We start from the raw sequence: 57,671 nt of genomic DNA, 5'->3' as shown, positions 1-57,671 counted from the left end.
CGACCTTCCGGAAATTGGCCTAGCGCGGCCCATCGCCTCGAACATATCTTTCCGCAGATGGGGGGCGACTGGACCGCGAGTGTGCCGCTGCCGGGCGGCAACATGCCGAACGCGGACTTTGAGCCTTCCGTCAACGGATTATGCGAAACATGGCCGTGGATGCCGCGCGCCCTCGTTCATCATTACCGGCGGCTCTACGGCACGCGGTCAGGAGGTGGTGGGCGCCACGGCTGGCATGTCCGACCTCGGGCAGCACTATGGCGGGCTGCTCTACGACTCGGAAGCGCGTTACCTGGTGGCGAGGGAGTGAGGGCGCACGCCCGAGGACATCCTCCCGCGGCATGGCGGGCCTCTTGGGACGACTTGCTGTGGGTCATAAGCTGGACGGTTTGACCGGCGCTAGCTGCCAAGCCAGTCCCGGACAACTCCATTGAATTCGCGTGGGCGATCGATCATGACCATGTGAGCGGCATTGGCGAAAATGTGCATGTCGGCTTGCGGCGCGCGTTCCAGCAGCTTGATGCCGCGCGCCACCGGCACGGTTTCGTCGCAGCCTGACCAGGCTATGAACAGCTTGGCCTGCATGGTGGGCAAATGCGGAAGGAGATGGTCCTCCTGGATCTGGGTATATTCGGTGTCGTCCTTTTTCCGGGCAGCCTGCTTGAAGCGCTCCAACTGACCGGACTCGCAGGCCAGGCGGTAGTTCTTTTTTAGCAGCTCCACGAACTCCGGCGGATTCTTCGTGCTTAGCCTCGCATTGGTTCGCAGAAAGTCTTCCTCGGTGTCGCATCCCTCGAGCACATTATACGCTGCTGCCGCTGCTGCCTGCCAAGCGTGGTCCTCATTTCCGCCGAGGCGCGGGGAGGTCGCACCGCTGCTCACGACGACCACCTTATCGACCAGACCCGGCTTTTCAACGGCGAGCATTGCCGCGATGAAACCGCCTTCGGAATGGCCGACGAGCGCGCATCGGGTAATGCCGAGCGCTTCGATGAAGGCTGAAACGTGATGCCGCCTTTCGAGGCGGGGAACGTGTTTCCCGTCCACCGGCGCATCCGAGAGACCGAAGCCGACCAGATCGGGCGCCAGCACCCGGAAGTCATGCGCGAGTGCCGGGATGGTGTTGTGCCAGGTGGACCAGGCATCGATCGCCAGTGACGAGCCGTGCAGAAGGATCACGGCCGGTCCGCTGCCAGCTTCGAAATAGCGCGTACGGATGCCGCCCGCCACGACATAATTCTCCTTCACCGTCGCCGCGGGTAGCGGCGGACGGGCGGCGTCTCGCGCTTTCAAGCGCCGCCGATCAGCTGACGGATTGGTTTTCAAGCTGTTCGATCATCCCGAGCGCGAACTGGGCGGCTTTGCGTACATGCTTTTTTGCAAGCCGCTCGGCATCCGATGCCCTGCGGTTCACCAGGGCGTCGAGCAGGGCTGCCAGCTCTTCCTGAGATGCCTTTCGCCGCTCTGCATCGGAAAGAGAAATCATGCGCAACTGTGAGGCCCGCATATGGATGCTGCGAAGCATCCGTTCCGCCTCGGAATTGTTCGCGCCCGCTATCAAGACGTCGTAGAATCTAGTCTTTGCAGCTATCATTTCGCGCGCCACACCGACGCGATAGGTTTCCATCAGCTCGTCATACACGCCCCGACAACGCGTGATATGATCGTCAGTCGCATTCTCGCAAAACAACCTGCATACAAGCGCCTCCAGCGCCTCGCGAAGGTCAAAAATGTCCTTCGCGATCTTGGGATCGACGACAGAGACGATAAGCCCCCGGTTGGGCAGGTTCGTGACCAAGCCCTCGTTCTCGAGCTCGCGCATCGCTTCCCTGAGCGACGTCCGTGAAACGCCCATGCGCTCGCAAAGCGTGCGCTCCACCAGCCGCTCTCCCGGCGCCAGTTCTCCGACGACGATGGCGTTGCGGATGGTATCGGCCACCTGCGTGTACAGGCGCGGCGGAGCATGGACTCGCAGATCATACACGGCGGATTTGCTCCTTTGAAACCTGCGCGGACGAGTGCAATGTCACAAGCATATCAGCTTACCGCAAGCATTGTGCTTCATTCAGTGGCCTGAGGCGTTCAGCGGCCGTGGCTCGTAGGCCCCGTCGATGCGGTCGATATGTTCGGGCGTAAGCACTATGTCCAATGCCGCGACTGCCTCGTCGACATGGTCTGTCGAGGTCGCTCCGAAGATGGGCGCGGTAATGCCGGGGCGCGCCAATGTCCAGGCGAGAGCCACCTGCGCCGGTGTCTTTCCGATGTCGGCGGCAACGGCAGCGACGGCTTCGCGCACGGCGTGGTCGCCGTCGCGGTGGTAACATCTCTGCGTATAGTCGTCGCTTTTCGTGCGCGCCGTCTGCTGGCCGGGATTGCGGCGGTCCGCGGCAAGGAAGCCGCGCGCGATCGGGCTGAACGGTATCAGGGCAACATCATCGTGGCGGCAGTAGGCAAGCAGTTCCCGCTCGCACTCCCGGTGAGCGGGATTGTATTCGCATTGCATCGAGATGAATGCCGGAAGGTCGCGTGCGCTGGCAGCCGCACGGCATTTTGCGAGTGTCCAGCCGGGCATCGTCGTGACGCCTACATAGAGCGCCTTTCCGGCGCGCACGATATCCGCCATGGCATCGACCAGTTCGTCGAGGTCGGTGTCCTTGTCCCAGATATGCGTCTGGAAGAGGTCCACGTGATCGGTTCCAAGGCGGACCAACGAATCGTCGATTGCCTTGAACAGGTGCTTTCTGGAGTAGCCGCGGCCGTTGCAATGCGCGGCCATCGGGTTTCCCGCCTTGGTGGCGATGACGAAGCTGTCGCGCGGCTGCTTGAGAACGAGTATCTGGCCGAGAATGCGTTCACTCTCGCCAGCCGAATAGAAGTCGCAGGTGTCGAAGAAGTTGATGCCGTGGTCGAGGGCGCGCGCAACGATCGGCGCCGACGCCTTCTCATCGAGCACCCAGGCCCGCCATCCCGCGGATCCGAATCCCATCGCGCCGAGGCATAGCCGGGATACCTTCAGATTGCTCTTGCCGAGCCTGACATAGTTCATGTGTCGATCCGTTGCTTGCGTGATGAGGATTTGGCGTTCTGCCCAGAGTCCCGCAGCAGCGACAGCGCGAAAGCCGCGGATCTTTCGACATACCCGCGCGTGAGCTTTTCGGCGAGGTCGGCATCGCGCGCGCGCAGCGCGTCGAAAATGCCGTGGAGCAAGGCCATCGTATTCCTGCGCCGTTCAGCCGAGGCGACGCGGGTGGTGACGGTGCGCAGATAGGTGACGCGGCCATGCAGGAGAAAGGTCATTTGCCTGGTGATGTCGTTGCCTGCGCCTTGCATGATGATGTCCCACACCGCGTCGAGCTTCTCGGCATGCTGCCTGGCAAGCTCGGAGGTGTCGGTTTCGCCTGCTTCCGAAATACGCCGCGCCAATTCGTCCATTTGTTCCTGGCTGGCCCGTTCGACAAACAGGCGCGCCATGGCCGATTCCAGGATTGCGCGGGCCTCGTAGATCTGCCGGACTTCCCGTTCCGACAAGCGGGTCACGAACATGCCCTTGCCGGCTACCCGAGTCACAAGCCCTTCGGACTCAAGCTGGCTCAGCGCTTCCCGAATGCTTGTGCGGCTTACGCCGGTCTGCTCGGCAAGCTTCCGTTCCACCAGCTTGTCACCCGGCTTGAACACTTCGTTGAACAACGCCTCGCGCAGCGTGACAACGGTCTGCTCGCGCAATGTCGGCGAATCCGCAATCGACCAGTCCGTCCATTCATGCATCGCGGCGTCCTCTCCCGTCGTTCCTTCCATGACAGCTACGCGTTCGACTCTTTCATCACAAGTAGCCGATTCAAATACGGTTGACCATATGCCTGTCTGTCGGTATACCAAAAAAATCGAGTTCGAACGAGGGACCTGGGATGGCGCCGATGCGCACCAAAGACGATCTCATCGCCTATGAGAGAAGCGGTAAGGGCCATCCTCTCGTGCTGGTGCACGGTGTCGGCGCCAACCTGCAAAGCTGGGAGGACGTCAGCCTCCAATTGGAGGGCAGCTTCGACATTATTCGCTCCGACCTGCGCGGTCATGGTCAGTCCGCGCACATCGATTCGGAATATTCCGTCGAGAAGTTTGCCGCCGATATCGTTCGGGTGATGGACGACGCCGGCGTGCGCAAAGCCCATCTGGTCGGCTTTTCATTGGGGGGCTTGATCGCGCAAGAACTGGCCTGTTCCTATTCGGACCGGTTTGAGCGCGTCGTGCTTCTTTCCGCAGTTGCGGGGCGCACCCCCGCCGAACGTGAGAAGGTTGTGGCGCGCCTGCAGATGATCCGCGACGGCGGTATGGACGCAGTCGTTGGTGCTGCGCACGACCGCTGGTTCACCAAGGAATTCGCCGAGCGCCATCCCGATGTGATCGAGCGGCGAATTGCCGAGCTCAAGGCTGTCCACGTGCCGTCTTACCTGGAGGCGTATCGGGTGTTCGGCCTTACCGAACTGGTGGATCGGCTTCCCGAGATCAGACAGCCAACGCTGGTGATGACGGGCGAATTCGATCAGGGGTCGAATGTCCGGATGGCCGAGACGATGCACCGGCTGATCCCCGATTCGGAATTGCGCATTCTGGCCGGCCTGAAGCACAGCGTCCTGGTCGAGGCATCCAAGCTGGTGTCCGACCATGTCCGCGAGTTCCTTTTGCGTCCACGCTGAAAATGAAGGGAAGACGAATGAACGAGACGCTATTTGAGCGTGGGCTGGAGCGGCGCAAGGCGACGCTCGGCAGCGAATATGTTGAAAATTCGCTGAGCAAGGCAACCGAGTTTTCCAAGGGTTTTCAGTCATTTATCACAGAATATTGCTGGGGAACGGCCTGGGGTGACGACAGGCTGGATGCCAGGACCCGCAGCATGCTGAACATCGTCATGATTGCCGCGCTCAACCGCATGCATGAGTGGGAACTGCATTTTCGCGGCGCCCTTCGCAACGGGGTCACCCGTGACGAGCTGGACGCGTTGATAACCCATCTCACGATTTATTGCGGCGTTCCTGTCGGCGTCGAATGCCATCGCATCGCCAACCGCGTGCTTGCCGAACTCGCAGCCGGCGGAGTGGAAAAATGACTGGGGTCCTGATCCGCAAGATCGTCGATTTCGTCGAGGACACGCTTATCGAAGGGGGGCGCGTCGCGCCGGTTCCGCTTCGCATGGCCGCCTGCGCGGCGGTAATCCGCAATCCCTGGGCAGGATCGGCATTCGTCGAGGACCTGCAGCCGCACATCATGGAGCACGCCAAGGCTCTCACGGATGCCCTCGTGCCTCGCCTGGTGGCGATCATGGGCGGTCCGGACAGGATAGAAGCGTTTGGAAAGTGCGCGGTGACCGGGACGGACGGCGAAGTCGAACACGCGGCCGGCCTGATCCACACGCTGCATTTCGGCAATGTCTTCCGCATCGCCGCTGGTGGCGATTCCTTTCTCCCGTTCACGAACAAGCGTGCCGGCGCCGGCACCGCGCTCACCGTTCCCTTGACCCACAAGGACGCTGAGAAGAAGGGAAGCCGCGCTCATTTTCTGACCGTGGAATTCACCATTCCCGACGCGCCTGCGCATGACGAGATCGTCATCGCCTTGGGCGCCGCGAGCGGCGGGCGTCCGCACCATCGCATCGGCGATCGGTTCAACGACATGCGGATCATGGGAGTCGATCAGGCCGGCCGGCCGCTGCCAGCCGAGAGCAAATAACGCGCAAGCCTCCGGGTCCTTGCCCGGAGGCCAATAACGGCAATGCCGATAATATCGGGAACTGAACCAACGGAGGATTTGTCATGGATAGAAGGCAATTTATGGCCGCCGTCAGCGGCTTCGCAATCGTGGCCTCTTTGCCGGCGGTAGCGCTGGCTCAAGATACCCAGCCGGTCACCGGCGGCACGCTCAACGTCGGCTTCATCAGCGACGTCCGCACGCTCGACCCGCTTCAGTCGTCGCAATGGACCGAGCGGCAGATCCTTTTCCTGATATTCGATACGCTTCTCGAGACCGAGGCGGACTTCTCCCTGAAGCCTGCCCTGGCGAAAAGCTGGGAGTTTTCGGACGACGGCAAGCGCGTGGTCCTGAAGCTGCAGGAAGGCGTGAAGTTCCATGACGGCACACCGTTCAACGCCGAGGCCGTGAAATGGAACCTTGATGCGCGTCTCGATCCGAAAGGCAACTCATCGCAGCTCAAGTTGCTGGAAGGCGTCAAGAATGTCGAAGTGCTGGACGAATTCACCGTCGCCATCGACATGAAGGAACCTTATCCGCCGCTGCTGGCGCTGTTTGCCGACCGCGCAGGGCTGATGGCTTCGCCAACTGCGGCCAAGAAATACGGCAGCGACGTCGGTTCCAATCCTGTCGGGACCGGTCCGTTCGTTTTCGGCGAATGGGTCCGCGGGTCGCGCATCGCGCTCACCAAGAACGACAGCTATTGGCAGAAGGGAATGCCATATCTCGACGGCATTACCTTCCATGACATTCCGACGAACGTCGTCGGCATTCAGCGCATGGCCATCGGTGAACTGGATTTCATAAGCCAGCTTGATCCGTTGGATACGCGCCTTTCCAAGGCCAGCCCGGACATCGAGCTTGTGCCGTCGAAGGGTGGCGTCTGGTATTCCTACCAGTGGCGGTGGGACGCCGAGCCATATAACAAGCCGGAACTGCGCCAGGCCATCGCGCATGGCCTCAACCGCGACCGCATCAACCAGATCATATGGGCGGGGCAAGGCAAGATTTCCGACAGCTTCACGCCAGACGGCCTGTGGTGGACCCCAACCGATCTGGTGCACTACGAATACGATCCGGAAAAGGCGCGCAAGATCGTGGCTGATTCCGGCCTGAAGGGCACCACCATCAAGCTTGCGGCGCCAAGCGGCGATACGCTGCGACGCTTTGCCGAACTTGCCAAGGAAGACCTCGACGCGATCGGCCTCAACATTGAGCTCGAGCCGGTCCCCCAAAGCGACTACTACGCAAAGGCGGTCTCAGGCGAGATACGCTTCACGCCGATGCGCTGGACGCAACGGGCGGATCCCGACGGCCTGATCCACTATCTCTTCTCCAGCAAAGGCACCGCGAACTCCACGGGGTACAAGAATGACCAAGTGGACAAATGGATCGATGAAGCGCGGGTAATTTCCGATCAGGCGCGCCGCAAGGAATTGTACGAAAAGATCCAGCGTCAGATTTCTGCCGATCTGCCTTACATGCCCGTCGGGTTCAGCGTCGAATTCAACGCCATGCGCAACACCGTCAAAGGGTTCGCTCCGATGCCGGACGAGATCCCGCGGTTCCGTTACGTCTGGAAAACGCAGGCCTGATCTTCATGCTTTGCCGCGGCGCGGCGCGGCGCGCCGCGGCCTCTGGCGCGGGTCGGACCTGGTCCCGCCTGCAACCGGTAGAGGAACTTGATCGCCATTATGACCGCCGCCCATCGGATGTGCCCAACCGCCCGCTTTGCGGGACGGGCGCCCCGGAGGCGTTTCTTCAATCCTTCGCGATGAACTGAGGCCGGCATGCTTGCGCTTGTACTTTCCCGCATAGCGATCATGGTTCCGAACGTTATCGTTCTGACGTTTCTGCTGTTCACGTCGGTGACGTCCTTTCTGGGGACGCCGGCGGCGATCATGCTGGGCGAGAACGCATCCCCCCAATCGATCGCCGAACTCAACGCGAAGCTAGGCTTCGACCAGCCCATTCTGTCGCGTTACTGGAACTGGATCAGCGCCGCATTGTCGGGCGACCTGGGCCGGTCTTATTCCACCCAACAGCCTGTCGCGCAAATGATCGCGGATGCCCTTCCTCTAACGCTTGAGCTGGCATCCTGGGCAATCCTCATCGCTTTCCTGGGCGCCACGCTGATCAATTCGGCGACGTTCATGAAAAAGCTGGTGGACCGGCTCACCGCCGCCGTCAGCATCGTCGGCATCACCGTACCGAATTTCTTTCTCGGACTGCTGCTGATCTACCTGTTTTCGGTTCAACTCCGCTGGCTACCGACGACCGGATGGTCGCCGTGGTCACGGGGCGCCGGGCAGCATCTCATCCACATGATCCTGCCCGTCATCACGCTTACGACCTTTTATTTTAGCTCCTTCACGCTCGTCTACAAAGCCGAATACCAGTCGGTGAAAGGCAGCCTCTACATCCAGGCCGCGCGTTCGAAGGGGCTGTCCGAGGCGCGCATTTCCTACCGGCACATTCTGCCCAACAGCATATTGCCCTTGATCACCTATGCCGGTCTTTCGCTTGGACAACTGGTTGGCGGCGCGGTCGTCACCGAAACCGTCTTTTCGATGCCGGGCATGGGCCGGCTTCTGGTGGAAGCGATCTCGTCCCGGGATTTTCCTGTCATGCTGTCGGTTGGAATGGTGATCATCGTCGGCGTGATGATCCTCAACCTTGTGGCGGACGTGACCTACAGCCTCGTCAATCCGCTCGTGCGAACATCGGCTTAGCATCCAATGAGAAAACTTCCATTCCGATTGGTCCTTGGCCTGACGCTTCTGGTGATCATCACTTTGATCGCGGTGTTCGCGCCCTTGATCGCGCCCCTGCACCCGACCGCCACGACGGTAAACGTCCTCGGCCCGCCTTCGGCTGAAAACATCCTTGGCACGGATCAACTTGGCCGGGACGTGCTGTCGCGCGTCATCTACGGAACAAGGGTTTCACTGCAGGTGGGCGCTTCGGCGGCCATAGTGGCTGTGCTGATCGGCGCCCCCATTGGCCTGATCGCCGGATTTTTCCGTGGCTGGATCGATTTTGTCCTCGTCCAGATCATCGACATTTTCATCGCCTTGCCGGGGCTCGTTCTCGCATTGATCATCACCGCGATGCTCGGGCCATCGGTGGTCAACCTGGCGGTCACGCTGGGTGTCGTCACCGCGCCGACGGTCGCCCGGCTGGTTCGTGGTCAGGTCTTCGTCGTCCGGGAAATGGTCTTCGTGGAAGCTGCGCGCGCCACGGGCGCAAGCTCTTTCTGGATCATCCGCCATCATATCATGCCAAACACGATGCGCGTGGTGTGGGCGCAGTTCGCAATCAATGTGGCCTTCGCGATCTTCACCTCCGCAAGCCTCAGCTTCCTGGGGCTGGGCGTTCCTCCGCCGGCTCCGGACTGGGGCGGCATGGTACGCGACGGTTCGATGTTCCTGCCGATCCTGCCGCTGCTCAGCCTGGGGCCGGGCGCTGCCGTCGCCCTTACAGTTTTCACATTTTATCTTGTCGGGTCGAGCATGAACGAGGCCGCGTCCCGCAATGATCGCTGATTGGAACAGGGAAATGACGTCTAACCAGATCGAGCCGCCGCTGCCGGCATTCATAGAACAACGCCTGCAGGAGTTTGCCGGCCGGGAAGGTGCCCTGAAAGCGCGGCGATGGATGCGGCCGGCGGATGTTCTGATGCGTGTGGAGAACCTTCGCTGCTTCAAGGCTTCGCGCGTCAGTTTTGCCGACATGTTGTTGCGCAGGATCGTTCGCGAACGCTGGCAGATAAGGATGATCTCGGCGGAATGCGGCGATGACGGCGCGGCGAGATTCGTCTACCGGATCGACGCGGAAGGCCATTCCTTCTCCTATATTGCCCGAGCATATCCATGGGACGGAATCGAAAAAGTCGGACGCCGCTCCGATGGCGCGGACCGTGACATGTTCGGCGCGCTCTTCGTCAATCTTGCCAGCCAACAGCGTATCGAGCGGGAATTTGAAACGTTCGACATCAAGGCTGAAGGCCAGATGCGTACGGATTCGGATGTGGTCGGCTGGACCCCGGCCAATCGCAGCAGCCGGCATTTCGACGCCGTAGTCGAAGCACTGTCCCGCGGCGAACAGCCCGCCCCCGAGCTCGGCATCGCCTATCTCATGCGGAACGGTGGCTTTCAAAGCAGCGGCCGGAATGGCACGGTTTCCTATCCGGGCATTCCCGAGGGGCATCCGCTGGCGCACCCGTTCTTTGCGGATATCTTCGCCATCTACCTGGTGCGGCTCGTCTCCATCGATCTCGTCAATGCCGTGGCGCGGCGGCGCAATCCGGACGCAGCGCAGCTCGACATTTCGATCGCGCGCGGGCTTGGAATAGGCAACTCCTCAGGCCAGGGCATGTGCGTTGCCCTCCAGCGCTGGCCGCATTGGGTCGCCACATGGGTGACCGTACGCGAGGCGGCTCTTGGCTACGCAAAAAGCCTGCCGGTCGATGCGGGAAGCATTTCAGTTGTCCGCGGCTCGATAGAGAGCACCATCCGCATCTATGCGCAGACCGACCCACAGACGCAGGACTACGTGGTGGCCAACGAAACCATCATCGAGAACCTGACACGCATATCGGCAAGCCTGCGCGAAGGACAGTTTCGGTGCTGGGGCGACGTTGCTGCGCACGTCGCAGAAGTCATGGATGGCGAGACCAGTGAGCAGTTCCACAGCGTACTTCTCGACGTGGTACCGGACTTTTGTGACGCCATCGCGCCCTATTTCCAGATCGGCGCAGCCCGCAAGCGGCAATTGCAGCCAGCAATGACGGTCGCTGAATTGCGCGAGATCCTGCGCAGGAACTACGTCTGGGCTCTCACCGCCGACCGCACGCTTGCCGAAACCCATCAGCACTTCTGGTACCATTCGATCGACAATGGCGAACAAAGGCGCGGCGAGCGGGTCATCGACCCGCACGAGCGTTTCGAATCCTTCATCGATCATATCGGATTGATCCAGAGGCTGGCGGCGGTGCTGGTCAGCCGTGGTGACAAGGAGCGCGCCGGCGACGTCGTCCTCGACCATCCGGACTTGCATTACGCCATTTCGCGGGTGCAATATCTGGATGGCCTGCTCTATGCGGAAATACGCGATCCGCTCGCGCATCGCGATTTCGTCCCCGCCGATCTCATACGGTTTTTCCTTGCGTCGCTGGGCATTCGCGGCTCGACGCCGCTCAGCATCCGCTATGTGCGGGGGACTTTCTTCCAAGACCAGCCGCTGCCTTCGGAATTCCTCGAGCCTGACAGGCCGGGTTCCCGGGTTCGCAAGCATGAGAATGAGGTCGCCCTGTGAGCACGAGCATGTTTGTTGCCTATTCCGAACTGACTCGCGTCCTGCCGTGGTCGCTCAGGGCGCTGGGCTACGCGTTCGGAACCGCTGACCGGGGCGCTCATCTCGTTGCAACAGGTGCGGCGCTCGATCCGGCTATTCTGGATGAAATTCGCCAGGCGGGACCGCGGCCCTCCCATGGCTTCCGCTACCGGAAATCGAACGGGCTCACGATGCTGGACGCCGCCGGCGTTTCATTTCTGGAAACGGGACCTGCCGCGATCGATGCTCTCGCCGCGCATGCAGGCGGCGCCAAATGGGAAATGTGCCGGATATTGGCGGCGACCGAGCTGTCGCTTGTTCCGGCCACGCTGGTCGGTGCGATGGACTACAATCTCTCCTCTATCGGCATCATCGCCAGGGATGGAACCTTCGACTGGCTGTTGGCTGACCCCGACGCACGGGGTGCGCTTTATTCGGGCCGGGGCCGGGATGCCCTGGCGGCGCTCCTCGGTGAGGACACGGCGGTTCTGGAATCGATCGACGCCGCCGGGCTGACGCCGGGCTGCGCGCTTCTCATGGTCAGCGCCCGCAGGCCTGAACTGAAGGCGTCCGGGCACATTGCCGTTCGGCCTCGGGAAAAGATCGCCATGGCGCACCAGAAGGGCATTCCCCTGTCGCGCGAGACGCTGGATGCGCTGTACGCGCTCGAAATGCTCACCTGGGCTCCAACTTCGGAGCGCTCTCGCTCGCAGGCGGGCTTCACTGTTGCACCGGCGCCAAACTCATGAGTGAACGGAAATCCGATCCAGTGGTCGAGGTAAAAGGCCTCAACGTCGCTTTCGGCAAGCATCAGGTGGTGCATGATGTCGATCTGGCCATCCATGCTGGCGAGACGCTGGCGCTTGTCGGCGAGTCGGGGTCCGGCAAGAGCGTCACCTCCATGACGATCATGGGACTGCTTTCCGGCAATACCCAAGTGACCGGTTCGGTCATCGTGGATGGCCAGCAAGTGGTGGGGGCGTCGACATCGACATTGCGGCGGGTGCGTGGCGGCATTGCCAGCATGATCTTCCAAGAACCGATGATGAGCCTGAACCCGGTTCTGCAGGTCAGCACCCAAATCAAGGAAATGCTGCGCCAGCATCGACCCTTAAGCGATGCCGAGGCGCGGGAGGAGGGCATCCGGCTTTTCGACCGCGTTCGCATTCCTGACGCGCGGCGGCGGTTCAATGACTATCCTCACATGTTCTCCGGGGGGATGCGGCAGCGGATCATGATCGCCATCGCATTGGCGTGCTCGCCGAAGCTGCTTATCGCCGACGAGCCGACAACAGCGCTCGACGTGACGATACAGGCGCAAATCCTCGATCTCCTGAACGAGGTCCAGCGCGATACCGGCACCGCGATCCTGTTCATCACGCATGACATGGGCGTAGTGGCCAACATCGCCGACCGCGTCATGGTCATGCACAAGGGACGCGTGGTGGAGACGGGAGCAGTAAAGGACGTTTTCGAGCGTCCGCGCGAGGACTATACGAGGATGCTGATCGACGCGGTCCCCCGCCTGGGGCAAGGCGTCGCCCGCTCCTACCGCGCGCCCGCCAAGGATGCTGTGCCGAAGCCGGTTTTGAGCGTGCGCAAGCTGGTGACCCGGTTCGACGTGCGTGGCGGGGCGATGCGTCGCAAGGTGGGGCGTCTCCATGCCGTCGAGGGTCTGAGCTTCGACATCATGCCTGGAGAAACGCTGTCGCTGGTTGGCGAATCCGGCTGCGGCAAGTCGACGACCGGACGCAGCATCCTGTTTCTCAATCCTCCGGATTCCGGCGAGGTGGTCTTCGACGGACGCACGGTGCGGCGCGACAACAGGTCCGATCTTTCGGATCTCCGGCGCAATGTGCAGATGATCTTCCAGGATCCTTTCAGTTCCCTGGACCCGAAGCAAAACGTCGGTGCGATCCTGGCGGAGCCCCTGCTATGCCATGGGTTGGCGACCAGGGCCAAGGCCCTGGACAAGGCGAAACATCTTCTGGAGCGTGTCGGCCTCGAACCGTCGATGATCACCCGTCTTCCGCACGAGTTTTCCGGCGGACAGCGTCAGCGAATCTGCATTGCGCGGACCCTGATGCTCGACCCGAAGGTCATTATAGCCGACGAGGCCGTCTCGGCGCTCGACGTTTCGGTAAAGGCGCAGGTGATCGACCTGCTGCTTGAGTTGCAGGAGGACCTGCGGTTGTCCTACCTCTTCATCAGTCACGACATGGCCATTGTCGAACGTGTCAGCCACCGCGTGGCGGTCATGTATCTTGGCGAGATCGTGGAGATCGGGCCCAGCCGCGAGGTGATAGGGAATCCGAAACATCCCTATACCCAGAAGCTGATGGCAGCGGTGCCGAACCCGGAGCCGGCCGCGGACAGGCACCGCTTGATCGGCAAGCCAGTGACGGAATTGCCGTCTCCCGTGCGGCCGCTCGATTTCATTCCGCCGAACCGGCAGCCTCGCGCGGTCGGACCCGACCACTTCGTGATCGAGTGACAAGCTTTAACGAGGGCGCTTCAGATGGACGCCCTTGAACGAATCCGGGCAAGGCGCTTCCCGATACCTATGGAGAATTCGATGAACACACATGCTGATCAGTTCCGAATTGGAGAGAAGGCGGCGTCCTTTTTACGCCAGGAGAAAAAACTCCTTATCGATGGAAAATGGGTGCCGGCTCAGTCCGGGAAGATTTTCGACACATATGATCCGGGCACGGGACGCATAATTGCACAGGTTCCGGAGGGCGACGCCGCCGATATCGACAATGCCGTCAAAGCTGCGCGGCAGGCCTTTGAAGAAGGCCCATGGAGCCGCATCACGCCCAGCGAACGTGGACGTCTCATCTGGAAACTGGCGGATCTGCTGGAACAGAACGCCGATGAACTGGCCGAACTGGAGGTTCTCAACAATGGCAAGCCGCTTGCCAATGCCCGGAATTCCGACGTCACGCTCAGCGTGGATATGTTCCGCTACATGGCGGGCTGGGCGACCAAGATCACAGGCGAAACCATTTCGATCTCTGCGCCGGACAAGTACCATGCCTTCACGGTGCGCGAGCCGGTCGGCGTCGTCGGGCAGATCATTCCGTGGAATGCGCCACTGCTCATGCTGGCCTGGAAGGTAGCTCCGGCGCTGGCCACCGGCTGCACGATCGTGCTCAAGCCGGCGGAGCAGACGCCGCTGACGGCGCTGCGCTTCGGTGAACTGGTCCAGGAGGCCGGCATTCCCGCCGGCGTGATCAATATCGTGACCGGTTTTGGACCTACGGCGGGCGCAGCGATAGCCTCGCACCCCCAGATCGACAAGGTTGCCTTTACGGGTTCCAGCGAGATCGGCCGCGTCATCGTCAAGGCTGCCGCGGGCAATTTGAAGAAAGTGTCGCTCGAATTGGGAGGGAAGTCGCCCGTCATCGTCTTTCCCGATGCTGACATGTCGGTTGCCATTCCCGGTGTCACGCAGGGCATTTTTGCCAATAGCGGCCAGGTCTGCACCGCAGGATCGCGGCTGTTCGCCCACAAGAAGGTGTTCGACCAGATCGTGGATGGGATCGGCCAGCGGGCGGGGAACATCCGCGTTGGTCATGGCCTCAGCGAAGGCGTCCAGATGGGGCCGGTCATTTCCCCGGTCCAGTGCGACCGCGTCATGAGCTATATCGAGCAGGGCAGGAGCGCCGGTGCAACGGTGGCGTTTGGCGGCACGCGGATAGGCAATGAAGGCAACTTCATTGCGCCGACGGTGCTGACCGATACCCGACCCGACATGGCGGTGGTGCAGGAAGAGATTTTCGGTCCTGTCCTGTGCGCCATGAGCTTCGATGACGACGACCTGGAACAGATCGCGCGGCAGGCGAATGACAGCATCTTCGGACTAGCTGGCAGCGTCTGGACGCGGGACCTAAGCGTCGCCCACAAGATGGTACGGCGAATTCGCGCGGGCCGGATCGGGGTCAACGTACACGGCTCGGTGGACGCGGCGATACCCACCGGCGGCTTCAAGCAATCCGGCTGGGGCAGGGAACGGGGACAGGAAGGGCTGAACCTTTATACGGAGACCAAGTCGGTCATCATGTCGCTTTGAAGGCCTGCCAAACCTTTCGCGAACAGCCGGCAAGGTCGATCCTATCCATGCCGGCCATATGGCGGCGGCATGACCCCCGGTAACGAATATGACTGTGGCGCGCCATCGACCAGGAAGGCTATGTAACGATCGAGTACCGGCAAGCAGCGAGGTTCTGTTGAGCGCTTTGGATCGCCCGCTGTCACGCGTCCTGCGCGACGTGACCAGCCTCATCAATTCCAGCGTCGACCTCGAGACAACGCTGCAGCACCTTGTCGATGCGGCATGCCAGCACGATGCCTGGTCGATGGCGGCGGTGATGAGCATCGATCAGGCGGATGGCAATGCTGTGGTCGTGACCCGGCATGATCCTAGCCAGTTGACGAAGTCCTATCGCAACCGCTGGACGCTGGCGACAAGTCCATCCCTCATCGCGTTGACCCGCAATGATCCGGTGATCATTCGCGATGCCCAGGAGAGCATCGAATTTCCGGGCTATCGGGAAGAGGCAATCCAGCGCGGTTATCGCACTGTCGTGGTTTTGCCTCTGGGCTGCCGGGACATGGAAGACCGCGCGATGGTCTTGTCGGTGCAGTCGCGCGACGTTGTCGATCTGTCAGCGGCCGATCTCGCATTCCTGCAGACGATCGTCCATCTGGGCGCCATAGCCGTGGACAAGGCCCACAGGCTAAGGGCGGAACATGCTGCCGCCGCGCAACTCCAAAACGCACTTGCCGCGCATTCCTCCCTGATGCACCAGGTCCTGTCGGACGGTTCCGTCGCATCCGCGGCTTCCATGGTCGAAACCTTCCTGCCGAACGCAATCGTCGTGGTGGATCTGACTGCCAACCTGGTCGTTGCCGGACGTTCGCCCAAGCCGGACCTCATCGACACCGACCGCTGGCGCGAGGAGATGGACGATTGCATGAGCCGCCAGTTTCTCCGTCTTGCTCGCGATATCTCGGACCAGGCCGGGCTTGAAATGCGCAAGCTGTACCTGAACTGCGGCGGCCATCACCTCAACCTGCCGGCGGCGGTGGAGCCGTTGGTCGTGGATGGCAAGACGGTAGGGGCGCTGATCGTGTTTTCGCTCGACGCCAATTTCGGCGACCTCGATCATCTTCTTCTTCAGAGCGCTCGGTTCGCGCTCAGCGTCCAGTTGATGCGCAGCCATTTACGGTTCCAGACGGAATCGCAGACTTCCAGCGAATTGTTCATGGAAATCGTTTCCGGCAACTGGCGCAACGTGGACGATTTGACGGCGCGGGCGCGCCGGCTCGGCATTGACGTAAACGCCACCGCCAGGCTGGTCGCGATCGGCCTCCCGGAAACTGTGCCGGAAAAGGGCAAGACCATACCCGAACTGCACCGCTCCATCATGCGGCTCGCCGGCCAATTGGCGCCGCAGGCGACCGCCGCCGCATTGGGCGAGATCATTCTGTGCCGCATTCCCGACGCGCCCCGCGACGCGGACACGGTGGTCAAGACGTTTGTGCGCAAGCTGATCGAGGAAACGCAGTGGCTGATCGGCACCAAGCCGATCATCGTGGCGGGTAAGACCTGTTCGAGCATTCACGACTATCCCCAGGCATGGCTTGAATGCGAGCGCATGATCCGTCTTGCCGTCCGCTTCAACCGTACCGGGTTGCTTGCGCCCCAGGACTTCGGTCCTTTTCCGCTGCTGCTTTCGGCGGCCGACAGCAAGGAAGTGAGGTCGTTCGTGGATATCGCCATTGGCGCGGTCGTGCGCCACGACGAGGCGCATGCAACGGACTATATCAGGACCCTGACCGTCTTTCTGGAGCACGGTTGCCGCAGCCAGGCCTGCGCGGATGCGATGGAATTGCATGTTACAACGCTTCGCTACCGCCTGAACCGTATCCAGGAACTGTTTGGCATCGAGATCGATTCACCCGAACGTCGGTTCGCGCTTGAACTGGCAATACGCCTCAACGAGACCATTGCCCGGGAGCAACCTGTCTGATGCGGTCTCTGCTTCGTGTCCTAGGAGTCTGATTACCGCCTCTCCTGCGTAGAGCAGGAAGACCCTCTCTCACGTCCCTTTATCCTTCCACCCTCCTGGAGAGGCAGGACGCATGACGGACAAGAGGGAAAAAGAGCTGAGCACGATCGATCCAGTGGAACTGCGGCGAACGTTCGGCACCTTCGTCACGGGCATCACGGTGGTGACGACGCGGGACGAAGATGGTTCGCCGCGCGGCATGACTGCGAATTCCTTCACCTCAGTCTCTCTTGAACCGCCGCTGCTGCTCGTCTGCATAGGAAAGAGCGCCAGCAGCTTTCCGGCGTTCAACATTGCCGAAGGCTTCGCCGTCAACGTTCTGCACGACCGCCAGAAGGAGGTGGCGAGCCTCTTCGCCTCGAAGTCACTCTCCAAGTTCGAGACGATAGCCCATACCACCGTACATACGGGCTCGCCGGTGCTCACCGACAGCCTCACCTGGTTCGACTGCACGGTGCATGACCGTATCGAGGCGGGAGACCATGTGATCCTGATCGGCCGAGTGCGTGCTTTCGGCACCAGCCCTGCCGCTCCGCTAGGGTTTTGCCGGGGGCGCTATGTCTGCGTGGAAGACCCGATGCCGCCTGGCTGGACGCCTTCCCATCGCATGATCATCGGCTACCTGGTCGAGCATGACGGCCGCATCCTGCTGCGCGACGATGGCGCCGGAGGCTGGGAACTGCCGACGGCAACGCACCGTAAGCCGGGCGACATGCTCAGCTTCGAAGGCGGCGGCGTGGTTGCGCCGCTCACCAGCGATGCGTTTCTCTATTCGGTCTTCGATGTGGCCGACCAGCAGCCCGGTTATGTCGTTTACCGTGGTGCGCTCGCGGGCCCGCCTGGCGAAATTCCGGATTTGTCGCCGTCGCTGAGGTTCTTTGCCCATGAAGAGCTGCCTTGGGACAGCATTCCGATCAGGCAGATACGCGCAACGCTGCGCCGTTACCTGCATGAGCGCGCGGACTCTCGCTTCGGGATCTACGTCGATTCCAGCGATGGCGGCCGGGTGGCGATGATAGACGGCGCCCCGCGTCCGTGGCGGTCGCTTAACGGCTTGGCCGGCGACCGAGAAACCGCGAAGGGATGAGATGATGGACCTGACGCTGAAGGTGATCGAAGGATCGCGCCAGGATCTTTTCATTGCCGGGGAGCGCCTCGCGCCGCGGTCCGGCCGCTACATGCCGAGCTACGATCCGACGAACGCGGCGCCTTGGTATGAGGTTGCCGACGCCGGGGCGGATGATGTCGACGCCGCCGTGCAGGCAGCCAAAAGAGCGTTTCACGATCCGGCCTGGCGCAGGCTGACGCAGACGGATCGCGGCAAGCTGCTGCGCCGGTTGGCCGATCTCATCGCGGAACACGCCGATGAACTCGCGGCCATCGAGACGCGTGACAACGGCAAGCTTCTGAAAGAGATGCGTGTGCAACTGCGCGCGGCGCCGGACAGCTATCTCTATTTCGCCGGAATGGCCGACAAGCTGCATGGCGAGACCATACCGGTCAATAAGCTCGATATGCTGAACTTCACGCTGCGCGAGCCGATCGGCGTGGTGGGCATGATCTCGCCGTGGAATTCACCGCTGATGCTGCTGACCGGCACGCTCGCACCCTGCCTGGCAATTGGCAATACGGTCGTGGTCAAGCCATCAGAGCATACGTCCGCGTCCACCCTTGCCCTCGCCGAACTGATTGCAAAAGCGGGCTTCCCGGCTGGCGTTTTCAATGTCGTTACCGGCAAGGGCGCTACGGCGGGCGAAGCGCTGACCTTGCATCCCGATGTCGCCAAGATCGCCTTCACGGGCAGTACGGCAACCGGCCGCCGCATCGCCGCCAACGCTGCCAGCCGACTTGTTTCGTGTCAGATGGAACTGGGCGGCAAGTCGCCTCATGTCGTATTCGCCGATACCGACATCGAGCGTGCGGTGAACGGCGTGGTTGCCGGCGTGTTCGCCGCTGCCGGGCAGACCTGTATCGCAGGCTCGCGCTGTTTCGTCGAAAAATCCATCTATGCCGCATTCGTCGAAAAGCTGGCGGATCGTACCAGGCGCGTGCGTATCGGCCATCCGACCGATGAGGACACGGAAATCGGTCCGCTGGCGCTGGCTGCCCAACTCGACAAGGTCGAGCAGTATGTGGACTACGGCGTCGCCGATGGCGCGCGGCTGGTTGCCGGAGGCCACCGGCCGCGGCGGGACGACCTCTCCGGCGGCTGGTATTACGAGCCCACGGTTCTGGCGGATGCGCGCAACGACATGCGCTTCATGCGCGACGAAATTTTCGGGCCCGTCGTGGGCGTCGTGCCGTTCGACAATGAAAGCGAGCTGATTGGGCTTGCCAACGACACCCATTATGGGCTGGCGGCGGGTGTCTGGACCCGCGACATCGATCGCGCGCTGCGCTTTGCGCGCAACGTCGATGCCGGCACGGTCTGGGTCAACACGTATCGCTCTGCTGCTTACATGTCGCCCTCCGGCGGGTTCAAGGAGAGCGGTTACGGCAAGCGCGGAGGCTTCGAGGTCATGCGCGAGTTCTCCCGTCTGAAGAATGTCGTCATCGACTACTCCGGCGCCACGCAGGACCCGTTCGTAATCCGTTTGCGCTGACGCTCATCCGACGATTCCCCAATATTCGAAAAGGTCATTGCCATGAAATTTTCCGTTTCCCTGAACATGGAGAGGTTCAGTCCGGACAAGGATATGCGCCAGGTGGCGGCTGAGACGCTGGAACTGGTACGTATGGCCGATGCCGGCGGCTTCGAGACCGCCTGGTCGCCCGAGCATCACACGATTGAATTCACGATCGCGCCCGGCCCGTTCCAGTTGCTGGTCTGGTGGGGAGCTCATACCGAACAGATCCGGCTTGGAACCGCCACCATCGTCGCGCCGTACTGGACCCCGATCCGTCTCGCGGGAGAGGCCGCACTTTGCGATCACCTGACGGGAGGGCGGCTGGAATTCGGCATCGCCCGCGGCGCCTATCAGTATGAATTTGACCGCATGGCGGGAGGCATCCCGCAACAGGAAGGCGGCGCCTACATGCAGGAACTGCTGCCGGCAGTCCAGAAATTATGGGCAGGCGACTACGCCCACGAGGGTAAGTATTACCACTTCCCGCGGGCAACCTCAGTGCCGAAGCCCTTGCAGCAACCCAACCCGCCTATCTGGGTGGCGGCGCGTGACCCCGGCACATTCGATTGGGCGGTGCGCAATGGCCACAACATCCTCTCCACGCCGTTGTCGCGGCCAGTCGCGGAAGTCGGCATTCTCGGCGACAAGTTCAAGAAGGCGGTCCAGGATCATCCGGAAGTGCCGAGGCCGCGGTTCATGATGCTGCGCCGCACTTGCGTGTATGAACGTCCCGAGGACTGGGAACTGCCGGTTCGCTACAGCTATCAATATGGGCGCAGCTTCGAGAACCTGTTCCAGAACATCGGCACGGTGAAGAACGGCTTTCCTGAAGCGGTTTCTTACGACACCGTTGGCAACAGCGGCGACTACGATCCGCGGTCGATCCGCGACAATCTCCTTTTCGGCACCCCGGACGAGGTGGTCGAAAAGCTGATGGTCTATGAAGCGGCGGGCGTAGACCAGTTCTGCCTCGGCCTCGCCTTCGACCTGCCGTTTGAGGTGCAGAAGAAATCGCTGGTGCTGTTCATCAAGGAAGTGATGCCCGTATTTGCGATGCGCGAGAAGGAAGCGGGCAGGGAAAAGTCGCGGGTGATCGCCTGATGGGAGCTGTCGCGCCATGATTGTCGAGGAACGCATCTACAAGATAAGGGCCGGCCGTCTCGCCAGGTACATGCAGCTTATCAGCGAGGAAGGCCTTGCCATCCAGCAGCCGATCCTGGGCAACCTGATCGGCTATTTCCGCACCGAGATCGGACCTCTCAACCATGTCGTGCATCTATGGGGCTATAGCGATCTGAACGACCGCGCCGAGCGGCGTCAGCGGCTGGCCGAAGATCCCGCGTGGCGGGCGTTTACGGTCAAGCTCACCGAGAATATCGAAACGATGGAAAACCGAATCCTGATCCCGACCGATTTTTCACCGCTGCGGTAGGTTCAAGACCTCGCATCCCGCTTGCCCGACCGCGAAAGAATCCAGGAGCCGGTCCGTGGTCATCACCCAGCCGTAGTTGCGTGCGAAAGCATCGAGCATGGCCTGCCGGCTGGGCGGATGGTTGGAAGAAACAGCATCCTCCACCACAATCGTGGGATAACCGAAATGCACGGCGTGACGGCAGCTATCTTCGACGCACATCTCCGCTACCGTGCCGACGAATACCAGACCGTCGACCGCAAGCAGCTTGAGCGTCTTGGCAAGATCCGTGGCATGAAAGGCGCTGAAATAGACCTTGTCCAGCACGATGTCGCCATTCTGTGGCGCAAGCTCGTCAATCACCTCCGCGGCATCCCGCAGGCCCTCGACATCGCCGTAGGAGCGCATGAAACCCGGCACGCACGCATGGGTCGGCGCATCGGTCAGCTTGATCCAGGTCAGCTTGCCGGCCAGGGCCTGATACAGGGGGTCGGCAACGTATCGCGTGAATACCACCGGCTTGCCGTTGCCGCGAAACGCCGCAATGAGTCTGCCGATCGAAGGTATGGTTTCGCGCGCGGATGCAACCTCCATCGGCGCATGCCTGCGCACGAAATCGTTCTGCATGTCCACGACCATGAGGGCAGGGTTTTTAAGCGAAGCCAGCACGCCGTTTCTCCATACAGGCGTCCCGGATTATACCTATCCGGGTAGCGGAGAGCCTATATCATCGAACCCGCGAGCCGTATGCTTTCCTTCGTAGCACTGGGCTAGGCGGGTATCCTGCCGAACGGGGGAAGACGGCGGGTGCAGTTCTATCTTCATTAATCGGGATCGTGGCTCTGGAATGTGCTGACTATCGTCCGCCAGGCCAGGAGTGGAGGACAGGTGTGACGGATCGCATAACGGTCGAGGGCGTGTACAAGATTTTCGGCAGATCGCCGGAATCGGCTTTGGCCATGCTGAAGTCTGGCGAGACAAAGGAAGCTGTGCTCCAGAAGACCGGGCAGGTCGTCGGCTTGAGCGACGTGTCGCTGTCCGTTCCTGTCGGTTCGATTTACATGATCATGGGCTTGTCCGGCTCCGGTAAGTCGACGCTTGCGCGATGCATCAATCGCCTCATCGAGCCGAATGCAGGGCGCATCCTTATCGATGGCGAGGAGATCACCGGCGCCAGCGAAGCGCGGCTGCGCGAAATCCGCCGGACGCGTATCTCCATGGTGTTCCAGCACTTCGGCCTGTTGCCGAACAGAACGGTGTTGGAGAATGCCGAGTTCGGCCTGAAACTGCGCGGTGTGCCAGCCGCCGCGCGCAGGAAGAAGGTGATGGAGGTGCTGGAGGTCGTCGGGCTGGCTTCGTGGGCAAATCATCTTCCCGGTACGCTGAGCGGCGGCATGCGTCAGCGCGTCGGATTGGCCCGCGCACTCGCCACGGATGCCGATGTCCTGATCATGGACGAGGCTTTCAGCGCGCTGGACCCACTCATCCGCAGCGAAATGCAGGACGAACTGCTGCGCCTGCACAGGACTTTCCACAAGACCATCCTGTTCATCACGCATGATTTCCAGGAGGCGCTGAAGCTCGGAAGCAGGGTCGCCATCATGGCGGATGGAATGGTGATGCGCGAAGGCGTTCCGCAGGACATCGTGACCAAGCCCGGCAATGACTACGTCGCAGCCTTCACCCGCGACGTCAACCGGGCCCATCTGTTCGATGCGAGTTCCGTGATGGTGGAAAGCAGCCCGCTCCGGCTAGACGGACGTGCGTCCGGCGGCCGCGATGCCGATGGCGAACCGGTGTTCATCGTCGACGATTCGATGCAGGTCGTGGGTGTCGTCGGACCACGCCAGTTGCCACGCCTCGCCGATGGTTCGGCGATCCAATCATTGATGAGCAAGGACTATGAGACGGTATGCGGCACGGAAAAGCTGTCGGTGGTGGCCAGCCTGTGCCATCGAGACCGGCCGATAGCCGTTGTTGACGAGGGCGGCCGATATTTGGGGCGTGTCGATCCACTCCAGATCCTGTCCCGCATTGGCGCTCCGGCGGCGGCTTCCTCGCAATCCCGGGGAGCGGAGGCCTGATCATGCTGGATGTCGATAATCTCTATGTCATCCCGCTGGACCAGTGGATCCAGGTCGGCGTCCGCTGGCTGGCAATGCATTTCCGGCCGCTTTTCCAGACCATCAAGTGGCCCGTCGAGACCCTTCTGACCGCGATCGACCATGGACTCCATGCCATTCCGTTTCCAATCCTGATCGGGATCTTTGCCCTCATCGCATGGCGCTCCGCATCGCGTGGCGTGGCTATATTCACGCTGCTTTCGCTGACCCTGATTGCCTTCATGGGCCTGTGGGCGGAAGCGATTACCACCCTGTCGCTCATCGCCACGGCAATCGTGGTGTGCGTCATTCTTGGCATTCCAATCGGAATCCTGTGCGCGCGCCACGATCGCGCCTGGACCATCGTGCGGCCGGTGCTCGATGTCATGCAGACGACGCCCAGCTTCGTCTACCTGGTCCCGGTGGTCATGCTGTTCGGCGTCGGAACGGTGCCTGGGGCAGTCGCGGTCATCGTGGCGGCGATATCGCCGCTGATCCGCTTCACCAATCTCGGGATTCGTCTTGTCGACAAGGAGATGGTCGAGGCGGGGCGGGCCTTCGGTGCCACCGATCGCCAACTTCTCTGGGAAGTCCAACTTCCATTGGCCTTGCCAACCATTCTGGGCGGCCTCAACCAGACAGTACTGATGGCTATGGTCATGTCGGTGATCGTATCCATGATCGGGGCCGAAGGGCTCGGACTTGTGGTCCTGCAGGGGCTGGGACGTCTCGATGTCGGCATGGCTGCCGTCGGCGGCATCGCCATCGTCCTGCTAGCCATGATCCTCGATCGCATCACGCAGGGCCTGGCCAACCAGGACAAGGCCGGACCAACCCGGGGCATCCGGGCCGCCCTGGCTCAGTTGCTGCGTCCCAGAAATGAGGAAGCGGGGAGTTTCGAAACGAACCACCAGCAGGTTTGAACACCGTCTCGATCAGGCGGAACGACGCAACAAATATCACAACAAGGGGAGAATACATGTCGGCGAATTATCGATACCGCAAAGGGCTGAGACTGGCCTGCGCCATGGCTGTTGCAGCAACCATGATGGGTGGGCAGAGTTTTGCGCAGGATAAGCCTGGCGAAGGCAAGACCATTCGTTTCACGTCCTCCGACAGCCTGGGCGCCAACTATATTCAGGACCAGGTCCTGATAGCGGGCCTCGAGAAACTCGGTTACGACGTAAAGTTGTCGACCATGAACATGTCGGCGATCCTGCAGGCCATTTCGCAGGACGACCTCGACATGACCGGCGACATCAACTGGCCGCAGGCCGAGCCCGCCATCGCACAGATCTCGGATACGGTCGAACTGATCAATGAAGGCACGATCGCGGGCGGCGGCATCAACGGCTACATGATCGACAAGAAGACAGCCGAAGCCAACAACATCACCAATGTCTCGCAACTGAAGGACCCGAAGATCGCCGCCTTGTTCGACACCGACGGTGACGGAAAAGCCAATCTGGTGAATTGCGATCCCGCTTGGAAGTGCGGTGACGTCGTCGATTTCCAGGTCAAGGAGTTCGGCTTGAGCGATACGGTGCGCTCCATCCGCGCCAAATACGAGCCGCTGATCGGCGAGGTCTTTGCACGGGCCGACCGAGGAGAGCCGATCCTTCTTTACACCTGGAGCCCATCCTGGATCGTCTATCGGCTGAAGCCCGGCAAGGACGTGGTGTGGCTGCCGATCCCGTATGACGCTCTTCCCGAGGGCGTATCGAAACCGAAGACGCACGAGGTCAAGGACGTGGTTGGCTGTGCGGGGGGGCAGAACCCATGCCGCATGGCGGTTGGCCCATGGAACTGGCGCACGCTCGCCAACAAGAAGTTCCTGGCTGACAATCCGGCGGCCAAGAAATTCATCGAACAAGCGAAATGGTCGCTGGACATCTGGAGCCAGTGGGAAGGCGATCTGGGGGCCGGCAACAAGACCGACGCCGAGATCAAGAAGATCGCCAACGACTGGATTGCCGCAAATCAGTCGGAGTTCGATGGCTGGGTAAAGAATGCGGCTGCCGCCGGGAAATAATCCGGGCAGGCCTCTATCGTGGCCTGTTATCACAATGGTGGCGGACCCTGTCCGCCACCATTGTCGATTGAGGAGACCGATTGCCGGCCAAGCGTTTTCGCTTCATGGCGACGTTTCCTTATGGGGAGCGGCTACACAGGCTCATGCAAAGGGCAGGCGATCGTTTGGACATGCGGCCTCAGAGACGATTATCTCGGGATAAATAGCTGCCGCCGCGCCTGATCGAGCGCGGGCCGCTTGGTATAGTGAGAAAAACTGAGTGAAGCCTTATTTCACGCGCAGCTATTACTCTAGGTCGCGCGTGAAGGTTCCGTTCTCCTTGAGCCCCCCGCTGTCGTGGAACTTGACATCCAGACGCCAATGCGAACGGCGGCGGCATGTCGTTACAAGCGCGAAACCGTCGCCAGGGGCGAAACTTGTCTGCACCTCGCAACAATACGGCCCCTGCTCAGGATCGGGATCGGGAAAGCAAAAAGTCTCATTGGCCTGGAAATTGTCGGCAGTTCCGTTCGCAAACGGATATGGCGCGTACAGCGCCGAACTGTGGATACAATGCAGGATGCTCTGCTTGCCGGTTTTGCTGTTTGTTACACGAGCGGTGACCAGGCTGCTCACGTGCTCGTCACCCGACAGGAATACCAGTCCCTTTATTTCCTTGTTGCACACGAACCTGAGCAGTTTATGTAAGGAAAACGGGTATCCATCCCACGCGTCCGAACGCAAGGCACAAGTGGGGGCCTCGGCCACCTCCCGCCGCCGCGGCAGCACTGCCGAGGATGTGAGAACAAATTTGGGCATTTCGGTGTGTTCAGGCTTGGTAAGCCATTCACAAAGTTTGGCGAATTGCGTTGAACCCATGATCCGCGCTTCGCACCAGTTCGAAACCGTCCGTCCTTGACGTTCGGTGCGCGTGTCGCAAAGGAAGAATGGCATACCGTTGTGGGTTAAATCGTCTCGCCAGATGTGTGCCGGCAGGCGCTTTTCCAGCACCTCGGTCTTGCCACGTTCGTACCTGAAGTAAGCCAGCTTCCCAGGCTTTATGACGATATCATTCTTGCGCATCGCCGGGTCGGGGTCTTTTGCCCAATTGTCGCGAATCTCATGATCGTCCAGCATCATTTCAACCGCCATGTCCAAGCGCTGCATCACCGCCTTCACACCGCGGCTCTGGCCCCGGCGTTCGTAGGGTATTCGGAATCGGTCGTTGACTACCTTAGGGTCGAAAAGCCCTGCCGTAGCGTCGATATATACCTGATCGCCGGCCAGCAGCAGCAACGTTGGGGCGCCGGGTTTGCCCAGTAGATCGCCGAGCGCGAGCAGAGACGCATCCGCGGGCCCTCGTGTCGCATGCTGACCGTCGGGCATGTGGTCGAGGAAATCACTGGGGTATTGGCAACTTGCGAGAGCGAATGAAAGGTTCGATACCGCGCGGGCATCGCTCTTGTGCCGATGGCTTCTGTGCGACCTTCCAGGCCTGCCGACGATCAGGCCACCTCGCAAATCATCCAATGTGTCAGTCTCGAGCGCATACCGAATAGCCTCGGCGGCCCTCTTCACCGCGTTCTTGGCATGCGAACCTGTGTCGAGGATTTCAGGTGGTGATCCCGCCGCGTCGGGCAGTTTCGGTAACCGAGCCAAGCCGCCAATACCCTGCGCCTGAACGTACAGCAGCAAGACCAGTACCTGCTGCGCTTCAGGCCACTCATGGAGCGGAACTTCAAATACGTAAGGAGATGCGGGTTGCTTAATATAGTAATGCGGAAGACTATTATAGAGGCTATCGTCGCTCTGTCCTTTCTCGTCGCCGCGGCTCGTAACCGGCGGACCGATCATGTGCAGGCGGTCGCCCTTTGCGTAGACGGGAACAATGAAAGCTGCATGAGGCAAGCCCCGCCCTCCGCTATCGGCCGCTTGCACCAGGATCTTGCCCGCCTCGACCTCTACGCGCACCCCGAAGGCGGGCGCCCTGGCTTCAGAGGGGAGAGAATGCGTCATGGCTTTTCCTCCAAGGGCCCCGGCATATCGGAGATATCCGGCATTCCTAGGTATTTCGCTATAACGCCGCAGATCGACGAGGCGTCTTTGCCGATCAGGCAATCCTGATGACCGTGGCCGGCAATGCACCAGGTCAGGTAGGACGGTTGGCCGAGCGCCAGGAACTGGCCGCTTTTGTCAATAAGATCCCTGATTTCTTCCTCCGATTGCACCGCCTCGACCGCATGCAGAGATGAGTTCAAATGCGGCACGCCGGCCCCTTTGAGCATATTTCGCATCAGTCTTAGCGTTGAGGGGGCGACCAAACCGTTTTCCGCTCCATGGATCGACATCATCGGGAATCCCAGTCGATCCCTCACCCGGTCCGGCAGCACATAGCGATTTATGCCGGCGCGATCGGTCACGGTGTTGAAGCCAGCAAAATGTATGACCTGCGAGACTGTCTCGACGCTGAGCGGGCCGAAGAAATCGTCGATGTGGTCGAGTACGAGGTCAGAGAGATTGTTGAGCGAGAAGGTGCGTGCATAGAGCGCGTCCATCCGATGTCTTGTGCCGACCCAAGGCGTCGCTTTGCCTGGGGGCCAGAGGGGATTCTCGCGCCGATACTCGTCGGACGGCAGCCACATTGCCGAGAGCGCTCTGTCGAGCAATTGACCGGCGAGCGAGATATCGCCATGCGGACTAAACACATAGTCTTCAAGTTGAAGAAAATAACGTACATATCGCATCACATATGCGGCGAGCACATTTGCCGAACTCAACAGCATTGCCGGGCCGACTTGCGAAAACACCACGCGCCCGATCTTATTGTGCAAATTCCTTCGATCATGCTCGCCAAGCACTGCCATGCTGAACATTGCCGCGCCCATGCAATGGCAGACGACATCGAGCCTTTCCTGCCCTGTCGCAGCCAGCACGTGTTGGACGGCGATCGGAATGTCATTCTCCGCCATCTCCTCAAAAGCCCAACCGCCTGTGGCGGTAGTCAGGCCTGAACTCGATCGCATATCGAGCACCCAGACATCGCGCCCAGCATCACACAGCGATTGAGCGAGGTTGCCGGGTACGGCAGCATGAGCAAATGTGGTGCCGCTCGCACTGTAACCATGGATGAGCAAGACGGGGCGTTTCGGGACGCCCTTCTCGATACTGCCGTCATAGCGGGCCAGGCGAATGCGGATCGGCGGGCTGAGCTGACTTTTCAAGGTCAACCAGTCGATTTGAGGCGCTGGTAAGCCCGGCACCGCCCCGGGCAGCCGTTGTGGTTCACGCGCAGATGGCGGGTCAGGGCGGCGAAAACTCAGTGCATGTATCTGAAGCACGACGCGAAATCCGTAGAGTATGAAAGAGGCCAGATCTGCCAGTGCCGCGACACGGTCTTGCTGCCCCACTATTCGCAGCAGAGGCACCGATTGCCGCGCCAGGTATCGTTTGTTTAGCTCGAGCGACGGTAGCTTCTTGCCAATGACGGTCTTGCTCATCTGCGGGAAAACTTCGACCGACATCTCCATCAATTGCTGCCAAGGGCTGGCGCCGCGCGCATAGGTGAGCCGCTTCACCGCTCTGATTTTCTTCTGCGTGAACAGAGAGCTGTCGAACCTCGCGCCCGTGCCGAGATCTTCCGGCTCGACAACCTTGTCGATGTGCAAATCGTATTCGATCAGGCGGACCCCGCCCGCACGCGAGCACAGGTGCAGAATGTCGAGCAGTCTGAGATGGGATGCCCCTCCGCTAGGCGGCGTGAAACGCAACCATTCCTGGCCCTGGCGGACCAAGCGGTAAGCAAAGTCGCGCATCCCGCGGTTGAGCGCCCACGCAAGGATAGCGCGCAGCATTCGGGGCACGGGGCGCGATTTTTCCAGATCGAACAGGTGGAGCGATCCCGAGATCTCCGCCTCGAGCGCAACATGGCTTTCATAGGCCTGATCTGCAATGGGGTCGAACTCCTTTCCTGCACGCAGAATGCGCAGCCGACCATGGGCAATCGGCAAACACCGTCCACGGGGCGTTTGCAGCGCGTAGAGATCGGTGAGCACCACCGGCTTGGTGGTTAGCGTCAGTTCGACCATGTGTGGTTTCACACCGTTGCCGCGCATAGCCAGAGGGACCTTGCCGCGCACCTGTTCGGTCAGTTCGATGCTGGTAGGCGTAGGCGCAGGGTTCGTCCGCGGCGTGGAATATATCGGCCGCGTTTCGCCACGAGAGTTCCCAGGCAAGGGGGCGTTGATCAAACGGCCGCCACTGAGTTGCCATTCCTCCTTGAGCTCGGTGATCGCTCGCAATGCCAGAACGGCTATGGTCAAGGCGGGATTGATGCCCAGCGACGTGGGCACGACCGAGCCATCGAGCACGATCAACCCTTCGTGAGTGCGTCTGAGGCCGACCGCAGCGGCATCGAACACGCGGCCGCAATGATCGGTCACGCCTTGGCGAACGTCGTCACCCATGGCGCAGCCCCCAAGGGGATGCACCGTCAGCAGCGGCCCGCGTTGGCGACCGAACACGGCTTCGAGCCTGTCGGACAAAGGTCGCCACAACAGGTTGTTCACCAGCCGTCCGCCCAATCCAGACTCTCGAAGCAACTTGCCAAGGCGCGCATGATGGTTCTCCAGCCGGGGGTCCAGTCGCAACTCCGGCCAGCGCACCGTGAGCATCCCGTCGGCGAGCATTTTTTCAGGATCGTCTTGCTTCTCATCGGCGCTGTTTTGCATCGAGGGCCCTAGCGCCAGTGCTCCCTCCGCGTCGTCGCGGCCGATCATAGCCAACACCAGGGAGTTGGTGATGGCGGCTGGATTGACGGCTGCATCGTCTGCCCGTGAAGGATTCGGCTCATGCTTCGCCCAGTCGCCATCGGCGACGCGATTGAGCACATCGAATGTGGTGGCGCTTTCCTCAAATAAGCGGCGCAGCGGTCCCGGTACGGCAAGATCCTGGATCACCAGGTCAGTAGCCGCGTTGCCGTCGCGCAGATCGATCATTGCGGTTATCGTCGGGCCGACCGCGCGACCGCAATCCTCGCTTTTGATGTTCGGGGCCGGATTCTCGGTTTCGTCAGCGACGCCATTCACCCGTGCCGCCAAATCATGGGCAACGACGAGCATGTCACCATTGGCGGAGAACTTGCTTCCCAGCTGATCGGAGAACTTTATCCCGCGGATTTGCGAGCGCATCAAAATTTCCGTCGAGCCGAATGTGCCTGCTGCAAGGATCACGCGCCTCGCCAGCAGCGCGAACGGCTTCCGCTGGTTATCGCGTAGATGGCCGTCGGTGTGATTGACGTCCAACTGCCATCCTTCGCCCGCGCGCAAAACGCGCAAGACGGTGGCGCCAGTGACGATCTGTACCAGGCTTTGTCGAGCCAGCCGCAACAAGTTCAGGTCGAGGGATTCTTTGGCATTGTAGTTGCAACCAGTGGCGCAGTCGCCGCAACGGCGGCATTCGCTCATCGCGACCCCGGCGTGGTTGGTGTGGCAATCGGAAGCGACGGTTATGTGAGCGGGTCGTGCTTTGCCACCAGCCAAATTTCTAATTGCTTCGGACTTGGCCAGGAAAGGCTTGGTGACACGTATCGGCTTGGCTCCCAGCCAATCGCCCAGCCGTTTAGCCGTCTCTGTGAGCGTCGTATCTCTGCGGATTTTGGTGGGCCAGCGTGCTTCCCGGAAAATCTCCGGCAGCGGCATCTCCATCACGCCGGCGTTAATTAATGAGCCTCCACCCAAGCCACACGCGACGAGAGCTACCGCGTCGTCGCTGCAGCGCAAGTCGTAAAGACCATCGAACACGCCGCGTTGGCGTTTCGCAAAGGGGGTGGCAAAGCGGACGTGGCCGCCCAGATCGGCCAATCGCGAAGGGAACATTCCGGCCAGGTACTCCTTGCCGCGTTCCAGTACGCAGATTTTTAAAGATTGGCCTTGCACATCCTTGCAGGCGCTCAATTCGGCGGCAGCCACCGAGCCGCCATAGCCGCTGCCAACGATGGCAACATCAAAGTCATATCCGCCCTTGACGGTTGTCCTTTCCCTATCGGCGATCTGCGGAAAATCGTGGACCAACGTCTCGAGTCGGTGCGAGAGCCAAGCCGTCGCACGTGGCGGCTCCGGCGCTGCCTTGATGTGTACAGGCAATGCGTCCTCCCTAATTTAGATATCAATCATATACGAAATTTGGTGTAACGTCAGGAAGTCACGCAATCTATCGGGGCGATATTCATTCCCTTTAGGAAGTGCGCGGTCGGCGGTGCCTTTCTCTGCCCTGAACCATGGGCACGGCTGCGGGAAGGAACCCATGGAGGGTACTTGCGAGCTACTTGAGAGTTTTCTGCCGCTGGAATTACTCGGTAGAATTCACGCACTTCGAGCGGATGGCCCAGTAGCCGTCGAATTCCAGGCTGCAGTGGTGTTTGTCGATGTGTCCAGATACACGGCCTTGGTCGAGCAACTAGCACGACGGGGGCAAGAAGGACTTGAAAGAATCCCGAGCCTGCTTAGTCACTCCTACGCACGATGCGTAGAGCAAGTATACAATCGTGGAGGCGAGATTTTGTACCTCGCCGGCGACGAACTGCTGGCCTACTGGTCGGCGGATGTCCGCGGACTTGAAAGCGCGGTGCGAGCGGCGACAGCCTGTGCCAAGGCAATCTGCGGCGGCCAGAACGAGCGTTTGGAGGACGGAACAGCTGAAATCGCACCCGCGCTGCATGTTGGAGTAGGGGCGGGGGCCCTCTGGGCGGCGGCTTTAGGCGGTCAGCCGGTCTGGACTCTCTTTGCAGGCGGAGATGCCATCATGCAGGCCGCTCAGTCCCAAGCGGCTGCGCGCCGATGGGAATATGTACTTTCCGACAAAGCCAACTTGGCCCTTGCGCAGCCGTCTCAATCGCGGCGCAGTCGGCCTACGCTGGCTTCTCCGCCTCCGGGCTGGCTGGCAAGGTTTTTGCCTTTGCAGCTCAGGGACCTGCTGTCCGAAGCCGACTTGCGCTCAGTTGCCGCGGACAGCGCCATTGCCATCCGTTCCGAAGAAGATCGTCCAACGACCGCTCGCTTAGACGCCCTGGCGGAGATTAGGCCGATCACCGCCCTTTTCGCGCGAATTGCCGGACTTGACCATCGTCAACCTCAGGCGCTTGCGCGCTATCAATTGCTATGCGCGACCCTCCAGGAGGATCTGCGTTCGCGCGGTGGGCCGGCCGGCGAGTTGCTCTTTGACGACAAAGGTCTGATTTTCTTTGCGACGTTCGGAGCGCGAGGCAGTTTCCACCGCGACGATCCTTGCCGTGCCGTCGATGCTGCTCGCGCGATCCGTCTGACGGCCCAACGCTTGGGCCTCTCCGCGTCGATGGGCGTGGCTACCGGCGATGCGCTTTTTAGTGTTGTCGGAAGCGCACGTCGGCGCCAGCTGATGGTGATCGGCGCGCCCGTGAATCGGGCGGCGCGGCTTATGACGGCGGCATCGGCAAACGTTCTCTGCGATGCACCAACAGAGCGAGCCAGCCGGACGGCGTTTTGGTTCGAAGAACACGGCACGTTGCAACTGGACGGACTTGGGGACATGGCAACGGTATTTTGTCCCATGGATCCGCGCGCCCCGGTCCAACCTCTTAGTCCGCTGATTGGTCGGCAGAGCGAGCTGGAGTTCCTGAAACGTACGTTCGAGGAGACCCGCCGTGGAGGCAGGCGTTTGCTCGTTGTCTTGGGTGAGTCGGGCATTGGAAAAACCGCTTTGATCAGAGCTTTCACGGACGAACTGCGCTCAACCGCAATCGAGGTTTTGACCGCGCGCGCCGAACGTGACGATCGCCGGACATCGCTCCTGCCATGGCGGCGGGTGCTTGTGTCCCTTCTCGGCCTACCGTCCGACAGCGATGGATTTGCGGTGCTTGATGTCGTCACACAACGGGTTCAAGGCAACTCGTCGCTCGTTGGGCGACTGCCCTTGCTAGGTGATGTTCTGAGCATCGAAATTCCCCAAAACGACGGGACGCGACATCTGGAGGGACCTCATCGCGCTGATGCCACCATGCGTCTTTTGGGTGATCTCATGGATAACTTGGCACCGCGCCCGTTGGCATTGGTCCTGGAGGACAGTCAGTGGCTGGATTCGGCATCGTGGCGCCTCGTCGAGTGGGTTCTCTCATCTCTGTCCTCGTTGCTTCTGGTCCTGTGCGTACGCTCGGACGAAGTTCCGGAGGAGTTAAAAAACCTACGAAGGCGAGCCGAGGCCACAAGAAGGAATACATCCGGAACGGAACCTGACGATCCCGCGCGCCTGTGTCGTATCCTGGATCTTGAGGAACTCAGCGAGGCGTCGATTTGCGAACTGGTCGCCCGCACGCTCGGGGATGTGCCCCCACATGGCGAACTGGCGCGCCGGGTTTCGGCCTTAGCCGGTGGCAATCCGTTTTTCGCCGAGGAGATAGCGCTGACATTAAAGAGCCAGGGGCTCATCGCCATACGCGATGGTTTGTGGTGTCCGATCCGCCCGCTCGAGAGCCTTCGATATTTCGAAGGTGTCGATCGGGTCATTCGGGAGCGCGTTGATCGATTGGAGACCCCAGTCCAGCACGTTCTCAGGGCTGCGGCCGTGATCGGGCGTTCATTTACCGGCGAGGCCCTGGCGACGTTGCTCGAGGGCGAGTTGGATCACGACGGTGTGGGTGCAGCTGTCGAGTCGCTCGTGGCGGCGCATCTCGTGCGTCAGGGCACTGGATCAGGGAACTACGAGTTCCGTCATGATCAAATCCGAGACGTCGTTTATGGCTCAATTCCCAGTGAAGTGCGACAGCGACTTCATGCAGCTCTGGCCGCTTGGATCGAGTCGAGCCAGTCGGCCGCCATGGGCGCGGATGTCGCGGCCCTCGTTCAGCATTTTGAGGCCGCCGGAAACAATTTCAAGGCAGTTGGATATGCCAATTTGGCAGCAATCAAGGCGCTGCAGGTCGGTGCGTTTCGAGAGGTCGAGGCGTTTCTGGAAATCTGCTTGAGATACGAGTCGAAGCAGCCTTGGAGTGCTGAGCAAAGACTTCAGTCGGTGCGTTGGCGCAGGCAGCTCGGCGAGGCCCATTACAGTCGTGGCGACCTCCATGCTCAGGGCATTTCGGTGAGGCGCGCCCTCACCTTGGCGGGCACGCCGGTTCCACGTTCCTCGGCAGCCCTTTTGATGCGGCTGCTTGGGGGTGGAATGCGGCTCGCGTTCCAACAGGTGTTCCCTCCTTCGCTATGGTCAACTCAGGGTAGTGTGCTGGACTCCTGGGAGCGAGAACTAGCTCGCTGCCTTAACCAGGCGGCCGTCGTGGACTATTTCGAGCTTCGCTTTTCGCGAGCGTTTTCCCACACCGTCGCGGCTGTCGCCCATGCGGAGCGCACGGGACTCACCATGGAGATGGTGGTCGCGTCGGCCCAACTGGCATGCGGGCTGGGAATTCTGGGGCGCCGGCGCGCTTGCAACTACTTCATGGCAAGGGCAGAACGGGTGGTGACTGCGCTCGCCGATCCAGCGGTCCATGCCCACCTGTGTAATCTCGATGCGCTCTGGCGCATCGGGCGCTGCGACTGGCTGATGGTAGATCGTCGTCTGGATCAGTCCCAAGAGCTATGTCTAAAGGCGGGCGATCAACTAAGTTGGTGCAACGCCCAGGCCATGCGCTTCTGGTCAATGTACTACCGGGGTGAATCGGGTGCGCTGGAGTACACCGCCCAAGCGCTGCTCTCCCGCGCACAGAACAGCGGAAACCTCCAGCAAGAGATTTGGGCGCTCCGATGCAAGTCGTTGTGTGTGCTCCACACGGATAGCCCCCGTGAAGCGGTCGACATCCTTCGGCTGACCACGTCCGCTATGGCCGGATCCGCTGATCTCGCCGACTTGGTCTCCGCCAAAGGGTCGCTTGCGCTCGCGCTTGCACGGGTCGGGCTCCATGCTGAGAGCCTTCGGGCTGTGGTCGAGACGCTACGCCTGCTGCGCGAGATGCGTCGGCCGACTGTGCACAGCACACTGCCCGGCATTGCCGGCGTGTGCGAAGTGCTTCTGCGCGGCAGGGAGGCAGGCCTCTCGCGCGAGTACGACCAGTGGCGCCACTGGGAGCGCCAAGCGCTGCATGAGCTCAAGCGCTACCGCCGCGCGTTTCCTGTCGGCACCGCCCAATATGGGCTGTGGGTCGGCGTGGCCCATTGGCTGGACGGACGCGGTGACCGCGCCGTCTCTACTTGGCGGCAAGCACTCGCGGCTGCGCGGCGCCTCTCGTTACGCAGGGATCAGTCGATCATTGCGGCCGAGCTGAGGCGCCGGCAAGACAAGACCTAAGATACTCTCCTGCGTTGGAGTTATCCGATCGGCAACTTGGGGGCGACATGGCTTTTGGCGGCGCGAACGAAAGAAATGATCTGCCGCGCCTTGCACGGATCGATCCGCGCCTGTTCGATCTTCTTTTCGGCGGCTGCAAGGTTGAACGCCACGCGGCGGGCCAGATTCTCTTCGTCCAGGAAGATCCATCCGATCGTATTTACGGGGTTATGAGCGGGACGGTGGAGATCTCGATGTATTCGCCGGGAGGCCGGAAGCTGGTGGCCAATATCGAGCTTTCGCACAGCTTGGTCGGAGAGATCGGCGCGCTCGACGGGCGCCCGCGCACCGCAACCGCTACTTGCCTGACCGTTTGCGATCTGGCCTCGCTCGGTCGGAAGCAGCTCTTCGATCGGATCGAAAAAACTCCACCTCTGGCACGCGCCATGATTGAGCTTTTGTGCGCACGGCTGCGTTGGGTCAGCGGCGAACTTGGCGATCAGGCTTTCTTCGGCATTGAGGCCAGGCTGGCAAAGCGACTGGCCTTTTTGGCCGGCGTTATGGCGGATGGCTCAGGTTGGATACCGATCTCCCAGTCCGAACTGGGGGAGTTCCTGGGCGCCACGCGCGAGTCCGTCAACAAGACGCTTAACGATTGGCGCAACCGTTCGATTATCGCAATCAAGCGTGGTGGCCTGCGCATAACGAATGCCGGTGCGCTTCGTCACATTGCCGAGTCACAGGACGATGACTGATGTCGCCATTCGCAATCGGCGCGCGCATCAGAGCCGCGAATCAGATTGCGCAACGAAGACCGGATCGGCATGAAGGGATAGTCCTCCACCTGTCGTGGTGACGAACTGGGAACCTCCGTTCAGCATCCTGACGCCGTCCCAGGCGATTGGACCTGCCACCGCTGTCGCGCGATCTATGGTCGGGCTTTTCTTAATAGTCCGTCGGTCAGTCGGTACCCGCTCAAGGAGGCAGAGCGGTGGCGCTAGCCACCGCTCTTATCTGGATCAATTCCGGCAGTCCGGGCTGACAGGATCGTACTGGTGTGGGCTGACCCCCATGCACTTGGAGTTCGAAGCGCCACCAGGCAATCCGATCGACCCGGTCGGGAAGCCATACACCGCTTCTTCTGAAGCCAATGAATGTTGACCCTTCAAGTCACCTGGGGCTTCGAAGTCACCATTGTCGGCTCGCAGACTGTGGACGAAGGTCGAGTCGATCGCGAACGAAGGCACCGTGAGGATGAAGAATGCAGACGCAGCTGTAATGATCTTATACATGTTTCTCTCCCTTTGGTTGATGGCATCACAAAATTCGTGATGAGAACGAAATTGGCTTAGTTTAAAACCAACTTCCTCTTCGGGCTTGATCTTTGCTATTTTCTTTATGATCTGTCCGAAAGAGAGACTAAATTGCCTGCTCTGTCATCTCTTGTACGCCGCGGGTGAGATTTGTATGTGAAGGAATTCACGCAGGGTGCTAATATGATCGACGGGACGCTTTTCATTCCCGCTGCTTCAGCACCGGGATCGGAACGAGGGACATCGGCTGGTACTGAGCCAGTCTTCGAAGGCCCGCAAGATCAGTCAAGTCGATGAAGCGCGCGTTGCTGGTGATAAGCTGTTCGGCGCGCAATTGCTGAATGATGCGATTGAGATGGGGCACGCTCAACCCGAGCGCGTCCGCCATGATTTCCTGTGAAAACGGCAGATCGAAACTTGCTTCGTCGGCGCGTTCGACTTCCAGGAGACGCGCGTGAATCTCCAGCAAAAGGTGCGCCAACCTTTCAATCGGAGTGCGCCGACCTAGATTGACGATGTGTTCCGCATAAGTCGCTGCCTCTTGGGCGGCGAGCCAACTTAACACCAGACCGAATTGGGGCTGCTCGTAGCAGAGACGAATGTACGCGTCGAACGAGCAGACGGCGTAGGTCAGTTCGCTCACGGCAACGACCGAACAAGTGGATCGATCGAAAAAGCTGACCGGGAATCCAATGACATCACCGGGCAGGATGAGCTTCAGGATTTGCCGCCTGCCGCTGCGCAGCAACCTGTAGCGGATCGCGTAGCCGTCTTTAACAAAGCACAGGTTTCGGAACTCGGAGCCGTGAACGACGAGTTCCTCCCGCTTCCGAATGGTAAGATCGCGCTCGAAGATTGCCTCAAGACGTTTGATGTCTAGCGAATCCAGCTTCATTACATGTGTCAGTCGGGTCACGATCGGGTGGCCGGTCAGCGGCATGCCATGCTCCAAATGTTCATGACCTTCAACGAAACTTTCCTATGCTTATTAATCCAGATCAATGAACAGAATTATCAAACGAAAGTTGTATTGACTGGTAGGCCTACGCCACTGCGAATGCCCATGCAAATAGGCCATTTTCAGCGTTTCGCTGGAAAAACCGGTTTCCGGGAACAACAAATGAGAGCCGTCCGACGGCTCCACGCTAAGGAGGAACAGCTGATGCCGCTCGACGATCAAAATACTTCCAATATATCCCGCCGCACCATGCTGCACGCGGGCGCAGGTCTTCTCGGTAGTGCCGTTCTGCCCTTATCCAGCTTTGCGGCTTTTGCAGCCGACGACAAGCCCGCGATAGGCACCTGGCCGGCCGGGTCGGCGGGCGACACCGTCTACATCGGAGCCGCGGTGCCCCTTACCGGTGCCTATGCCGTGCAGGGTGCTGATGAACTTAAGGGCTGGCAGCTGGCGGTCGACCACATCAACAACGGCCATGAGTTGATGAAGGCGTTGGCGCCGAAAGTCGACAAGGGGTTGCTCGGCAAGAAGGTCGAGCTGTTGTCCGCCGACAGCGCGGCCAAGCCGAACCAGGCCGTCGAGCTCGAGCAGAATTTCATCCACCAAAACAACATCATCCTGATGACCGGCTCGACTTCATCAGCGGTCGCGGTTGCGCTCAACAAATTCGCGCAGCGCGAGAAGATCCTCTACGTCGCGGGCATCTCCGGCTCAAACGACACAACAGGTAAGGACTGTGTCCGCTACGGCTTCCGCCAGAACTTCTACGGCCAGACCGCAGCCAACGCGATCGGCCCGATCCTTCTGAAGACCTACGGAAAGGGAAAGAAGGCGGCATTCATGACGCCGGACTACACTTACGGTCACACCGTCACCAAGTCGGTGAACGACTACCTGACCTCTCAGGGTGGATGGGAGATGGTGACGGACCAGGTCTCGCCGCTAGGCACCCAGGATTTCAGCCAGTATCTGACCAACATCGCCAATTCGGGCGCCGAATTCATTGTCAACGTCAACTGGGGCCGCGACGCGGTGCTGTCGATCCAGCAGGCCAAGCAGTTCGGCCTGACTCCGAGCATGAAGATGGTCATCCCCTACCAGATCCCCTTCCTTGCCAAGGAAGTGGGCCCCGAACTGACAGCCGGCGTTTTTGCCGCTACCGATTTCTGGTGGACCCTGCAGGACAAGTATCCGCTCGCCAAGCAGTTCGTGGACGCGTTCCAGAAAAAGTTCGGTTATCGGCCGGAATGGGGCGCCGAAAATGCCTATGTCAGCTTCGCTCATTGGGCCCGCATGGTGTCGCAGGCCGGTAGCTTCTATCCGCCGGACGTCATCAAGCAATACGAGAAGAGTGAGACCATCCCTTCACTCGTCGGCGACGTTCACTATCGGCCGGAAGACCATCAGTGCGTGCGACCGGTCGTACTCGTCCAGGGTAAGGACCCCAAGGACATGAAGAGCGACGACGACTACTGGAACGTGGTCGAGGTGGTCGATGGCGCGCCGCTGATGCAGAAGCCTGACGAGTTCGGCTGCAACCTGGGCAGCTACACCTGATATCCCGCAGCGCCTTCTCCGCCCGCCACGGGTGGAGAAGGCGCTCGCACCGGGACTGGCTCTGGCTGGACGCAGACGGTTCGTCTCCCGGCGGTCGGTGGAATGTCGATTGTTCGCGACTTATCAACCAAACCCTTGCTGGCGCGAGGGCAGGGCATATTTTTCATGATTAAGGTGGGCGCAGAGTGATCAACTGGGCAAATTTCATCTCGCAGTGCTTCAATGGGCTCGTGCTCGGCGCGCTTCTGGCGCTGATCTCCTCCGGGCTGACCATCATCTACGGGACGCTCGGCGTCCTGAACCTTGCCCATGGCGCGATGTTCATGCTCGGAGGCTATGCCGGCTGGCTCGCCTACACCTACACAGGTTCATTCCTCGCCGCGGTGGCGGCCGGATCGCTGTTCGTGATGATCGTCGGGGTGTTGATCGAGCGGCTGATCATTCGCCATTTCTACACGCGGCCGCTCGAGGACCAGCTTCTCGTCACGTTCGGGCTCGGCATCGTCTTCGTCGAGACCGTCCGCTTCTTCTTCGGCAGCCTCTCGCGCACGGTGCCGCCGCCCGCCTCGCTGGTCGGCATCACCCATCTGGGCTTCATGGTCTATCCCACCTACCGATTGGCGCTCCTCGGCATCGTCGCCCTGGCGCTGCTGATGCTCTATGTCGTGCTCTATCGCACCCGCATCGGGATGATCGTGCGAGCAGGCATCGAGGATTCGGTAATGGTCGATTCGCTTGGAATCGACGTCTACAAGATCTTCATGCTCGTCTTCGGCATCGGAGCCATGGCGGCCGGCTTCGCCGGCATTGTCAATGCACCCGTGGTGTCGATCGCGCCCGATGTCGGGGAAGCCATACTGGTCCAGACCTTCGTGGTCGTGGTGATCGGCGGCGTCGGTTCCTTTCCGGGCGCGATCCTCGGCGGCCTCATCGCCGGCGAAATCATCAGCATCACCTCGATGTTCAATCCCGGTTATTCCTATGTCATGCTGTTCGTGGCGATGACTCTGGTGCTGGTGCTTCGCCCGCACGGGCTGCTCGGCACGGCAGGGCGCGAGTAGACGCGGTCGCCATGAACATCAAACATCCCTTCCTTGTCGAGCTTCTGACGGCGCTGGCGCTCGTCCTGGCGCCGTTCGTGCTGCCCCATCTCGGCTTTTCGCCCAGCACGATCAATCGTATCCTCATTTGGGGCCTGTTCGGGATCGGCTTCGACATCCTGTTCGGCTACACGGGATTGCTGTCCTTCGGCCAGTCGGCCTTCTACGGTACTGGCGGGATGTTCGCCGCCTATCTCCTGACTGAAACCGGCTTCTCCTATGTCATGGCTGCCATCGTCATGGGCGCCGTCGTGTCGGGTGTCGTCGGCTATGTGATCGGCCTGATCGCCCTGAGACGCACCGGCATCTATTTCGCCATGATCACGGTGGCGATCGCCGAAGTCTTCTTCTTTGTCGAGTTCAATCCGCTCTCGGCATTCACAGGCGGCGAGAACGGCTTGCCTGGCGTGCCAACCCCGGTCGTCAACCTCGGCTTCACGGTACTCGAATTCAACACCGACTGGACGATGTATACCTTCCTGGCGTTCTGGTATTTCGTGGGCATTGTCGTCGCACTTCGCATCGTACGCTCGCCGGTTGGCGCGATCCTTTCGGCAATCCGCGACAATCCGCTCCGCGCCGCGGCGCTCGGCCACGACATACACGGCTACAAGCTCACGGCCTTCGTGATTGCGGCGATCTATGCCGGCTTTGCCGGCGGCCTGTTGGGCGTCATGCAGGGCTTCATGCCGCCGGACGCCTTCATGTTCGACACGTCCGGCCAGGTCGTGATGCAGACGGCGATCGGCGGTGCCGGCACACTGTTCGGGCCGCTGGTGGGCGCGACGGTGTGGCTGTATCTGAGCGACTTTTTCCAGAACACATTGCATCTCGGCGCCACATGGAAGTTGGTGCTCGGCATCGTTTTCGTGCTGCTGGTCTGCTTCCTGCGGCGCGGCATCGTCGGTGCGATCGTCGATCTCTATGGGTTGACCGGCGGCCGCAAGCGCATCGAACGGGCCAATCCCGCGGTCGAGAGTGCGCCGCACGTCGTGACGGTCGTCGAACCGATGCCGGCGCGCCGGCATGGCACTGCGCCAGCATCCGGACCGATCCTGCAGGTGCAGGGCCTAACCAAACGCTATGGCGGCATCACAGCCAACAGCGACATCGACTTCAGTGTCGATCATGGGGAGATACGGGGCATCATTGGACCCAACGGCGCGGGCAAGACGACGTTCTTCAAGATGCTCACCTGCGAGATCGCGCCGACCTCCGGCCGCATCATGCTGGCCGGCCGCGACATTACGGGCATGGGCGTGTCCGAGGTGTGCCAGCTCGGGCTCACCAAGAGCTACCAGATCAACCAGCTGTTCGACCGCCTGACGGTGCGGCGGAACCTGATGATTGCCGCGCTGGGCGAGGCGCGTGGAAAGTTCCGGCTTGACCTGTTCAAGAGTATCCACAGCGTTCCCGGTCTCAATGAGCAGGTCGAGCGAACGGCGGCGCTGGTGAACCTTACGGCGCGGCTCGATCGGCCCGTTTCGGAACTGGCCTATGGCGAGAAGCGGCGGCTGGAAATCGGCCTTGCGCTGGCGACGTCGCCGAGCCTGCTCCTGCTTGACGAGCCGCTTGCCGGCATGAGCCCGCGCGAGCGCGTCGAGACCGTGGCGCTGCTCAAGTCAATCGCGCGTGGACGCACGATGATCATCATCGACCACGACATGGATTCGCTCTTCGAGCTGGTCGAGAAAGTGACCGTCCTGCAGGAGGGCAGGATACTGGTCGAAGGCATGCCCACTGAGATCAAGACCAACGCAAAGGTGCAGGAAGCCTACCTCGGCGGGGTACATGGAGAGGTGGCATGAGCCTGCTCGAAGTCAGGGCGTTGAACAGCTATTATGGCGACAGTCACATTCTGTTCGACGTCTCATTGAGGGTCGAGAAAAACGAGGTCGTGGCGCTGCTCGGGCGCAACGGCGCGGGCAAGTCGACGACGCTGAAGAGCCTGATGGGCGTGGTGACGCCACGAGCCGGCTCGGTTGAGCTCGACGGGGTTGAGCTGGTTGGCAGGAAGGCGCACAGCATCGCTCGGGAAGGCATGCAGCTCGTGCACGAGAATCGGCGCATCTTCGGCAGCCTGAGCGTCGAGGAAAACATCATTCTGGCCGGATTGACCGCCGACGACCGCTGGCCGCTGGAACGTATCTACACGATGTTCCCACGGCTGAAGGAACGGCGCACCAGCCGGGGCACGGATCTCTCGGGTGGCGAACAGCAGATGTTGGCCATAGCCCGTGCATTGGTGCGCAACCCGAAGATCCTTCTGCTTGATGAACCCTTCGAAGGACTTGCTCCAGTCATTGTGCACGATCTGGTGCGCGCCTGCCGCGAACTGGCCCAGGCAGGGCAGACAATCGTGCTGGTGGAACAGAACATCGCCGCGACGCTGGCGCTCGCGAGCCGCGTTTATATCATCAATAACGGCCATATCGCCCACGAGGGCCCGGCCGCCGAGCTCAAGACACAGCCGGGGCTGCTGCAGCATCATCTCGGCGTCTAGGGGCGAGCAGCCGCGGACGGCGTTCGACTTCCGACCGCCTTCGGCCATCCGTGCTTCATGCCGGCGACTATCCAGGCCATCGCTTGCAGGACCGTATCGCCTTCTGGCGCCAGCCGCTGATCGCCGGAAATATCAGGACAGTCTCCAGGTTGGAGTCGGCCTGGATTTTTGCCGACCTGCCGTGTTGGAAAAGAGAGGCACCGTTCGATTTTCGAGGAATTTCAAGTCGAGCCGGCGCCGGCTTCGGCGGCAATCGAGCAGATGATCGCGTGGAACCCGGAACGGATCGTGTCGACGCACGGTTGATGGTCTCCGGCGGTGCGGTGGGCGAACTGAGGCGAGCCTTCCGCCGGGTCTTGTAAAGAGTGTTTCGCCGGCTTGTGCACCGCAAACGAGCGCTCTGATATTTGGCGCGAGGACACCGAGATGACTGAACGACCGGAGAGATATCGAAATGCGATTGTCCCTCATATCTACGTCGACGGGGCGTCGGATGGGATCGCGTTCTACGAGCGGGCATTCGGAGCGATGGAATTGTTCCGAATTGCCCACCCAGACGGCAAAATCATGCACGCCGAGATTTTGATCTGCGGAGCCGTGATCATGATCGGGGATCCGGACGAGAGACTATACGGCGAGCCGCGGACACTTGGTCGCTGCACAGCTGGCCTTCACATCTTCACTGATGATAACGCGACCTTGCTGCGGCGCGCGGTCAAGGCTGGCGCGGAAGAGATTCAGCCACCCACGAATATGTTCTATGGCGCCAGTTCCGCCACCGTGCGCGATCCCTTCGGCCACGTCTGGGTGCTCCTGTCGTGGAGGGAGGACCTCGATCCGGCAGAGATGGAACGGCGCGGGAATGCGCTCCTGGCCTAAAGAAGAAAACGCTGGCGACATGCTAAATGCGGCTGTTTCGCTGTGCGGCTCGTTAGTGAGAACCGGCTCGAAAACCTCCGCGAGGCAGTGAGCTTCGCCCGAGCGGCGTCGCAGCATTCTCCACAGGACGTGAGAGGTGTGGGGCATCGAGATTGCTCCCGGATCTCTGAACCCGCAGCGTCAATCATTCAGATGCTTCGCGTCAGGGCATCGGCCTTTGCCGCTTTCCATTCCGCCGGCTCCGCCCTGCGCCATTCGGTTTCCCCTGCGGCGTGCCGAGCAGCACGCAAACGGCGATTTCATGAAGCGGTTGCGCGGCGCCTTGGACGACGTAGTCCAGGCTGGAGCGATCGGAGATCAGGGTCGGCAGGCGCAAGGTGCCGATCAATCCTTCCGCCTCGAAGCGGGAGCGTAGAAGTTCGTAGAGTCCGGCATTGCAGGTAAACGGGCCGGTGATGAACACCTTCTCGGGGAAAAGCAGCCTGCAGGCGTTACCCAGCGCGCGCGCCATAAGATCGACGGCGACCCGGATTTCGGGAATATCCGTCAGCTCCATCGTCTCGATTTGGCTGGAGAGGAGTTCCTCCTCCCCTGAAGCCCACGGATATATCTCCCGTATGACCGGCAACAGGGCTGACAGCGAAGCTGCTGTTTCGAGACAGCCCCGGTTGCCGCATCCGCAGGGGCGATCCTTGAGCACGTTGAAACGCCAATGGCCGATTTCGCCGAAGGGGCCGCCCTGGCGCATCGGCGCATCGTCGCTGCCGCGATAGGCCAGGCCGATGCCCCAACCCCAATGAAGAATGAAGGCGCCTTCCAGTCGTTCCATGCCCGGCACGGCGTATCGGGCGCTCAATTCGACATCCAGTTGGCGAAACAGGAACACGCGCGGCGTGATGCCATCGAGCGCCTTGCCGACGTCGAAATCGCGAACGTTCGGCCATCGCGAGGTCAATATCCACGTCCGGGTCTTCACGTCCACGATGCCGGAAACGGCAACGGACGTTCCGACATGACGCATGCCAGACGGGCAGCTGCCGAGCAGACCGGCGACAAGGTCACGCATCGTCGCGGTCATGCGGGCCGAATCGGCGTCGGACGGAACATGGGCGGTTTGCCGGGCGAGGACACTTCCGCGGAAATCGACAAGGACGCCAACCAGTTCCTGGCTGGAAACAAGAAGGACGGTCGCGCCCGCGCAACCGGGGTTCAAAACGATTTGCGCCGGTGGGCGGCCACGGCCGCTCACCTGGCCGACGCTTTGCTCGATGATGCCCCTGCCGACGAGGTCGGCGATGGCGCGCGAGATCGCCATCGAGGTCATGTCCAACTCGGCGGCAAGTGCGGCGCGGGATTTGCCGCCGCCTTCGTGCAGGCTGGCGATGACGCGTGCGCAGTCGCGTTGGCGGGCGTCCTCGAAATCCGCGGTGTAGAGCGTCAACATGCCCGGATTCTTTTCCTTTCGCATTTTTGGATAACATTATTCAAAAATGGCTTGCAAGCGGTATCAAGCCGTGTACTCTCCGCGTAAGGAATCTTGGCGATCGGCCGCAACATGATTACTCCCGGTCTGGTCGACATGCAGGTCAATGGCTTCGCCGGCGTCGATTTCAACTCGGGGACCCTGACGGCGGCGGAACTCGACGAAGCGCTGGAGGCCCTCCTGGCGTGCGGCGTGACAGCGTGCCTGCCGACGATCATCACGGCAAGGCCGGACGAATTGTCGGCGCGGTTCAGCGCTCTCGACAAGGCTGTCTCCGAAAGCCGCCTCGGTCCCCTCATGTGCCCCGGCTATCATCTGGAAGGTCCGTTCCTCAATCCCGCCCCGGGTTATTCCGGATGCCATCCCGCCTCGGCGATGACCGCTGCGGATCCTGCGCTCATTGAGCGTCTGCAGTCGCTGCTCAAGCGCCCGATCCTTTTGACGACGCTGGCACCCGAAGTGGAAGGTGGCATTGCTTTCATACGGGCCATGAACCGGCACAACATTCTTGTTTCGATCGGCCACTCGGCTTGCGGTTTTGAGCTCGTGGCGCAGGCCGCGGCGGCTGGCGCTGTCCTTTCCACCCATCTCGGCAACGGGCTGCCGCAAACCTTGCCGAAACTGGACAATACCCTGTTTGCCCAACTGGCCGAAGACCGTCTCGCCGCGACATTCATCGCCGACGGGATTCACGTTCCGCCAGGCGCGTTGAAATCGCTGGTCCGGGCAAAAGGGCCGGACCGGTCGGTCCTGGTTACCGATGCCGTTTCGGCGGCCGGTGCGCCGCACGGGTCTTACGAATTTGCCGGAATGCGGGTCGAGAGCCGCGCCGATGGCTCGGTCCGCGTTCCTGGCGGCATCGGGCTCGCCGGGTCGGCGCTGCGACTGGACGACGCCGTGCGCAACCTGGTGCGCTGGGGCATCGCCGGTTTCGCACAGGCTGTCGATATGGCCTCGGCAAATGTGATGGCGCTGCTGCAGCCGGTGCTGGACGCGCATGGCCTTCGCGTGCCCGCCAGCGAGATCGAGTGGGCGCCCGACATGACCATCACCCATGCGCGCGTCGGAGAAGAAGAACGCGAATACGACCGGCAAACGACAAAATGGGAAGGAAGACAACCATGACTGCTCGTGAACTCAAGGTGAATCGCCGCACCATCCTTGGCGGCATTGGCGGTACATTCCTCGCCGGCACGACGCGGGCCTGGGCGCAGTCACCCAAATTGCCGGCATCGCCGGTCGTCATTTCGGTGATGGACGTGGGCGGCGCGCTGGCGCTTTCGCAGCCGGCCTTCGAAAACTACGCCAAGAAATATCCCGAGCGCACCGAACGGATCGCCTTCACCAAGGCGCCGGTGACCGAGCTTGCCGGAAAGCTGCGCGCGCAGCAAGAAGCCAACCGCGTCGATATCGACATGGTGCTGACCGGCTCCGACGGTCTGGCGGCAGGCCTAGCCAACGGCACATGGATCAAGATTCTGCCTGATTTCAACGACAAGTTTCCCAAAATCGAGGACAATTACGAACCGGCCGCACTGGCCCTGCACAAGAAGCAGGGCGCGGGATATGGCGTTGTCGTCAACTACTATCCTTCCGGCCCGCTGATCGAATACGCCCCTGAGCGGGTGAAGGAGGTTCCCGGCTCGGTCGAGGAGCTGCTAGCCTGGGCCAAGGCCAATCCGGGCCGCTTCATGTATGCGCGGCCCACCAATTCCGGCCCTGGCCGCACATTCATGATGGGTCTCCCCTACCTGCTCGGCGACAAGGATCCGCAGGATCCCGTCGACGGCTGGGAGAAGACGTGGGGTTATCTGGCAGAGATCGGCCAGTATATCGACTATTATCCCGCGGGCACCGGCGTCACCATGACGGAATTCGGGGAAGGCAGCCGCGACATCATCATTTCGACCACGGGATGGGATATCAATCCACGTGCCCTCGGCATCGTGCCGGAATCGGCAAGGATCGGCACGCTCAAGGGCTTCCATTGGGTTTCGGACGCCTTTTTCATGTGCGTTCCGAAAGGCATTTCCGACGACAAGCTCGCCGTGGTGCTTGATCTGATGGCATTTTTGCTTACGCCCGAAGCGCAGGCTTATTCCTACGATGAGGGCTATCTCTACCCCGGCCCGGCGGTGAAGAACGTGCCTGTCTCCATGGCGCCGCAGCACAGCCAGGACATCGTCAAACGTTTCGGCAGGGACGAGTATGCCAGCCTCATCGCCGACAACCCGATCGAACTGCCGCTGCCGCCGGAAAAGATGATCGCCGCCTTCCGAAGAAGTGGGACGAATTGGTCGGCGCAAAGAAATCCTGATGCTTCGCCAAAGGCCGGCCGCGTCGAGGGGCTGGCACTAGGATAGTGCAGCATGCCAGGCACCGGCCTGACGCGGCCTGTCCGCGACGGGACCTTCAGCGCAGCGGGGCGTCATTTGTGTTGCATTCGATACTGATAGACTAATATATCATTCGTCTGGGAGAGCCGGGATGAAAGCGCGGAGATACCGCTCTTTCAAGAAAATAAATGAGGAGGACGACAATGTTCACGATTTCACGCCGCCAGGCGCTCGGCGCATTGGCGGGGTTTGCAGCGCTGCCCTTTGGCAGGTCATTCGCCGACGAGCTTGCCCTGCCCACTTCGCCGGTGGCGCTCAACATCATTGACGTCGCGGGCAATCTGCAGCTTACCCAGGCGGCAATCGAGAAATTCGGCAAGGAAAATCCGGGGCTCGTCTCCAAGATCACGTTCTCGCGCGCGCCGTCCCCCGAACTGCCGGCCAAGCTCGCCGCGCAGCAGGCGGCCAACCGGGTCGACATCGACCTGGTGCTGACGGGTCCGGGTGCCATGTCGGACGGCATCACCCAGGGCCTGTGGATCGACGTGTGGACGAAATATCCCACTGTGCTGCCCAAGGCTGAGGACGTCTATCTCGACAGCGCCTTGATGATGCAGAAGAACTTCGGCCAGAACGAAGGTGTCGCCGTCGTCTATTCGCCGTCGGGCCCACTCTTCGAATATGCGCCGGACAGGGTCAAGACCATTCCCAGGAACACCGACGAACTGCTGGCGTGGGTGAAGGCCAATCCCGGCAAATTCTGTTATGCGCGGCCGGTCAATTCGGGACCGGGCTGGACCTTCCTGATGGCCATGCCCTACATCCTCGGCGACAAAAATCCTTCCGATCCCATCAATGGCTGGGAGAAGACCTGGGCCTATCTGAAGGCGCTGGATGAAGGCATCGATTACTATCCCTCCGGCACCACCGTGACGATGAAGGAGCTGGCCGAGGGCACCCGCGACATGATCGTTTCCACCTTCGGCTGGGACATCAACCCGCGCGTGTTGGGCATAGTGCCGAAGGAGATCGAGACGTTTGCACTCGAAGGCACGCATTGGGTGCCCGATACGCAGTTCATGTGCATTCCCAAGGGCGTCGCCGAGGAAAAGGTCGCGGTTCTGGTCAAGCTCATGGCCTTCATGCTCGAACCCGCGCAGCAGGCCTACACCTACGACAAGGGCTATTTCTATCCCGGCCCGGCGGTCAAGGGCGTACCGCTCAGCGCCGCGCCGCAGGAAAGCCAGGACGCCATCGCAGAGTTCGGCCGCCCACAATATGAAGAGCTGATCAGGAAGTTCCCGGTCGAAGCGCCGTTAAAGCCGGAAGCACTGGTCGCCGCCTTCGAGAAATGGGACCGCGAGGTCGGTGCCAACAAGATGAAATAGCGGACCAATGCGATTTGCCGTGATCGGCATCGATCATCGTCACGTCTATGACCTGATCGGTGGGCTTCTGGATGCCGGCGCCGAGTGCGCCGGCTACGATCCCGCGACGACCGATCCCAAGGTTGCCGCCGGCATCGCCGAGCGTTTTCCACGGATCGCGCCGGTCGAACGACGGCGCCTGATCGAGGATCCCGCCATCGACCTCGTCGTTACCGCGGCTGTCCCCTCCGACCGGGCCGCCATTGCCGTCGAGGCCATGCGGCATGGCAAGGACGTGCTTGCGGACAAGCCCGGCCTGACCACGTTCGAGCAGCTTGCCGCCGTGCGGCAGACCGTGCGTGAGACGGGACGCATCTTTTCGATCTGCTTTTCGGAGCGCCTCCTGACCCGAGCCTCGACGCTGGCGACGCAGCTGGCGATGGAGGGCGCCATCGGCGAAGTCATCCATGTGACGGGCCTGGGGCCGCACCGGCTCAACCGTGCGCTACGCCCGGCGTGGTTTTTCGATCCCGTGAATTACGGCGGCATCCTGGTCGATATCGCCTCGCACCAAATTGATCAGTTCCTGTTCTATACTGGCTGCGCCGACGCGAATGTCGTTTCAAGTGCGGTCGGCCATTTTGGCGCTCCTGACATTCCGGCATTCCAGGATTTCGGCGACATCCTCCTGCGGGGAGACAAAGCGAGCGGCTATATCCGCGTCGACTGGTTCACCGCCGACGGGCTGCCGACCTGGGGGGATGGACGGCTCATCCTGCTCGGCACCAAGGGCACGATCGAACTTAGGAAATATGTCGACATAGCCGGCAAACCTGGCACGGACCACGTATTCCTCGTCGATGGCCAGGGCACGCGCCATTTCGATGCGTCGGGCGAAAAGATATCCTATTTCGAGCGCCTGCTTGCCGACATGTGCGAGCGTACCGAAACGGCGATGACGCAGGAGCATGTCTTCACGGTCTGCCGGCTGGCGCTCGAGGCGCAGGCGGCGGCGGTCGTCGTGACGGGGCAGGAAAGGAACGCGCGATGAGCAGGCTACGCGTCGCCATGATCGGCTTGGGTCCGGCGGCGTTGCCGCATGCGAAGAGCCTCGTCGATCTTGCTGGCAGGATCGAGGTGAAATGGGCGGCCAGCCGCAGCCAGGCGACGGCAGAAGCCTTTGCCGACCAGTTTTCCTTTCCCGTGACGACCGATATTGCGGCCGCGATTGCCGATCCCGAGGTTCAGGCGGTAATGGTGCTGACGCCGGCCAACGCGCATCTGGCGGTGGCCGAGCTGGCCCTTGCCGCCGGCAAGCACGTGCTCGTCGAAAAGCCGCTCGAAACGACGCTGGCCCGCGCCGAGAAGCTGGTCACGCTGGCCCGCGGGGCCGGCCTGCGCCTCGGCGTCGTCCTGCAGCACCGTTTCCGGCCGGCCAGCCTGCGGCTGCGCCAGGTGCTGGCTTCCGGCGCCATCGGCACCGTCGAGGCGGCCAGCCTTCGGGTTCCGTGGTGGCGTCCGCAGGCCTACTACGACACCGGCGGCCGCGGCAGCTTCGCGCGGGACGGGGGCGGCGTGCTGTTGTCGCAGGCCATCCACGCCATCGACCTTTTCCGCTCTCTGCTGGGAGAGATCGAGGTGGTGGCTTCGCAGGTGCGGACGACCGGTCTGCACCGGATGGAGGCTGAGGATTACGTCACCGCCTTGATGCGGCTCGGCAACGGCTCGCCGGCCTCGCTGCTCGCCACTACGGCGGCCTATCCGGGCTCGCCTGAAACCATGGAGCTTGTCGGCTCGCTCGGCACGGCCACGCTGACCGGCGGGGCGCTGAGCGTCGACTGGCTCGACGGGCGCGAAGAGCGCGTCGAGGCGGAGGGGAAGACAGGCAGCGGCGCAGCCATCATGGACTTCCCCCATGACGCGCACCGTGCGCTGATTGACGATTTCGCCGATGCGATTTCGCAAGACCGCGATCCAGTCGTGACGGGTGAGGAGGCGCTCCAGACACAGCGCCTGATCGCAGCCCTCATCCGTGCGGATCCGGCCAGCAACCAACCCGTATAAGAGCGCTTCCTTCGAACCTCGAACGCTCCAGGATTCCTGGAGAGTGGCTTTCCGCCGCCATCATGCGGCGGAAAGAAAGCCTGTTTCAGGCGGAGGCGGGCTGCTGCTTTGCCCGCGCTACAATCTGCGTCGGATTGACGAAGCGCAGTGCGATCAGCAGCCAGACCAGCGTCGTTATCATATACACCACGGCCATCGCGTCGATCGACTGCACCGCGCGCACGCCCGAGGCGAAGACAGAATAGTACAGCGCCACGACGAGCGTCTGGCTGGTCGGCCCGGCCGTCAGGAAGGTCAGTTCGAACATGCCGATGGTACGCACCAGCACCAGCAGCAGAGCCGCCAAGATGCCCGGCATCAGCATCGGCAGCAGAACATGGAGAAAGAGCTGGAACGTGTTGGCGCCGAAGACGCGCGCGGCCGCCTCGATCTTGGGATCGATCTGCTCGATGAAGGGGATCATCACCAGGATGACGAAAGGAACCGTCGGCACGAGATTGGCCAGCACCACGCCCCAGAATGTGCCGCCGACCCCCGACTGATAGAGCACGGTGGCCAGCGGGATGCCGAAGGTGATCGGCGGCACCAGAAGCGGCAGCAGGAACAGAAGCATGATCAGCTTCTTGCCGGGAAAATCGCGCCGCGCCAGCGCATAGGCCGCCGTCACGCCGAGCAGGCCTGAAAGCGCGACCACGGTGAAGGCGATCTGGAAGGTTACGATCAGGATATCGTGCAGCTGGAATTCCGCCCAGGCGGCGAAATACCAGCGGGTGGTGAAGCCGGCAGGAATCCATGTGCCCAGCCAGCGCGTGCCGAAGGACGACAGGATGACCGTGGCAATCATCGCCGCGAGGTTGAGTACGAAGAAACCCACCACCACCCAGATGGCGGTGATCCAGAGCTTGGCGGCGATGGTTGTGTCGCGGATCATGTCAGCCCTTTCCGCCTGCGGTGCTGCCACGATAGAACAGGTTGCGCAGCATCAGGATGGCGACGACGATGACCAACTGCACACCGGCCATGATCATCGCGATTGCCGAGGCCATCGAGTAGTCATATTGCTCGAAGGCGGCCTGGTAGGCTGCAATCGAGATGACGCGGGTCGGCCCGGCCGGCGCACCGAGCAGAACCGCCGACGGAAAGACGGCGAAGGCCTGTACGAACGAAAGCAGGAAGGCGATGGCCAGGCCGGGGATCAGCAGCGGCAGGAACACATAGCGGAACCGCTGCCAGGAGCGCGCGCCGTGGGTCGCCGCCGCCTGTTCCAGTGCCGGATCGATGCCTGTCACGTAGGAAAGCGTCAAAAGGAACGTGAACGGGAAACCGGTGATGATCAGCGACGCGAAAACACCCCAGTAATTGTTGGTGAGTTTCACGGGACTGCCGATGACGCCGAACAACATCAGCGTGCGGCTGAACCAGCCCTGCGGTCCCAGATAGTTGAGCAGGCCTTCCGCCACCAGCACCGTGCCGAGCGTTACCGGCAGCACGAGGATGGTGGTCAGCATGCGCTGGTGCGTCATCAGGCGAACGCGAAATGCGATGGGCAGCGCCAGCGCCAGGCTGATAACGGTGACCGGCACCGCCAGCCACAGCGTGGTGGCAATGGTGTTGTAGAGGAACGGGTCGGAGAAGAAACGCTGGTAGTTGGCGAGGAGCCCCCCTTCCTTCGGCTGGAAGGACAGGAGCAGGCCGTAGACAAAGGGATAGACGAAGATCGCCAGCGTAAACAAGGCGGCCGGAAGCACCAGAAGGGTGACGCCGTCGATCCCGTGCAAGGCCAGCCGCTGGCGCAGAGAAGGAGAGGGCGTATGATCGAGCGTCGACATCGCCATCCTCAGGCCGCGTAGATCAGGGCATGGGCAGAATCGATCGAGAGCGAAACCGTGTTCCCGACCGACGCGGCCTGGCTGGCATGGAAAATCAGCTCGAGGCCGCCCTCGGTGCGTGCCGTGCCGACGAATTCCCGGCCGCGATACTCGATGGTTTCGACCTTCGCATCGAGCGTCCCGACGCCCTTGTCGCTCACGGTGACATCGTCCGGCCTGGCGGCGATCACGGCGTGCGCGCCAACCGCGAGATCGTCGCGCACTCTGCCCGAAAGGCTGACGCCGCCGACTTCGACCGTGGCAATGTCGCCGTCGCGCCGGGTGACCATGCCGGTTAGCCGGTTGCGGTAGCCCATGAATTCGGCGACGTCGAGATGGTCCGGGCTCTCATAGAGGTCCCGCGGAGCGCCGACCTGCCGGATTCGGCCATCGCGCAGCACGACTATGCGGTCGGCAAGCGACAAGGCCTCATCCTGGTCATGCGTCACATAAAGGGTGGTGGCCCCGAGCTGGTTGTGGATGCGCCGGATTTCCGCACGCATCTCGATGCGCAATTTCGCGTCGAGGTTGGAGAGCGGCTCGTCCATCAGCACCAGCGGCGGCTCGATGACGATGGCGCGGGCGATGGCGACCCGCTGCTGCTGACCGCCTGACAGTTGACCCGGCAGCTTGTGGCCCTGCGTTTCCAGCCGCACCAGTCCCAGCGCCTCGTCGACGCGTTGCGTGATCTCGGTCTTGGGCGTGCCGCGCATCTTCAGGCCGAAGCCGATATTGGCTTTGACGGTCATATGCGGGAACAGCGCATAGTTCTGGAAGACCATGCCGAAGCCGCGGTCTTCCGGCTTAAGCTGGTCGATACGCTTGTCGTCGAGATAGATGCTGCCGCCCGTGGTGGAAAGCAGTCCGGCGATGCAGTTCAGGGCGGTCGACTTGCCGCAGCCCGAAGGTCCGAGCAGGGCGATGAATTCCCCCTTGCGCACGGTCAGCGAAACGTCACTCAGCGCGCTCATACTGCCGAATTTTCGACTCATATGATCGAGGCGGAGTTCGTCGAATTTCGACGAGGCGAGCAGCATCCGTTCGTAGCCCCATTGTTGTAGGCGAACCGGGCGGCATGCCCGGTTCCTATTATGCGCTGAAACTCAAAGGTTTGTCATTTCGCGGCGGCGGCGACCTGTTCGTCCCAGGTTCGGAATGCCGTGACCATCGAAGCTGGCTCCAGCGGCAGTTCGATCGGATTGTTGGCGATCAGGTCGGCATATTCGGTGCGGCCGAATTCGGCGATCGCATCCTGGCTTTCCTGCGGCGCCATGTCGAGGGTGACATCCTTGACCGCCGGGCCCGGATAGAAATAGCCCTCGTCATAGGTATAGGCCTGCTGCTTAGGCGTCAGCAGGAATGCCATCAGGTCCTTGAGCACGGCCAGTTTTTCGTCGCTGACCCCTTTCGGCACGCACATGTAATGGGCGTCGGCGACCCAATGGAAGCCTTTCAGCGCCCCAACCTTGGCTTCCTTCGGCACGACGCCGAGAACGCGCGGGTTGATGTCCCAGCCAGTCGTCGACACCGTCATGTCGCGCGTGCCTTCGCCGAGTTCCTTCATCAGCGCACCGGTGCCGGTCGGATAATATTCGATGTATTTGTGCAGTTCCTTAAGATAGGCCCAGGTCTTGTCCCAGCCCTTGACCGGATCCTTCGGATCGCTGTCGCCGAGCAGATAGGGAAGACCCATCAGGAAGGTGCGGCCGGGGCCGGAATTGGCCGGGCGCGCATAGAGGAACCGGTTCGGGTTCTCCTTGGCCCACGCCAGAAGCTCCTCCGCCGTGGTCGGCACCGTCTTGACCTTGTCGGGCATGTATTCGAGCAGCGGCCCGGACGGGTAGTAGGTGACGACGACGCCGTGGTCCTTGGCCAGCGTCTGCATCCGCGCTGCCGGCTCCTGATAGATATCGGCCAGCTTCGGCAAGGCGCCCGAATCGTCAGGAAGCAGCTTGACCCACAGGTCCATCTCGAGGCCTGCCGACAGCGCATCCGTTCCGGTAAGCACGAGGTCGATATCGACGCGGTTCGCCGCCTGCTGCGCCTTGATCTTGCCGGGAAGCTCGGGGGCGGGCGCCTTGGTGAAGACGATGTTCGAGATCAGTTCCGGCTTGGCCGTCTTGTAATTCTCGATCGCCTTCTGGGTTAGCGCCAGATTGCCGGCGACATCGACGATATTGATGGTGACGGGCGCGGTCGGCAGCTTGGCGGTCTGGGCAAACGCGCGCGCAACCGGAAGCGCCGCCATGCCGGCTAATCCGCCGACCGCCTGTCGCCGAGTGATCTTGATCATCTTCATCTCCTCCGCTGGTCCTGTCTTGTCCGGCAGGATTTCAATTTTGATATATTAATCTACCAGTCATCAAAAACAACCGCTTTCTGCTCCGTGCATGAACCGCTGCGCCAATCATGCCACGGTGGCTGCGGCGCCGTCGTTCAAAAGATCGGTCAATACGGTTCCCAGGCTTGCGAAATGGGCTCGGCCGGGAGATCGGTGCCGAGGACCTGCTTCAGCCGCAGGAAGACGGCGGCCAGTTGGGCAGCCAAGCCGATCTTTGCGGTCCGCGCGCCCGATCCCGGCCGGCAGGTCACCCAGGTCCGATTGAAAAGCCGCTGCGCCATGGTCAGAGCCTATAGGCTTTCTTGGCCAGGCGGTAGGCGAGATCGTGCGCCACTTCCTGCGCCTCGTCCTCGTCGAGCCGGTGGTCAGCCACCAATTCCGCGAGAAAATTGCAGTCGACGCGGCGCGCCATGTCGTGCCGCGCGGGGATCGAACAGAAGGCACGGGTGTCGTCGTTGAAGCCCACCGTGTTATAGAGGCCGGCTGTCTCCGTGGTAAGCTTGCGAAACCGGTACATGCCTTCGGGGCTGTCGAAAAACCACCAGGGCGGGCCGAGGCGCAGCGCCGGATAATGCCCGGCAAGCGGCGCAAGCTCGCGCCCATAGGCCGTCTCGTCCAGTGTGAACAGGATCAATGTCAGGCGCGTGTCGTTGCCGAACGCGTCGAGGAGCGGCTTGAGGTCGTGGACATAATCGGTGCCGGTGGGAATGTCTGCGCCCTTGTCGAAGCCGAACTCGGCGAAAATCTGCGGGTTGTGGTTGCGGAAAGAGCCGGGATGGATTTGCATGACCAAGCCGTCCTCGACGCTCATGCGCGCCATTTCGGTCAGCATTTGCGCGCGGAACAGGTCGGCATCCTCGGGCGAAACATCGGCCTTCAGCACCCGGTTGAACAGAGCCGTTGCTTCCGCCTTCGACAGGTCGGCGGTGCGGGCATTCGGATGGCCGTGGTCGGTGGACGTCGCGCCGCGCTGCTTGAAATATGCACGGCGGATTCGGTGCGCCTCAAGATAGCCGGGATAGCTGGCCGGCGTTCCGGCCAACGCCAGGAACCGCTCCACCTCGGCATGGAAACCCTTGCGCGAAGGGTCGACGACGGCGTCTGGCCGGTAGGCTGGCACAACCCGGCCGTCCCATCCGGAAGCCTTGATCGCATCATGCGCGGCAAGCGCATCGGTGGCGGCGTCCGTCGTTGAGATGGCTTCGATGTTGAAACGCTTGTAGAGCGCGCGCGGGCGCATCTCCGGCCGCTCGAGCTGTTCGGCGATGCGGTCATAAAGAAGGTCGGCATTCTTCGCGCCGAGCCGCTCTTCGATTCCGAAGACCGTTGCCAGCGAATGCTCGAACCACAGCCGCGTCGGCGTGCCGCGGAAAAGGGCGTAGTTCTCGGCGAAGCGGCGCCAGATCTTGCGAGGATCGGTTTCGATCGGCCCCCCATCCAGCCGCGGGACGCCGAAATCTTCCATGCGCATTCCCTGGGAATAGAACATGCGCAAAATGTAGTGGTCGGGCTTGACGAACAGCGTGGCCGGATCCGGGAACGGCAGGTCATACGCATACCAATCCGGCTCGGTATGGCCGTGCGGGGAGATGATCGGCAAGGCACGCACGCCTTCATAGAGGCGCCTGGCGATGGAACGGACGGTAGGGTCAGGCGAAAAAAGCCTGTCGGGATGGAGCGGCATTGCAAAATCCTTGCGGTCGAGCCGCGAAAGCGGCGTTCGGAAGGGAGGGGCGATTGAATGCGCGCGATCATAATTTGGGATGAAGCGGCGTTCCGATGTTGGCGAACAGTAAGGAATAATATATTAATATGTCAACTGATTGAAGATCGGGGATTGAGAAATGACATCAGCAAAGGCGCATGCGGGCATTGCGGGCTCCGACCGCGACGCCGCCCCCGTTCGAACGAAGATGCGTCGGCCGGGCATCGTGCGTACGACGGCTGCGTCCGCAGTATACCGCGAACTGCACGAGGCGATCGTATCCATGCAGCTTAAGCCCGGCAACGCCTTGAATGAAAAGGTGCTGACCGAGCGTTTCGGTGTCAGCCGCACGCCGGTGCGCGAGGCGTTGATTCGCCTAGTCGAAGACGGGCTGGTCAATATCTATCCCCAGTCGGGAACCTTCGTCGCGCCGATACCGATCTCGCTCATTCCTGAAGCCGTCGTCATCCGTAAGGCGCTGGAAGGCGCCACGGTCGAAAAGGCCGCGCAATGCGCAAACGGCGACGATGTGGGAAAGCTCGACGACATATTGGCGCGGCAGCGGTTCCTTGCCGAACGACAGGACATGAACGGCTTTCACGAGGC

Annotated in this window: 48 protein-coding genes and 1 pseudogene (2 of these 49 cut by a window edge); 33 read left to right on the top strand and 16 right to left on the bottom strand. The window is 61.3% G+C overall.

Annotated elements, in window-relative coordinates; translation table 11 throughout:
• A pseudogene (locus FJ973_RS31475) lies at window positions 1–307 on the top strand (glycerol-3-phosphate dehydrogenase) (its annotated part extends 238 nt beyond the left edge of the window); the annotation flags it as partial.
• Between the two features lie 92 nt (window positions 308–399).
• On the opposite strand, the gene FJ973_RS24155 reads toward FJ973_RS31475, so the two are convergent.
• The 4 genes from FJ973_RS24155 to FJ973_RS24140 form a co-directional block, all read right to left on the bottom strand.
• Complete coding sequence (locus tag FJ973_RS24155; protein ID WP_181167344.1) at window positions 400–1,230, bottom strand: alpha/beta hydrolase; 831 nt, start codon at window positions 1,228–1,230, stop codon at window positions 400–402.
• Window positions 1,231–1,303: 73 nt separating this feature from the next.
• The gene (locus FJ973_RS24150; protein WP_140498504.1) at window positions 1,304–1,984 is read right to left on the bottom strand and encodes a GntR family transcriptional regulator; all 681 of its coding nucleotides are present in this window, start codon (window positions 1,982–1,984) and stop codon (window positions 1,304–1,306) included.
• Between the two features lie 81 nt (window positions 1,985–2,065).
• Window positions 2,066–3,046 carry an aldo/keto reductase gene (locus FJ973_RS24145; protein WP_140558054.1) on the bottom strand — a complete coding sequence of 327 codons (981 nt, stop codon included), beginning with the start codon at window positions 3,044–3,046 and terminating at the stop codon, window positions 2,066–2,068.
• On the bottom strand, window positions 3,043–3,765 hold the full coding sequence (locus tag FJ973_RS24140; RefSeq protein ID WP_181165366.1) for a GntR family transcriptional regulator: 723 nt from the start codon (window positions 3,763–3,765) through the stop codon (window positions 3,043–3,045). Before FJ973_RS24140 ends, FJ973_RS24145 begins: the two co-directional genes overlap by 4 nt.
• A gap of 149 nt (window positions 3,766–3,914) precedes the next feature.
• Between FJ973_RS24140 and FJ973_RS24135 the strand changes: the two genes are divergently transcribed.
• The 15 genes from FJ973_RS24135 (at window position 3,915) to FJ973_RS24065 (ending at window position 21,212) form a co-directional block, all read left to right on the top strand.
• Window positions 3,915–4,694: an alpha/beta hydrolase gene (locus FJ973_RS24135; RefSeq protein ID WP_181165367.1), complete on the top strand. Its 780-nt coding sequence runs from the start codon at window positions 3,915–3,917 to the stop codon at window positions 4,692–4,694.
• 17 nt (window positions 4,695–4,711) lie between these two features.
• Window positions 4,712–5,104, top strand: a complete 393-nt coding sequence (locus tag FJ973_RS24130; protein WP_140498501.1) for a carboxymuconolactone decarboxylase family protein — start codon at window positions 4,712–4,714, stop codon at window positions 5,102–5,104.
• Complete coding sequence (locus FJ973_RS24125) at window positions 5,101–5,724, top strand: amino acid synthesis family protein (RefSeq protein ID WP_140498500.1); 624 nt, start codon at window positions 5,101–5,103, stop codon at window positions 5,722–5,724. Before FJ973_RS24130 ends, FJ973_RS24125 begins: the two co-directional genes overlap by 4 nt.
• 101 nt (window positions 5,725–5,825) lie before the next feature.
• A complete protein-coding gene (locus tag FJ973_RS24120; RefSeq protein WP_181168427.1) occupies window positions 5,826–7,337 on the top strand; it encodes an ABC transporter substrate-binding protein in 1,512 nt (503 codons plus the stop codon).
• Between the two features lie 195 nt (window positions 7,338–7,532).
• Window positions 7,533–8,474, top strand: coding sequence for an ABC transporter permease (locus FJ973_RS24115; RefSeq protein ID WP_140513435.1), 942 nt, complete (start codon window positions 7,533–7,535; stop codon window positions 8,472–8,474).
• Window positions 8,475–8,546: 72 nt separating this feature from the next.
• The gene (locus FJ973_RS24110; RefSeq protein ID WP_224619722.1) at window positions 8,547–9,287 is read left to right on the top strand and encodes an ABC transporter permease; all 741 of its coding nucleotides are present in this window, start codon (window positions 8,547–8,549) and stop codon (window positions 9,285–9,287) included.
• Window positions 9,288–9,300: 13 nt separating this feature from the next.
• Window positions 9,301–11,058 (top strand): hypothetical protein, encoded by a 1,758-nt coding sequence (locus tag FJ973_RS24105; RefSeq protein WP_140558050.1) that lies wholly within the window; start codon window positions 9,301–9,303, stop codon window positions 11,056–11,058.
• A complete protein-coding gene (locus FJ973_RS24100; RefSeq protein ID WP_140633075.1) occupies window positions 11,055–11,825 on the top strand; it encodes a hypothetical protein in 771 nt (256 codons plus the stop codon). Before FJ973_RS24105 ends, FJ973_RS24100 begins: the two co-directional genes overlap by 4 nt.
• On the top strand, window positions 11,822–13,570 hold the full coding sequence (locus FJ973_RS24095; protein ID WP_140513441.1) for an ABC transporter ATP-binding protein: 1,749 nt from the start codon (window positions 11,822–11,824) through the stop codon (window positions 13,568–13,570). The genes FJ973_RS24100 and FJ973_RS24095 overlap by 4 nt, the downstream gene beginning before the upstream one ends.
• A 24-nt stretch (window positions 13,571–13,594) precedes the next feature.
• Window positions 13,595–15,151 (top strand): aldehyde dehydrogenase family protein, encoded by a 1,557-nt coding sequence (locus FJ973_RS24090; RefSeq protein ID WP_281405584.1) that lies wholly within the window; start codon window positions 13,595–13,597, stop codon window positions 15,149–15,151.
• A gap of 88 nt (window positions 15,152–15,239) precedes the next feature.
• The gene (locus FJ973_RS24085; protein ID WP_140498493.1) at window positions 15,240–17,114 is read left to right on the top strand and encodes a helix-turn-helix domain-containing protein; all 1,875 of its coding nucleotides are present in this window, start codon (window positions 15,240–15,242) and stop codon (window positions 17,112–17,114) included.
• A 112-nt stretch (window positions 17,115–17,226) separates the two neighbouring features.
• The gene (locus FJ973_RS24080) at window positions 17,227–18,240 is read left to right on the top strand and encodes a flavin reductase (RefSeq protein ID WP_140558047.1); all 1,014 of its coding nucleotides are present in this window, start codon (window positions 17,227–17,229) and stop codon (window positions 18,238–18,240) included.
• A 4-nt stretch (window positions 18,241–18,244) separates the two neighbouring features.
• Complete coding sequence (locus FJ973_RS24075; protein WP_140558075.1) at window positions 18,245–19,756, top strand: aldehyde dehydrogenase; 1,512 nt, start codon at window positions 18,245–18,247, stop codon at window positions 19,754–19,756.
• A gap of 42 nt (window positions 19,757–19,798) precedes the next feature.
• Window positions 19,799–20,881: an LLM class flavin-dependent oxidoreductase gene (locus tag FJ973_RS24070; RefSeq protein WP_140558046.1), complete on the top strand. Its 1,083-nt coding sequence runs from the start codon at window positions 19,799–19,801 to the stop codon at window positions 20,879–20,881.
• Window positions 20,882–20,897: 16 nt separating this feature from the next.
• Entirely contained in the window at window positions 20,898–21,212 is a 315-nt protein-coding gene (locus tag FJ973_RS24065) for an NIPSNAP family protein (RefSeq protein WP_140498490.1), read from the top strand.
• Here the strand turns inward: FJ973_RS24065 and FJ973_RS24060 are convergent.
• A complete protein-coding gene (locus FJ973_RS24060) occupies window positions 21,198–21,860 on the bottom strand; it encodes a cysteine hydrolase (protein WP_140558044.1) in 663 nt (220 codons plus the stop codon). The genes FJ973_RS24065 and FJ973_RS24060 overlap by 15 nt on opposite strands.
• Before the next feature lie 221 nt (window positions 21,861–22,081).
• Here FJ973_RS24060 and FJ973_RS24055 point away from each other — a divergent pair, with 221 nt between their 5' ends.
• Genes FJ973_RS24055 through proX form a run of 3 tightly spaced genes read left to right on the top strand, consistent with a single transcriptional unit; the run spans window position 22,082 to window position 25,325 of the window.
• Window positions 22,082–23,275 (top strand): glycine betaine/L-proline ABC transporter ATP-binding protein, encoded by a 1,194-nt coding sequence (locus tag FJ973_RS24055; protein WP_140525291.1) that lies wholly within the window; start codon window positions 22,082–22,084, stop codon window positions 23,273–23,275.
• Window positions 23,276–23,277: 2 nt separating this feature from the next.
• Entirely contained in the window at window positions 23,278–24,216 is a 939-nt protein-coding gene (locus FJ973_RS24050) for a proline/glycine betaine ABC transporter permease (protein ID WP_140498487.1), read from the top strand.
• A 56-nt stretch (window positions 24,217–24,272) separates the two neighbouring features.
• Window positions 24,273–25,325, top strand: a complete 1,053-nt coding sequence (gene proX / locus FJ973_RS24045; RefSeq protein ID WP_224519139.1) for a glycine betaine/L-proline ABC transporter substrate-binding protein ProX — start codon at window positions 24,273–24,275, stop codon at window positions 25,323–25,325.
• A gap of 285 nt (window positions 25,326–25,610) precedes the next feature.
• On the opposite strand, the gene FJ973_RS24040 is transcribed toward proX, so the two are convergent.
• Together FJ973_RS24040 and FJ973_RS24035 are read right to left on the bottom strand one after the other, a co-directional pair.
• Window positions 25,611–27,320, bottom strand: coding sequence for an alkaline phosphatase D family protein (locus FJ973_RS24040; protein ID WP_140525292.1), 1,710 nt, complete (start codon window positions 27,318–27,320; stop codon window positions 25,611–25,613).
• Window positions 27,317–31,444, bottom strand: a complete 4,128-nt coding sequence (locus tag FJ973_RS24035; RefSeq protein WP_140558043.1) for a GMC oxidoreductase — start codon at window positions 31,442–31,444, stop codon at window positions 27,317–27,319. The genes FJ973_RS24040 and FJ973_RS24035 overlap by 4 nt, the downstream gene beginning before the upstream one ends.
• Window positions 31,445–31,859: 415 nt before the next feature.
• On the opposite strand from FJ973_RS24035, the gene FJ973_RS24030 reads away from it, so the two are divergent.
• A complete protein-coding gene (locus tag FJ973_RS24030; RefSeq protein ID WP_181170947.1) occupies window positions 31,860–35,612 on the top strand; it encodes an adenylate/guanylate cyclase domain-containing protein in 3,753 nt (1,250 codons plus the stop codon).
• Window positions 35,613–35,659: 47 nt separating this feature from the next.
• Complete coding sequence (locus FJ973_RS24025) at window positions 35,660–36,346, top strand: Crp/Fnr family transcriptional regulator (RefSeq protein ID WP_140558039.1); 687 nt, start codon at window positions 35,660–35,662, stop codon at window positions 36,344–36,346.
• A 264-nt stretch (window positions 36,347–36,610) separates the two neighbouring features.
• Here the strand turns inward: FJ973_RS24025 and FJ973_RS24020 are convergent, their stop codons facing one another.
• Both FJ973_RS24020 and FJ973_RS24015 read right to left on the bottom strand, forming a co-directional pair.
• Window positions 36,611–36,883: a hypothetical protein gene (locus FJ973_RS24020; protein WP_140498482.1), complete on the bottom strand. Its 273-nt coding sequence runs from the start codon at window positions 36,881–36,883 to the stop codon at window positions 36,611–36,613.
• A 223-nt stretch (window positions 36,884–37,106) separates the two neighbouring features.
• Window positions 37,107–37,844, bottom strand: coding sequence for a Crp/Fnr family transcriptional regulator (locus tag FJ973_RS24015; protein WP_140558037.1), 738 nt, complete (start codon window positions 37,842–37,844; stop codon window positions 37,107–37,109).
• Between the two features lie 222 nt (window positions 37,845–38,066).
• Between FJ973_RS24015 and FJ973_RS24010 the strand changes: the two genes are divergently transcribed.
• The 6 genes from FJ973_RS24010 (at window position 38,067) to FJ973_RS23985 (ending at window position 43,901) form a co-directional block, all read left to right on the top strand.
• Entirely contained in the window at window positions 38,067–39,419 is a 1,353-nt protein-coding gene (locus FJ973_RS24010; protein ID WP_140558074.1) for a substrate-binding protein, read from the top strand.
• 185 nt (window positions 39,420–39,604) lie between these two features.
• Window positions 39,605–40,480 (top strand): branched-chain amino acid ABC transporter permease, encoded by an 876-nt coding sequence (locus FJ973_RS24005; RefSeq protein WP_140498479.1) that lies wholly within the window; start codon window positions 39,605–39,607, stop codon window positions 40,478–40,480.
• An 11-nt stretch (window positions 40,481–40,491) separates the two neighbouring features.
• Complete coding sequence (locus FJ973_RS24000; RefSeq protein WP_140558035.1) at window positions 40,492–42,327, top strand: branched-chain amino acid ABC transporter ATP-binding protein/permease; 1,836 nt, start codon at window positions 40,492–40,494, stop codon at window positions 42,325–42,327.
• Window positions 42,324–43,022 carry an ABC transporter ATP-binding protein gene (locus FJ973_RS23995; RefSeq protein WP_140513459.1) on the top strand — a complete coding sequence of 233 codons (699 nt, stop codon included), beginning with the start codon at window positions 42,324–42,326 and terminating at the stop codon, window positions 43,020–43,022. The genes FJ973_RS24000 and FJ973_RS23995 overlap by 4 nt, the downstream gene beginning before the upstream one ends.
• 83 nt (window positions 43,023–43,105) lie before the next feature.
• A complete protein-coding gene (locus FJ973_RS23990) occupies window positions 43,106–43,384 on the top strand; it encodes a hypothetical protein (protein WP_140525297.1) in 279 nt (92 codons plus the stop codon).
• A 64-nt stretch (window positions 43,385–43,448) separates the two neighbouring features.
• Complete coding sequence (locus FJ973_RS23985) at window positions 43,449–43,901, top strand: VOC family protein (protein ID WP_140558033.1); 453 nt, start codon at window positions 43,449–43,451, stop codon at window positions 43,899–43,901.
• Window positions 43,902–44,103: 202 nt separating this feature from the next.
• On the opposite strand, the gene FJ973_RS23980 is transcribed toward FJ973_RS23985, so the two are convergent.
• The gene (locus FJ973_RS23980; protein ID WP_181165372.1) at window positions 44,104–45,345 is read right to left on the bottom strand and encodes an ROK family transcriptional regulator; all 1,242 of its coding nucleotides are present in this window, start codon (window positions 45,343–45,345) and stop codon (window positions 44,104–44,106) included.
• A gap of 111 nt (window positions 45,346–45,456) precedes the next feature.
• On the opposite strand from FJ973_RS23980, the gene FJ973_RS23975 reads away from it, so the two are divergent.
• From FJ973_RS23975 to FJ973_RS23955, 5 genes are all read left to right on the top strand, one after another.
• Window positions 45,457–46,509 (top strand): N-acetylglucosamine-6-phosphate deacetylase, encoded by a 1,053-nt coding sequence (locus FJ973_RS23975; protein WP_140558032.1) that lies wholly within the window; start codon window positions 45,457–45,459, stop codon window positions 46,507–46,509.
• Entirely contained in the window at window positions 46,506–47,747 is a 1,242-nt protein-coding gene (locus tag FJ973_RS23970; protein WP_140558030.1) for an extracellular solute-binding protein, read from the top strand. The genes FJ973_RS23975 and FJ973_RS23970 overlap by 4 nt, the downstream gene beginning before the upstream one ends.
• Window positions 47,748–47,923: 176 nt before the next feature.
• Window positions 47,924–49,108: an extracellular solute-binding protein gene (locus FJ973_RS23965; RefSeq protein WP_140558028.1), complete on the top strand. Its 1,185-nt coding sequence runs from the start codon at window positions 47,924–47,926 to the stop codon at window positions 49,106–49,108.
• A 7-nt stretch (window positions 49,109–49,115) separates the two neighbouring features.
• Window positions 49,116–50,138, top strand: a complete 1,023-nt coding sequence (locus tag FJ973_RS23960; protein WP_140558027.1) for a Gfo/Idh/MocA family oxidoreductase — start codon at window positions 49,116–49,118, stop codon at window positions 50,136–50,138.
• Window positions 50,135–51,151 (top strand): Gfo/Idh/MocA family oxidoreductase, encoded by a 1,017-nt coding sequence (locus FJ973_RS23955; protein WP_140558025.1) that lies wholly within the window; start codon window positions 50,135–50,137, stop codon window positions 51,149–51,151. The genes FJ973_RS23960 and FJ973_RS23955 overlap by 4 nt, the downstream gene beginning before the upstream one ends.
• Before the next feature lie 85 nt (window positions 51,152–51,236).
• Here FJ973_RS23955 and FJ973_RS23950 read toward each other — a convergent pair whose 3' ends face one another.
• From FJ973_RS23950 to uxaC, 6 genes are all read right to left on the bottom strand, one after another.
• Window positions 51,237–52,082: an ABC transporter permease subunit gene (locus FJ973_RS23950; RefSeq protein WP_140513473.1), complete on the bottom strand. Its 846-nt coding sequence runs from the start codon at window positions 52,080–52,082 to the stop codon at window positions 51,237–51,239.
• Window position 52,083: 1 nt separating this feature from the next.
• Entirely contained in the window at window positions 52,084–52,980 is an 897-nt protein-coding gene (locus FJ973_RS23945; protein WP_140558023.1) for a sugar ABC transporter permease, read from the bottom strand.
• An 8-nt stretch (window positions 52,981–52,988) separates the two neighbouring features.
• Entirely contained in the window at window positions 52,989–54,056 is a 1,068-nt protein-coding gene (locus FJ973_RS23940) for an ABC transporter ATP-binding protein (RefSeq protein ID WP_140558022.1), read from the bottom strand.
• Window positions 54,057–54,133: 77 nt separating this feature from the next.
• Entirely contained in the window at window positions 54,134–55,309 is a 1,176-nt protein-coding gene (locus FJ973_RS23935) for an extracellular solute-binding protein (protein WP_140513571.1), read from the bottom strand.
• 158 nt (window positions 55,310–55,467) lie between these two features.
• A complete protein-coding gene (locus FJ973_RS31020; RefSeq protein ID WP_181165373.1) occupies window positions 55,468–55,641 on the bottom strand; it encodes a hypothetical protein in 174 nt (57 codons plus the stop codon).
• A gap of 2 nt (window positions 55,642–55,643) precedes the next feature.
• Window positions 55,644–57,044, bottom strand: a complete 1,401-nt coding sequence (gene uxaC / locus FJ973_RS23930) for a glucuronate isomerase (protein ID WP_140558020.1) — start codon at window positions 57,042–57,044, stop codon at window positions 55,644–55,646.
• 229 nt (window positions 57,045–57,273) lie between these two features.
• Here uxaC and FJ973_RS23925 point away from each other — a divergent pair, with 229 nt between their 5' ends.
• Window positions 57,274–57,671: the 5' portion of a GntR family transcriptional regulator gene (locus tag FJ973_RS23925; protein WP_140558072.1), read on the top strand. 277 nt of this gene lie beyond the right edge of the window; only the first 398 of its 675 coding nucleotides appear in the window; the start codon lies at window positions 57,274–57,276; its stop codon lies beyond the right edge, outside the window.

It is taken from the genome of Mesorhizobium sp. B2-1-3 (assembly GCF_006442495.1).
Classification (GTDB): domain Bacteria; phylum Pseudomonadota; class Alphaproteobacteria; order Rhizobiales; family Rhizobiaceae; genus Mesorhizobium.
The sequence above is the reverse complement of the archived record's forward strand: the minus strand, read 5'-3'. Positions and strand labels throughout refer to the sequence as shown.

Bases quoted from the DNA above. Each gene is read 5' to 3' on its own strand.
- FJ973_RS24080 (WP_140558047.1), top strand. From the start codon at position 17,227: ATGACGGACAAGAGGGAAAAAGAGCTGAGCACGATCGATCCAGTGGAA.
- FJ973_RS24130 (WP_140498501.1), top strand. From the start codon at position 4,712: ATGAACGAGACGCTATTTGAGCGTGGGCTGGAGCGGCGCAAGGCGACG.
- FJ973_RS24145 (WP_140558054.1), bottom strand. From the start codon at position 3,046: ATGAACTATGTCAGGCTCGGCAAGAGCAATCTGAAGGTATCCCGGCTA.
- FJ973_RS23960 (WP_140558027.1), top strand. From the start codon at position 49,116: ATGCGATTTGCCGTGATCGGCATCGATCATCGTCACGTCTATGACCTG.
- FJ973_RS24040 (WP_140525292.1), bottom strand. From the start codon at position 27,320: ATGACGCATTCTCTCCCCTCTGAAGCCAGGGCGCCCGCCTTCGGGGTG.
- FJ973_RS24135 (WP_181165367.1), top strand. From the start codon at position 3,915: ATGCGCACCAAAGACGATCTCATCGCCTATGAGAGAAGCGGTAAGGGC.
- FJ973_RS24075 (WP_140558075.1), top strand. From the start codon at position 18,245: ATGGACCTGACGCTGAAGGTGATCGAAGGATCGCGCCAGGATCTTTTC.
- FJ973_RS24070 (WP_140558046.1), top strand. From the start codon at position 19,799: ATGAAATTTTCCGTTTCCCTGAACATGGAGAGGTTCAGTCCGGACAAG.
- FJ973_RS24015 (WP_140558037.1), bottom strand. From the start codon at position 37,844: ATGCCGCTGACCGGCCACCCGATCGTGACCCGACTGACACATGTAATG.
- FJ973_RS24120 (WP_181168427.1), top strand. From the start codon at position 5,826: ATGGCCGCCGTCAGCGGCTTCGCAATCGTGGCCTCTTTGCCGGCGGTA.
- FJ973_RS23940 (WP_140558022.1), bottom strand. From the start codon at position 54,056: ATGCTGCTCGCCTCGTCGAAATTCGACGAACTCCGCCTCGATCATATG.
- FJ973_RS23975 (WP_140558032.1), top strand. From the start codon at position 45,457: ATGATTACTCCCGGTCTGGTCGACATGCAGGTCAATGGCTTCGCCGGC.
- proX (WP_224519139.1), top strand. From the start codon at position 24,273: ATGTCGGCGAATTATCGATACCGCAAAGGGCTGAGACTGGCCTGCGCC.
- FJ973_RS31020 (WP_181165373.1), bottom strand. From the start codon at position 55,641: ATGGCGCAGCGGCTTTTCAATCGGACCTGGGTGACCTGCCGGCCGGGA.
- FJ973_RS24025 (WP_140558039.1), top strand. From the start codon at position 35,660: ATGGCTTTTGGCGGCGCGAACGAAAGAAATGATCTGCCGCGCCTTGCA.
- FJ973_RS24140 (WP_181165366.1), bottom strand. From the start codon at position 3,765: ATGCATGAATGGACGGACTGGTCGATTGCGGATTCGCCGACATTGCGC.
- FJ973_RS24125 (WP_140498500.1), top strand. From the start codon at position 5,101: ATGACTGGGGTCCTGATCCGCAAGATCGTCGATTTCGTCGAGGACACG.
- FJ973_RS23985 (WP_140558033.1), top strand. From the start codon at position 43,449: ATGACTGAACGACCGGAGAGATATCGAAATGCGATTGTCCCTCATATC.
- FJ973_RS24065 (WP_140498490.1), top strand. From the start codon at position 20,898: ATGATTGTCGAGGAACGCATCTACAAGATAAGGGCCGGCCGTCTCGCC.
- FJ973_RS24090 (WP_281405584.1), top strand. From the start codon at position 13,595: ATGGACGCCCTTGAACGAATCCGGGCAAGGCGCTTCCCGATACCTATG.
- uxaC (WP_140558020.1), bottom strand. From the start codon at position 57,044: ATGCCGCTCCATCCCGACAGGCTTTTTTCGCCTGACCCTACCGTCCGT.
- FJ973_RS23980 (WP_181165372.1), bottom strand. From the start codon at position 45,345: ATGTTGACGCTCTACACCGCGGATTTCGAGGACGCCCGCCAACGCGAC.
- FJ973_RS24115 (WP_140513435.1), top strand. From the start codon at position 7,533: ATGCTTGCGCTTGTACTTTCCCGCATAGCGATCATGGTTCCGAACGTT.
- FJ973_RS23955 (WP_140558025.1), top strand. From the start codon at position 50,135: ATGAGCAGGCTACGCGTCGCCATGATCGGCTTGGGTCCGGCGGCGTTG.
- FJ973_RS23995 (WP_140513459.1), top strand. From the start codon at position 42,324: ATGAGCCTGCTCGAAGTCAGGGCGTTGAACAGCTATTATGGCGACAGT.
- FJ973_RS23970 (WP_140558030.1), top strand. From the start codon at position 46,506: ATGACTGCTCGTGAACTCAAGGTGAATCGCCGCACCATCCTTGGCGGC.
- FJ973_RS24010 (WP_140558074.1), top strand. From the start codon at position 38,067: ATGCCGCTCGACGATCAAAATACTTCCAATATATCCCGCCGCACCATG.
- FJ973_RS24020 (WP_140498482.1), bottom strand. From the start codon at position 36,883: ATGTATAAGATCATTACAGCTGCGTCTGCATTCTTCATCCTCACGGTG.
- FJ973_RS23965 (WP_140558028.1), top strand. From the start codon at position 47,924: ATGTTCACGATTTCACGCCGCCAGGCGCTCGGCGCATTGGCGGGGTTT.
- FJ973_RS23945 (WP_140558023.1), bottom strand. From the start codon at position 52,980: ATGTCGACGCTCGATCATACGCCCTCTCCTTCTCTGCGCCAGCGGCTG.
- FJ973_RS24050 (WP_140498487.1), top strand. From the start codon at position 23,278: ATGCTGGATGTCGATAATCTCTATGTCATCCCGCTGGACCAGTGGATC.
- FJ973_RS24095 (WP_140513441.1), top strand. From the start codon at position 11,822: ATGAGTGAACGGAAATCCGATCCAGTGGTCGAGGTAAAAGGCCTCAAC.
- FJ973_RS24105 (WP_140558050.1), top strand. From the start codon at position 9,301: ATGACGTCTAACCAGATCGAGCCGCCGCTGCCGGCATTCATAGAACAA.
- FJ973_RS23950 (WP_140513473.1), bottom strand. From the start codon at position 52,082: ATGATCCGCGACACAACCATCGCCGCCAAGCTCTGGATCACCGCCATC.
- FJ973_RS24000 (WP_140558035.1), top strand. From the start codon at position 40,492: ATGAACATCAAACATCCCTTCCTTGTCGAGCTTCTGACGGCGCTGGCG.
- FJ973_RS24085 (WP_140498493.1), top strand. From the start codon at position 15,240: ATGACTGTGGCGCGCCATCGACCAGGAAGGCTATGTAACGATCGAGTA.